General features: G+C 35.7%; 54 protein-coding genes, 2 tRNA genes, 2 pseudogenes and 1 other annotated feature (1 of these 59 running past the window's edge). Of the genes and pseudogenes, 23 read left to right on the top strand and 35 right to left on the bottom strand.

What is annotated here, in order from left to right; all coding sequences use genetic code 11:
• From G5W_RS0104795 to G5W_RS0104735, 12 genes and pseudogenes are all read right to left on the bottom strand, one after another.
• Window positions 1-504: the 5' portion of an MBL fold metallo-hydrolase gene (locus tag G5W_RS0104795; protein WP_010094671.1), read on the bottom strand. Its footprint begins 282 nt before the window's first position; the window shows 504 of its 786 coding nt (coding positions 1-504); it begins with the start codon at window positions 502-504; its stop codon lies beyond the left edge, outside the window.
• On the bottom strand, window positions 501-1,436 hold the full coding sequence (locus G5W_RS0104790) for a two-component system regulatory protein YycI (RefSeq protein ID WP_010094669.1): 936 nt from the start codon (window positions 1,434-1,436) through the stop codon (window positions 501-503). The genes G5W_RS0104795 and G5W_RS0104790 overlap by 4 nt, the downstream gene beginning before the upstream one ends.
• A gap of 2 nt (window positions 1,437-1,438) precedes the next feature.
• On the bottom strand, window positions 1,439-2,755 hold the full coding sequence (locus G5W_RS0104785; protein WP_010094668.1) for a YycH family regulatory protein: 1,317 nt from the start codon (window positions 2,753-2,755) through the stop codon (window positions 1,439-1,441).
• Window positions 2,755-4,578 (bottom strand): cell wall metabolism sensor histidine kinase WalK, encoded by a 1,824-nt coding sequence (walK, locus tag G5W_RS0104780; RefSeq protein WP_010094667.1) that lies wholly within the window; start codon window positions 4,576-4,578, stop codon window positions 2,755-2,757. Before walK ends, G5W_RS0104785 begins: the two co-directional genes overlap by 1 nt.
• A 5-nt stretch (window positions 4,579-4,583) precedes the next feature.
• Entirely contained in the window at window positions 4,584-5,288 is a 705-nt protein-coding gene (gene yycF / locus G5W_RS0104775) for a response regulator YycF (protein WP_010094666.1), read from the bottom strand.
• A 216-nt stretch (window positions 5,289-5,504) separates the two neighbouring features.
• Window positions 5,505-6,974 (bottom strand): M23 family metallopeptidase, encoded by a 1,470-nt coding sequence (locus G5W_RS0104770; RefSeq protein ID WP_010094665.1) that lies wholly within the window; start codon window positions 6,972-6,974, stop codon window positions 5,505-5,507.
• A gap of 332 nt (window positions 6,975-7,306) precedes the next feature.
• The gene (locus tag G5W_RS0104765) at window positions 7,307-8,596 is read right to left on the bottom strand and encodes an adenylosuccinate synthase (protein ID WP_010094664.1); all 1,290 of its coding nucleotides are present in this window, start codon (window positions 8,594-8,596) and stop codon (window positions 7,307-7,309) included.
• 349 nt (window positions 8,597-8,945) lie between these two features.
• Window positions 8,946-9,291 (bottom strand): annotated as a pseudogene (locus tag G5W_RS21980) (transposase).
• A 161-nt stretch (window positions 9,292-9,452) separates the two neighbouring features.
• Window positions 9,453-10,823, bottom strand: coding sequence for a replicative DNA helicase (dnaB, locus tag G5W_RS0104750; RefSeq protein WP_010094663.1), 1,371 nt, complete (start codon window positions 10,821-10,823; stop codon window positions 9,453-9,455).
• A 35-nt stretch (window positions 10,824-10,858) separates the two neighbouring features.
• A complete protein-coding gene (gene rplI / locus G5W_RS0104745; RefSeq protein ID WP_010094661.1) occupies window positions 10,859-11,305 on the bottom strand; it encodes a 50S ribosomal protein L9 in 447 nt (148 codons plus the stop codon).
• On the bottom strand, window positions 11,302-13,275 hold the full coding sequence (locus G5W_RS0104740; RefSeq protein WP_010094659.1) for a DHH family phosphoesterase: 1,974 nt from the start codon (window positions 13,273-13,275) through the stop codon (window positions 11,302-11,304). The genes rplI and G5W_RS0104740 overlap by 4 nt, the downstream gene beginning before the upstream one ends.
• 48 nt (window positions 13,276-13,323) lie before the next feature.
• Window positions 13,324-14,262, bottom strand: coding sequence for a YybS family protein (locus tag G5W_RS0104735; RefSeq protein ID WP_010094657.1), 939 nt, complete (start codon window positions 14,260-14,262; stop codon window positions 13,324-13,326).
• 464 nt (window positions 14,263-14,726) lie between these two features.
• Here G5W_RS0104735 and G5W_RS24180 point away from each other — a divergent pair, with 464 nt between their 5' ends.
• Complete coding sequence (locus G5W_RS24180) at window positions 14,727-15,032, top strand: DUF1189 family protein (RefSeq protein WP_010094656.1); 306 nt, start codon at window positions 14,727-14,729, stop codon at window positions 15,030-15,032.
• Window positions 15,033-15,203: 171 nt separating this feature from the next.
• Here the strand turns inward: G5W_RS24180 and rpsR are convergent, their stop codons facing one another.
• The 6 genes from rpsR to G5W_RS0104700 all read right to left on the bottom strand — a co-directional run bounded on the left by rpsR (window position 15,204) and on the right by G5W_RS0104700 (window position 18,989).
• On the bottom strand, window positions 15,204-15,440 hold the full coding sequence (rpsR, locus tag G5W_RS0104725; protein ID WP_010094655.1) for a 30S ribosomal protein S18: 237 nt from the start codon (window positions 15,438-15,440) through the stop codon (window positions 15,204-15,206).
• A gap of 49 nt (window positions 15,441-15,489) precedes the next feature.
• Window positions 15,490-15,966 carry a single-stranded DNA-binding protein gene (ssb, locus tag G5W_RS0104720; protein WP_010094654.1) on the bottom strand — a complete coding sequence of 159 codons (477 nt, stop codon included), beginning with the start codon at window positions 15,964-15,966 and terminating at the stop codon, window positions 15,490-15,492.
• Between the two features lie 15 nt (window positions 15,967-15,981).
• Window positions 15,982-16,269, bottom strand: coding sequence for a 30S ribosomal protein S6 (rpsF, locus tag G5W_RS0104715; RefSeq protein WP_010094652.1), 288 nt, complete (start codon window positions 16,267-16,269; stop codon window positions 15,982-15,984).
• 160 nt (window positions 16,270-16,429) lie between these two features.
• Window positions 16,430-17,530: a redox-regulated ATPase YchF gene (ychF, locus tag G5W_RS0104710; RefSeq protein ID WP_010094651.1), complete on the bottom strand. Its 1,101-nt coding sequence runs from the start codon at window positions 17,528-17,530 to the stop codon at window positions 16,430-16,432.
• Window positions 17,531-17,744: 214 nt separating this feature from the next.
• A complete protein-coding gene (locus tag G5W_RS0104705; protein WP_010094650.1) occupies window positions 17,745-17,942 on the bottom strand; it encodes a DUF951 domain-containing protein in 198 nt (65 codons plus the stop codon).
• 24 nt (window positions 17,943-17,966) lie between these two features.
• Window positions 17,967-18,989 carry a YkvI family membrane protein gene (locus G5W_RS0104700; protein WP_010094649.1) on the bottom strand — a complete coding sequence of 341 codons (1,023 nt, stop codon included), beginning with the start codon at window positions 18,987-18,989 and terminating at the stop codon, window positions 17,967-17,969.
• Window positions 18,990-19,185: 196 nt separating this feature from the next.
• On the opposite strand from G5W_RS0104700, the pseudogene yyaC reads away from it, so the two are divergent.
• Window positions 19,186-19,802: pseudogene (gene yyaC / locus G5W_RS21970) on the top strand (spore protease YyaC).
• Between the two features lie 238 nt (window positions 19,803-20,040).
• Here yyaC and G5W_RS0104690 read toward each other — a convergent pair.
• The 13 genes from G5W_RS0104690 to rpmH all read right to left on the bottom strand — a co-directional run bounded on the left by G5W_RS0104690 (window position 20,041) and on the right by rpmH (window position 31,013).
• Window positions 20,041-20,748 (bottom strand): DUF554 domain-containing protein, encoded by a 708-nt coding sequence (locus tag G5W_RS0104690; RefSeq protein WP_010094645.1) that lies wholly within the window; start codon window positions 20,746-20,748, stop codon window positions 20,041-20,043.
• Window positions 20,749-20,944: 196 nt separating this feature from the next.
• Complete coding sequence (locus G5W_RS0104685; RefSeq protein ID WP_010094644.1) at window positions 20,945-21,781, bottom strand: ParB/RepB/Spo0J family partition protein; 837 nt, start codon at window positions 21,779-21,781, stop codon at window positions 20,945-20,947.
• Entirely contained in the window at window positions 21,762-22,535 is a 774-nt protein-coding gene (locus G5W_RS0104680; protein WP_010094643.1) for a ParA family protein, read from the bottom strand. Before G5W_RS0104680 ends, G5W_RS0104685 begins: the two co-directional genes overlap by 20 nt.
• 171 nt (window positions 22,536-22,706) lie before the next feature.
• The gene (noc, locus tag G5W_RS0104675) at window positions 22,707-23,567 is read right to left on the bottom strand and encodes a nucleoid occlusion protein (protein WP_010094642.1); all 861 of its coding nucleotides are present in this window, start codon (window positions 23,565-23,567) and stop codon (window positions 22,707-22,709) included.
• A gap of 239 nt (window positions 23,568-23,806) precedes the next feature.
• On the bottom strand, window positions 23,807-24,523 hold the full coding sequence (gene rsmG, locus G5W_RS0104670; RefSeq protein ID WP_010094641.1) for a 16S rRNA (guanine(527)-N(7))-methyltransferase RsmG: 717 nt from the start codon (window positions 24,521-24,523) through the stop codon (window positions 23,807-23,809).
• Between the two features lie 155 nt (window positions 24,524-24,678).
• Window positions 24,679-26,565 (bottom strand): tRNA uridine-5-carboxymethylaminomethyl(34) synthesis enzyme MnmG, encoded by a 1,887-nt coding sequence (gene mnmG / locus G5W_RS0104665; RefSeq protein ID WP_010094640.1) that lies wholly within the window; start codon window positions 26,563-26,565, stop codon window positions 24,679-24,681.
• A gap of 34 nt (window positions 26,566-26,599) precedes the next feature.
• Window positions 26,600-27,979 (bottom strand): tRNA uridine-5-carboxymethylaminomethyl(34) synthesis GTPase MnmE, encoded by a 1,380-nt coding sequence (gene mnmE, locus G5W_RS0104660; protein ID WP_010094638.1) that lies wholly within the window; start codon window positions 27,977-27,979, stop codon window positions 26,600-26,602.
• 278 nt (window positions 27,980-28,257) lie between these two features.
• The gene (locus G5W_RS0104655) at window positions 28,258-28,479 is read right to left on the bottom strand and encodes a YozQ family protein (RefSeq protein WP_010094637.1); all 222 of its coding nucleotides are present in this window, start codon (window positions 28,477-28,479) and stop codon (window positions 28,258-28,260) included.
• Window positions 28,480-28,493: 14 nt separating this feature from the next.
• Window positions 28,494-28,745 (bottom strand): hypothetical protein, encoded by a 252-nt coding sequence (locus tag G5W_RS0104650; protein ID WP_010094636.1) that lies wholly within the window; start codon window positions 28,743-28,745, stop codon window positions 28,494-28,496.
• A 120-nt stretch (window positions 28,746-28,865) separates the two neighbouring features.
• The gene (jag, locus tag G5W_RS0104645) at window positions 28,866-29,483 is read right to left on the bottom strand and encodes an RNA-binding cell elongation regulator Jag/EloR (protein WP_010094635.1); all 618 of its coding nucleotides are present in this window, start codon (window positions 29,481-29,483) and stop codon (window positions 28,866-28,868) included.
• Window positions 29,480-30,244, bottom strand: a complete 765-nt coding sequence (gene spoIIIJ / locus G5W_RS0104640) for a YidC family membrane integrase SpoIIIJ (protein ID WP_010094634.1) — start codon at window positions 30,242-30,244, stop codon at window positions 29,480-29,482. The genes jag and spoIIIJ overlap by 4 nt, the downstream gene beginning before the upstream one ends.
• Window positions 30,245-30,348: 104 nt before the next feature.
• Complete coding sequence (rnpA, locus tag G5W_RS0104635) at window positions 30,349-30,690, bottom strand: ribonuclease P protein component (protein ID WP_010094633.1); 342 nt, start codon at window positions 30,688-30,690, stop codon at window positions 30,349-30,351.
• Window positions 30,691-30,878: 188 nt separating this feature from the next.
• Window positions 30,879-31,013 (bottom strand): 50S ribosomal protein L34, encoded by a 135-nt coding sequence (gene rpmH, locus G5W_RS0104630; RefSeq protein ID WP_010094630.1) that lies wholly within the window; start codon window positions 31,011-31,013, stop codon window positions 30,879-30,881.
• Window positions 31,014-31,942: 929 nt separating this feature from the next.
• Here rpmH and dnaA point away from each other — a divergent pair.
• The 10 genes from dnaA to G5W_RS0104590 all read left to right on the top strand — a co-directional run bounded on the left by dnaA (window position 31,943) and on the right by G5W_RS0104590 (window position 42,300).
• Complete coding sequence (gene dnaA / locus G5W_RS0104625) at window positions 31,943-33,283, top strand: chromosomal replication initiator protein DnaA (RefSeq protein WP_010094628.1); 1,341 nt, start codon at window positions 31,943-31,945, stop codon at window positions 33,281-33,283.
• Window positions 33,284-33,467: 184 nt separating this feature from the next.
• Window positions 33,468-34,601, top strand: a complete 1,134-nt coding sequence (gene dnaN / locus G5W_RS0104620; RefSeq protein ID WP_010094625.1) for a DNA polymerase III subunit beta — start codon at window positions 33,468-33,470, stop codon at window positions 34,599-34,601.
• A gap of 248 nt (window positions 34,602-34,849) precedes the next feature.
• Window positions 34,850-35,071 carry a S4 domain-containing protein YaaA gene (gene yaaA, locus G5W_RS0104615; protein ID WP_010094623.1) on the top strand — a complete coding sequence of 74 codons (222 nt, stop codon included), beginning with the start codon at window positions 34,850-34,852 and terminating at the stop codon, window positions 35,069-35,071.
• A gap of 21 nt (window positions 35,072-35,092) precedes the next feature.
• Window positions 35,093-35,407, top strand: coding sequence for an AAA family ATPase (locus G5W_RS24975; RefSeq protein ID WP_010094621.1), 315 nt, complete (start codon window positions 35,093-35,095; stop codon window positions 35,405-35,407).
• Entirely contained in the window at window positions 35,376-35,912 is a 537-nt protein-coding gene (locus tag G5W_RS24970) for a DNA replication/repair protein RecF (protein WP_010094620.1), read from the top strand. Before G5W_RS24975 ends, G5W_RS24970 begins: the two co-directional genes overlap by 32 nt.
• Window positions 35,909-36,202, top strand: a complete 294-nt coding sequence (locus G5W_RS24965) for a P-loop NTPase family protein (RefSeq protein WP_010094618.1) — start codon at window positions 35,909-35,911, stop codon at window positions 36,200-36,202. Before G5W_RS24970 ends, G5W_RS24965 begins: the two co-directional genes overlap by 4 nt.
• Window positions 36,203-36,227: 25 nt before the next feature.
• Window positions 36,228-36,506 (top strand): extracellular matrix regulator RemB, encoded by a 279-nt coding sequence (remB, locus tag G5W_RS0104605; protein ID WP_010094616.1) that lies wholly within the window; start codon window positions 36,228-36,230, stop codon window positions 36,504-36,506.
• Between the two features lie 23 nt (window positions 36,507-36,529).
• Complete coding sequence (gene gyrB, locus G5W_RS0104600; RefSeq protein WP_029191011.1) at window positions 36,530-38,458, top strand: DNA topoisomerase (ATP-hydrolyzing) subunit B; 1,929 nt, start codon at window positions 36,530-36,532, stop codon at window positions 38,456-38,458.
• 166 nt (window positions 38,459-38,624) lie between these two features.
• Window positions 38,625-41,135: a DNA gyrase subunit A gene (gene gyrA / locus G5W_RS0104595; protein WP_010094614.1), complete on the top strand. Its 2,511-nt coding sequence runs from the start codon at window positions 38,625-38,627 to the stop codon at window positions 41,133-41,135.
• Window positions 41,136-41,202: 67 nt separating this feature from the next.
• Window positions 41,203-42,300, top strand: coding sequence for an HD-GYP domain-containing protein (locus G5W_RS0104590; protein ID WP_010094613.1), 1,098 nt, complete (start codon window positions 41,203-41,205; stop codon window positions 42,298-42,300).
• A gap of 326 nt (window positions 42,301-42,626) precedes the next feature.
• On the opposite strand, the gene G5W_RS0104585 is transcribed toward G5W_RS0104590, so the two are convergent.
• Entirely contained in the window at window positions 42,627-43,589 is a 963-nt protein-coding gene (locus tag G5W_RS0104585; protein ID WP_010094612.1) for a YaaC family protein, read from the bottom strand.
• Window positions 43,590-43,769: 180 nt separating this feature from the next.
• Between G5W_RS0104585 and guaB the strand changes: the two genes are divergently transcribed.
• The 4 genes from guaB (at window position 43,770) to G5W_RS0104560 (ending at window position 48,621) form a co-directional block, all read left to right on the top strand.
• Entirely contained in the window at window positions 43,770-45,245 is a 1,476-nt protein-coding gene (gene guaB / locus G5W_RS0104580) for an IMP dehydrogenase (protein ID WP_010094610.1), read from the top strand.
• Window positions 45,246-45,373: 128 nt separating this feature from the next.
• Window positions 45,374-46,708 (top strand): D-alanyl-D-alanine carboxypeptidase family protein, encoded by a 1,335-nt coding sequence (locus G5W_RS0104575; protein WP_010094609.1) that lies wholly within the window; start codon window positions 45,374-45,376, stop codon window positions 46,706-46,708.
• A gap of 110 nt (window positions 46,709-46,818) precedes the next feature.
• Window positions 46,819-47,036: a binding site (T-box leader), on the top strand.
• Between the two features lie 53 nt (window positions 47,037-47,089).
• A complete protein-coding gene (serS, locus tag G5W_RS0104565; protein ID WP_010094606.1) occupies window positions 47,090-48,364 on the top strand; it encodes a serine--tRNA ligase in 1,275 nt (424 codons plus the stop codon).
• 164 nt (window positions 48,365-48,528) lie between these two features.
• A tRNA-Ser gene (locus G5W_RS0104560) sits at window positions 48,529-48,621 on the top strand.
• A 120-nt stretch (window positions 48,622-48,741) separates the two neighbouring features.
• On the opposite strand, the gene G5W_RS0104555 is transcribed toward G5W_RS0104560, so the two are convergent.
• The 3 genes from G5W_RS0104555 to G5W_RS0104545 form a co-directional block, all read right to left on the bottom strand.
• The gene (locus G5W_RS0104555; RefSeq protein ID WP_010094604.1) at window positions 48,742-49,470 is read right to left on the bottom strand and encodes a GTP pyrophosphokinase; all 729 of its coding nucleotides are present in this window, start codon (window positions 49,468-49,470) and stop codon (window positions 48,742-48,744) included.
• 127 nt (window positions 49,471-49,597) lie between these two features.
• Window positions 49,598-50,281: a deoxynucleoside kinase gene (locus G5W_RS0104550; RefSeq protein WP_010094603.1), complete on the bottom strand. Its 684-nt coding sequence runs from the start codon at window positions 50,279-50,281 to the stop codon at window positions 49,598-49,600.
• A gap of 36 nt (window positions 50,282-50,317) precedes the next feature.
• The gene (locus tag G5W_RS0104545; protein WP_010094602.1) at window positions 50,318-50,962 is read right to left on the bottom strand and encodes a deoxynucleoside kinase; all 645 of its coding nucleotides are present in this window, start codon (window positions 50,960-50,962) and stop codon (window positions 50,318-50,320) included.
• Window positions 50,963-51,148: 186 nt separating this feature from the next.
• Between G5W_RS0104545 and G5W_RS0104540 the strand changes: the two genes are divergently transcribed.
• The 7 genes from G5W_RS0104540 to G5W_RS20430 form a co-directional block, all read left to right on the top strand.
• A tRNA-Arg gene (locus G5W_RS0104540) sits at window positions 51,149-51,221 on the top strand.
• A gap of 613 nt (window positions 51,222-51,834) precedes the next feature.
• Window positions 51,835-53,370, top strand: coding sequence for a hypothetical protein (locus G5W_RS0104535; RefSeq protein WP_010094601.1), 1,536 nt, complete (start codon window positions 51,835-51,837; stop codon window positions 53,368-53,370).
• 7 nt (window positions 53,371-53,377) lie between these two features.
• Complete coding sequence (locus tag G5W_RS0104530; protein ID WP_010094600.1) at window positions 53,378-54,025, top strand: hypothetical protein; 648 nt, start codon at window positions 53,378-53,380, stop codon at window positions 54,023-54,025.
• A gap of 2 nt (window positions 54,026-54,027) precedes the next feature.
• The gene (locus G5W_RS0104525) at window positions 54,028-55,386 is read left to right on the top strand and encodes a P-loop NTPase family protein (RefSeq protein WP_010094599.1); all 1,359 of its coding nucleotides are present in this window, start codon (window positions 54,028-54,030) and stop codon (window positions 55,384-55,386) included.
• Window positions 55,362-56,114, top strand: a complete 753-nt coding sequence (locus tag G5W_RS0104520; RefSeq protein WP_010094597.1) for a hypothetical protein — start codon at window positions 55,362-55,364, stop codon at window positions 56,112-56,114. The genes G5W_RS0104525 and G5W_RS0104520 overlap by 25 nt, the downstream gene beginning before the upstream one ends.
• A 526-nt stretch (window positions 56,115-56,640) precedes the next feature.
• The gene (locus G5W_RS0104515; RefSeq protein ID WP_010094595.1) at window positions 56,641-57,252 is read left to right on the top strand and encodes a hypothetical protein; all 612 of its coding nucleotides are present in this window, start codon (window positions 56,641-56,643) and stop codon (window positions 57,250-57,252) included.
• Window positions 57,253-57,422: 170 nt separating this feature from the next.
• On the top strand, window positions 57,423-57,671 hold a 249-nt coding region (locus G5W_RS20430; RefSeq protein WP_010094594.1), incomplete at its 3' end, for a hypothetical protein.

The raw sequence follows: 57,671 nt of genomic DNA, 5'->3' as shown, positions 1-57,671 counted from the left end.
GTTCGCTTCAAAGATGTAGGCATCTGCACCTTCGACTGTTTTTTTTATTCGTTCTGATACGTAACCAAGGTCGGTTACGAGTGCTACCTTTTTCCCTGCATGACGGAAGACGTAAAACATTGGTTCTGCAGCATCGTGCGATACACCGAATGATTCTACATCCAAATCGCCAAAGGTTTTTACTTCTTCCATGTTAAATATGAACTTTTGATCAAGCGATAGCTTACCGATTGATCCCTCCATGGCTTTCCATGTTTTTTCATTTGCATAGATTGGTAGATTATATTTACGAGCTAGTATTCCTAGCCCTTTGATATGGTCGCTATGTTCATGTGTTACTAGTATACCGGAAAGGTCTGCTGGCGAAACATGGACATCATTGAATAGCTTGTCCATTTGTTTTCCGCTTAAGCCTGCATCTACTAGAAGCTTCTCTTTATCAGATTCTATATAGAACGCATTCCCCGAACTTCCGGATGCTAGGACACTAAAACGCAATGTCATGTTGATTCACTCCGATTAGTATTAAGCTTGCTAGTTAATATCTCTAGCATGTCTTCTTTAAAATCTTCTCTTCCCTTAATGGATCTAGTATTTTCTATACTTAGTTCAATAACATTATCGATGAAATCCTCACTCACCGAGATGATTATCGTTTCAATCGCATTTACTAAATGTTCACGTTTGCCATTAACGGATATTTTCCAAGCCGGAACCAGTACTTGAAGTCCGCTATCTAATGGGAATCGTGAATGATAGACTATTTCAGCTTCATCTACTTCATCATATGGTAATACAATATTTGCTTCATAAAGACGATGAATCGCTGTTATCGGAAGGATAAGCGGTCTCTTCTCTTCTTCTTGTACTTTCTCTGGTTCGCCTAAGAACGATTGGATATATCCGATAATTTCATTTTCATCATTCAAAAATACCAGTAGTATCCCATTCTGATTATAATAGACAGGACGGTTGTTCTTTAATTGGGAAAACACTAGAATATTTCGTTGTTCATCCCAGTAATGAAATCTAAAATCCTTTCCTAAGTATACCGTATTGGATACCAGTTGTGCTATACCATCATTAGTAGCATTTTCTGGAATGGGAATTTCCTCTTTTATTTTTGAAATAATAAAGCTATCATTGACCACTTCGACATCTTGATTAGCCATCGATTTGATTGAGGTAATTTCCTTCTTATCGAAAGTTTTTTGCCTGATGCTAATATTTGCTTCATCCGGTAATTTTTCTGGTAAATCATCTGGAATCGATATATTTTCGGATTTCAGTGATTGTTCATGGTCTTGCTTCTCTTCTTCACGTTGTACTAGACCAAGATCTTCTGTTCCCTGATTTTGAAGGACTAGAAAAAGAAGATATATATCTAGGAGTAAGAAACAGAGGATAAATAATGTTTTTATTTGACCCCATTGCATCCTCAGTTCACTCCCTTTCTCAACAATTCATCATTAAGATACAGTTGTTCCCAATTATCATTGATTTTGATAAACCAAGCAGGATTTAATTCTATCGTATACTGTGACGTATTTTGATAGCTTAAACGGTAGCCAACCTGTATATCCTGTATTTCACTTAGTCTATAGGCATTATTATTATTCAAATGATAGAGCACATCCTTGCCAGAGGGCAGCTCCACCGTCCCAATAATACTTGGAGCATTTTCACGATATAACGGTTGTCTATGCTCAATTAGTTCATGATCTAACCACACCTGTTCAATCGTTGAGAGACCTCCATAATGATGAATCGGATAGCCTCTATGTGACATCTGGAAGCGAATTTTATTCTCAGCTAAATCAAGACTTTCCAAGTAATAATCTTGGGTCCAGCCTTTATAGCTATTTATATTGGTAATACTTGCATCTAATAATTCAAAAGCAGACATGGGATTCTTAACTGGCTCTTGTAAATTATTATATTCCATATTTATTTTGTCTTTATAAACCTGCATGGTACGCTGACCGTCCACAAACCATATTTCACCATCTTCAGAGACATTCGTTTTAACTTGGGATGTATCCTTGAATAGTGTATTTTTTAAAATTTCTGGTTCTAATGCTACAGCAGTATATTTAAAAATTTGCATATCTACCGATTCAATCGGAAGATAGATTGGTTTTAATGTATTCTCTACAAGGGAATACTCTTCCAACCCTTCTAACGTCGTCATGTAGTTTTTTAAGATTTCATATTTTTGTGCATTATTCACATCTGCTTTGATAATCTTTCTATGATCGGTAGATAGAAAATTAAACGTTAAGGAATGGTCATTTCTAAAGGTGATATATAATCTCTCAAAATCGAGATTTTCTGGAATAAATACACTCTCTTCATTATTAACCGTAAAAAGGCTTGGAATAATCTCCATTGGAAGCTCAACAGGAAAGATTATCTCTATTTGTTCCCCCTCGTTAGGTGGACCATTTGCTTCAGACTCTCGAAAGTTATATAGGACCCACGACTTCATCTCTTCATATAGACTATATCTCTGGGAGGGGGATGAAAAACCAAAGTAATTATCATATTTATCAAAGATAATGAGATTAGGCTTAATGAGGGACCTCATCGATTCAATCTCCCCATCATAGGTAATCACATCTTCTCCTAATAAGGCATCATCTTCCTGTAGTGTAGTTCGATCACTAGAATGATAACTCCAAAGGCTATAGGAAAGTATTAGACTAATTCCTACTAATATCGCTAGTGTATATGTTTTAATTACTTCAAAGTTCATTAGAAATTCCTCCGCTTCTTACCCATCAGCGGGAGAGTGAATAAAACAGTTGTTCCTTTACCTTCTTTACTTTTCGCCCATATCTTTCCATGATGTGCTTCGACAATTTCCTTTGAGATTGCTAATCCTAGGCCTGTTCCACCTAGTTTTCTTGTACGTGCCTTATCCACACGGTAAAAACGTTCAAATATTTTTTCAAGCTTGTCATAAGCTATTCCCATACCTTCATCCGTTATCGATACTAGTAGCTGATGACGTTGTTTCACAACTCTACAAGTAACTTTGCCACCTTCTGGGGAGTATTTAATCGCATTCGAAATAATATTATCTGTCACCTGTATCAACTTATCCTTATCGACCCAAACAAATAGTTTTTCATTTGGTAAATCACGAATAAATTCAATATGCTCTGGAGAATTCATTTCAAATCGATCAATAACATGATGGAATAATCCAATAAATTCGGTACGTTCTCGTTGTAGCTGATGCTCCCTATTATCCATTTTAGATAGCTGTAACAAATCATTGACCATTCGTATCATTCGTTCTGTTTCATTGTGTGTAACCGTTAGAAACTTCGGTGCAATCTGTTCGTTTTTCCATTCACCATCCAGTAATGCTTCATTATAGCTCTTGATTGTCGTTAATGGTGTTCTTAATTCATGGGAGACATTGGATACAAATTCTCGTCTCTCTTGCTCTAGCTTTTCTTGCTCGGTAACATCGCTAATTACCGTTATAAATCCAGTAACGTCATCATCATCATCTGTAACGGTAGAAAAATTTGCTCGAAGAAGGAAGATTTCATTTTCGTCACTAAAATCAATAATGATAGAACCACTTTCTGGTAGGTCTGTTAACTCGGTTACTTTCTCATCTAATTTCAGGACATCAATTATCTGTTCTCCATAGCTATCCTCGGGACTAACACCAAGTAGAATTCCGGCAGCTTCATTCATTAATGTCACAGCACCCGTTTCGTCTGTGGCAATAACGCCATCTGACATATTCTCCAAAACAGAATTTAATTTCCGAGTTTCCTCTTCGGTTTTGGCATAGGAGTGTTTCAATTGATCATTCAGGTCGTTAAACGCAATTGCCAACTGACCTATTTCATCGGTACCATAGACATTTACTTTTTGAGAAAAATCACCTTTCCCCATAATTTGGGCCTGTCTGCGCATCTCCATAATAGGCTTTGCAATCGCTCGTGCTACCAAAATTCCTAGCAATGCTGAAATGAGTGTTGCTAAAATAGAACCATTGATAAAGATTTCATTAATTTCTTCTAATTGGTTATAGATACTCTGTGCTGGTGCTTCCACATATATAAGCCCAACCATGACTTCCTCATCATCGAATAAAGGGGTTGCCTTGGAGTAGACAATATTCCCTTTTCGATCTTTTGCCTCACTTTCACGTTCCCGCTGTACTATCAATGCCAGTTGAATGATTTCTCTTGTAGACTTTTTACCAACATTCTCCTGTTCATTGTAGTTATTCGTTGCAAGTATTCGCCCCTGACCATCTACAACGAGTACATTCCACGTACTATCCGTGTCTAGATCATGAACAATGCCTTGGATATCCTGTGTAAGTGTGGTCTCCTCTTCACCGGTTCTCTCCTGATTGAAAGCATTCTCTAAATAGTGGCTTAATACATCTACTCTTTTTTCTACGTCACCTTTAAAATTGGTTAATAATTCCGCCTTTAAAGAGGTGGTAAAATAAGATCCGATGACTTGTATTGCAACCAACAGTAATAAAATATAGATAATAATAACTTTAAATTGTATCGAGCGAAAAAAGCCGACTTTATGCATATAACCTACTCCTGATCAGGATTACGTAAATAGTAACCAACACCACGGCGTGTTACAATCCATGTTGGATTACTTGGATTCTCCTCTATTTTTTCACGCAGTCTTCTAACGGTAACGTCTACTGTACGGACATCGCCGAAGTAATCGTATCCCCATACGGTTTCCAGTAAATGTTCTCTTGTCATAACTTGCCCAATATGACGAGCTAAATAATGCAGCAACTCAAACTCACGATGTGTTAACTCGATTTCCTTCCCATCTCTTGAGACGGTATAGGCGTCCGGATGAATCGTAAGTGATCCAATCGTAATATCTTTATTTTCTTTCGTAGTATCATCTGGTACATGCTGCTGTCTTCTCAAATTCGCCTTAACACGAGCAATCAACTCTCGGTTGCTAAATGGTTTTGTAACATAGTCATCTGCACCTAGCTCAAGGCCTAACACCTTATCAATTTCAGAGTCCTTTGCAGTCAACATAATAATTGGCATTGTCTTTGTCTTGCGAATTTCACGACATACTTCATTTCCGTCTTTATTCGGAAGCATGATGTCTAATAAAATCAAATCTGGGTTTTCCAATTCAGCTAGTTTGATGGCTTCATCGCCATCATTGGCAACAACAACTTCATACCCTTCTTTTTCCAAGTTGAATTTTAATATATCTGCAATTGGTTGTTCATCATCTACAACTAAAATCTTCTGTGCCATTCTTCCACTTCCTTTTTGGTTTTTAAATTATATATATTCGTAAGGAACGTTATATTTTGCTAGTATTTTCTTTATTTTAACTTACTTTATTTGAAAAGTCTTGTAGGGGTACCACTTCTGTATAGCGTTATCTTTATTATATCAACTCCTGTTTTCATAATGTATGAAAAAAGCTGGCTCATACTGTATGTCATGAGTCAGCTTTTTCCTATCGTACTAGTACAAATATTCTAATGGATTTTGTAATGCACCATTCTTATATACTTCAAAGTGTAAGTGAACACCCGTTGAGTTTCCAGTTGAACCCATAATACCGATTGTTTGACCTTGTTGAACCGTTTGGCCAACACTTACATTGATAGATGAAAGATGGGCATAAATAGTTTTCATTCCGTTATTGTGGTTGATTTCAATCTTATTTCCAAAGCTGCCTTGATACCCAGCGAATACCACCGTACCATTATCTGCTGCAAGAATAGAACGATTGGCTGGACCAGCGATATCTATTCCCTTATGATATGCTCCCCAGCGGTAACCAACATGACTAGAGATATATCCACCAACTGCTGGCCAAACTAAATCACCTGTACCGCGAGATGGAATGACTTTTGTACCTTTAATAATTACTTTATTAACTGGTTCGGATACAACATCTTCATCTAATACATCGCGTTTTACTACTTTTCCATTCCGAATCTCGATACCATACTGTACAACCTTTTCACCATTGGAACCTTCTTGTTGTACCTTTTGATCTCCTTTTGGCATTTCATCGGATTCCTTAATTTCTGTTTCAAATACGATTTTTTCTTTTTTCTTTTCTTCCTTTTTCACAATTACATCCACAAAAGGTTTTAATTCCGTTACATTTATTTCTTGACCAATTTGGAGTAATGTATCTTCCTTAATGGAAGGGTTTAACTCTAGCAAAGTTTCTAAAGATAAATCGTACTTAGAAGCAATGGAGCCTAATACTTCGCCTTCGCTTACCGTATGTTTCTCTTCTTCAAGGGTACCTTTTTCTAATAGCTTTAAACCCTCTGCTACAGTTAAAACTTCTTTCGGATTAACTTTTTCGGTAGAAAATGAAACATCTTCTGATAAGGTAACGTCTAATATAATAGATTCACCTACTGCAATATCTGCTGGTTCGCTAGGAGCATCAGCAATCTCAAGACCGTCTGACACCACATCGGTAGGTTTTGCAGATTCTAATAACGCTAATGTTTCTTCATCTACATATTTTAGTTTGTAGTCTTCAATAACCTTTTGTGCATCCTGACTGGTTTCAAAGTATCCTACTACTTCATCTCCAATCATTAGTTCTACAGCTTGAGCCTTTACGGAAATATTTTTTTCTAAATATTTTGCGATAGAATCATTATCATATGTAGGATTAAATACTAACTCAGAAACAAGTTCGACATTATCTCCAACTGCTAGTTCCATATCCTCATAAATTCCTTCGGCTTTCTCAAGCTTACTCTGCATAATCTTTGTTACGGTTTGCTCGTCACTGACTTGTCCGATATGTTTTCCGTTAACATAAACATGGTGTACCGTTTGTAAGCCATTTGTTTCTTCTGCAAAGGCAATTCCCGTTGCTAATACAGATACAAGTCCAGTACTAATAATTGCCTTTTTCAGCAGATTCTTCTTAGACTGCTTTCGCTTTTCTGAGAGCACATTCTCTCCCCCTATTACTGTGGAAATGATATATATATATAAATAAAACTATATTTTTATATTTTATAGATTAAAAGACCTATTACGATCCTCTATTAATCTATCATAATTTACTAGGGGAAGGAACACTATCCGAGGTTTTGTAAACAAAATGTATAATAATCGCCATTTTTTTACGAAAATACACTAATTTCATATAAAATGTTGTTGAAATAGGGTATATTTTTCCATATTTATACATTAACATTACAAAATTGTAACAACAGGAGGAACCGTTTTCAAAAAATGTATTAAAAAATAAAAAGAGAGCTATTTAGCTCTCCATGAATCCGCTAATTACTATACACATTACGTACTACATTAGTTTGACTACGGTCTGGTCCTACTGAAAAGATGGATAATGGAATCTGAGTAAGCTGGGAGATTCTTTCGACATAATGCAATGCATTTATTGGTAGTTCATGTAGACTTTTTACATTTGTAATGTCTTCTTTCCAACCAGGCATTTCCTCATAAACTGGCTCACATTCAGCAAGTTCTTTTAAGCTAGCTGGAAACTCCTCTATGATTTTTCCATTGAGTTTATAGGCAACACATATTTTTAATGTATCGATGCCTGTTAATACATCTAAACAGTTTAGGGATAGATCTGTAATACCACTTACCCTTTTCGCATGACGCACAACGACACTATCAAACCATCCGACACGACGGGCTCTGCCAGTTGTTGTACCATACTCCCTGCCAACTTCTCGAATCGTTTGACCAATTTCATCATGTAGCTCGGTTGGGAATGGACCATCACCCACTCTTGTCGTGTATGCTTTTGATACGCCAACAACATGTTTAATTTTGGTTGGACCAACACCTGACCCTATTGTTACTCCACCTGCAATTGGGTTAGAGGATGTGACATATGGGTATGTCCCTTGGTCAATGTCCAACATGACACCTTGGGCACCTTCAAACAGGACACGTCTCCCTTCGTCTAATGCATGGTTTAACACAACAGATGTGTCACAGATATACCTTGCCATTTGTTGTCCATAGGCATAATATTCTTCTAGAATGTCTTCTACACGTAATGGCTCAACTTCATATACTTTCTCAAACAAACGGTTTTTTTCCTTTATATTTTGTTCTAGCTTTTCCCGGAACGTTTCTTTATCCAATAAATCTGCCACTCGAATTCCAATTCTTGCAGCTTTATCCATATAGGCAGGACCGATCCCTTTTTTCGTCGTACCGATTTTATTCGCGCCTTTCTCTTCTTCCTGTAAGATATCCAACTTTATATGATAAGGGAGTATGATATGTGCTCGGTTACTAATCCGTAGATTATCTGTTGTAATATTACGTTCATGCAGATAAGCAACCTCTTCTAAAAATGCTCTCGGATTGATTACCATACCATTTCCTAGTACACAAATCTTCTCATTAAAAAAGATACCAGAGGGAATTAAATGTAGCTTATATGTCACACCATCGAACTTTATCGTATGGCCTGCATTATTTCCACCTTGATATCGCGCAACAACTTCTGCATTTTGTGATAGAAAGTCTGTTATTTTTCCTTTACCTTCGTCACCCCATTGGGTTCCTACAACAACTACTGAGGACATAGCACACTCCACCTTCATATCAAATTTGTATTTCAATGTTATCCGTTGAATATTTTAGCAATAACTATGTTATTAGTCAACAGAATACGAACATTATATATAATTTTATCGTTATTGTTCGTATTTCAGGACGGTACCCCTTCATGCCTCATAACAACAATCAAAACCACCAGTGTGAACTGGTGTGGTTTGCTCTGCGGCTGTACGCCTCTATTACCGGCCTAGGCCTGAACGGCCCACCGAATGGTTCCCCCTTTTGCACCACATTCATTCACTGATTCTAAGAGAATCTCTTACTTCTTTATATTTTTGCTCCTATAAACGGATTATATTCTTCGAATATAGTTAATTAATCAGACATGTAGTCTTCTTTAAGCTGATTTCTAATGTATTCTTGTATTTGCTTTCTATTTCTGCCCACTGTATCAACATAGAACCCTCGACACCAAAATTTTCGATTGCCATATTTATATTTTAGGTTGGCATGTCTATCGAATATCATTAAACTACCTTTCCCTTTTAAATATCCCATAAATTGACGTGATCACGCCTTTACGTTCACATAAATCTCGTATGATTTGACCTATGCTTTTTTTGTACTTTCCGTATATTATTTGCCCTCTGTACTTTGGTGCAAACACTATATGATACTTACAATTCCACGTTGTGTGTGCTAAACTATTCTTGTCCTTCATAGGACTCGCCTCCTTCTTTGGTGAGATTTAGTGGTCGGGAAACCAACTTTATCTTACCATGAAGTGAGGCGTTTTTTGTCCCACGCTGAAAGCTTTCTGGAACCCCTCGCATAGCAAGGGGTTTTCAAAACATCAAAAAAAACAGCCTCCTGAAAAGGCTGTTATGCATGAACTGGTTCTGGTGGAACATCACTAGGTTGATAGCGATGATCCAAATCTACGAACTTATTATATTCTTTTACAAAAGCAAGCTCAACTGTTCCTACTGGACCGTTACGCTGCTTCGCTAAGATGATTTCAATGATGTTTTGTTTTTCCGATTCTTTATCATAATAGTCATCACGATATAAGAACCCAACAATATCAGCATCCTGCTCAATACTTCCTGATTCACGTAGGTCAGACATCATTGGACGTTTATCTTGACGTTGTTCTACACCACGAGAAAGCTGTGATAAAGCGATTAGTGGTACGTTTAATTCACGGGCTAATCCTTTTAGGGAACGAGAAATCTCTGAAACTTCTTGCTGACGGTTTTCACCTGGTTTCCCACTACCTTGAATTAACTGTAGATAATCAATCATAATCATCCCTAAGCCATGTTCCTGTTTTAGGCGTCGGCATTTCGAACGAATCTCACTAACCCGAATACCAGGTGTGTCATCAATAAAGATTCCCGCATTAGAGAGACTTCCCATCGCCATGGTAAGCTTCGTCCAATCTTCGGGCTCTAAGTTACCATTACGTAGTCGATTGGCGTCAATATTTCCTTCTGCACAAAGGATACGTTGTACAAGCTGGTCTGCACCCATCTCTAGACTAAATATAGCTACATTTTCACCCGCATTTACAGCAACATTTTGCGAAATGTTCAGGGCAAAAGCCGTTTTCCCCACAGAAGGACGAGCTGCGATAATTATGAGATCATTACGTTGAAAACCAGATGTCATTTTATCTAAATCACGGTAACCAGTAGGAATACCGGTAACATCCGCATTACTTCGATGCAGCATTTCAATTTTGTCATATACATCAATAAGAACATCTTTAATTTGTTTAAAGCTACCAGAGTTTTTACGTCCGGAAACTTCTAAAATACTTTTTTCCGCTTCATTTAAAACATCCTCAACCTCGTCTTCACGTGTAAAGGTTGTTGTTACAATATCTGTTGCCGTACGAATTAATCGGCGTAGTACTGATTTTTCTTCTACAATCTTAGCATAGTATTCAATATTCGCAGCAGTCGGCACACTCTCTGCCAACTGTGCTAAATACGATACTCCGCCCGCTTCTTCCAATTGCTTTGTATTCGATAGATCGGTCGTTACCGTTACTAAGTCAATCGGTTCTCCTCTATCGGAAAGCTTGAGCATCGTCTCAAAGATTCGTTGGTGACTAGCTCGATAAAAATCACCTGGCAAAAGTAGCTCAGATGCTGTTGAAAATGCCTCTGGTTCAAGAAAGATCGCTCCGATAACGGCCTGCTCAGCTTCAATATTATGCGGTGGAGTTCTGTCATTCCATTCACTCATGTTTGTTTCCTCCTTTAGCAAAGGCTTTTAATATCTTACTGTTCAACAACATGCACTTTAACCGTCCCTGTCACTTCAGGATGAAGTTTAATCGGAACATTTGTATATCCAAGTGCTCGAATCGGTTGTTCTAGCTCAATTTTACGTTTATCTATTTTTATATTGTGGTCTTTGTTTAAGCTATCAGCAATCTGTTTACTTGTGATGGATCCGAATAATCTACCACCCTCACCAGATTTAGCTTTGATAACTACTTCAAAACTCTCAATCTTCGTTTTTAATTGCACAGCATTTTCTTTTTCTTGTTCTTCTAGTTGTTTATCTTTTCGTTTCTGTGCTTCTAAAGCTTTCATATTACCTGGGGTTGCTTCTTCTGCTAGGTTGTTTTTTAGTAAATAGTTTCTAGCATAGCCATCTGAAACATTTTTTACTTCGCCTTTTTTCCCTTTACCTTTAACATCTTGTAAAAATATTACTCTCATTCTGTATCTCTCCCCTCATAATACTCATCTAATATATCCTTCAATAGCATTTCTGCATCATCAATCGTTGTATCCTCAATTTGTGTCGCAGCATTTGTTAAATGCCCGCCACCATCCATTTTTTCCATAATAATTTGTACGTTTATCTCACCTAACGAACGAGCACTGATTCCGATTCTACCATCACTGCGTTCTGCTATTACAAATGATGCAGAAATACCTGTCATGGTTAATAGCGTATCTGCCGTTTGAGCAATCAGAACCGGACCAAATATATCACCTGGATCTGCTTTTGTAATGGCAATAGAATTTCGGTAAATTTTAGTTCGCTCAATTAGTTTACTCCGTTTAACGTATAAATCCAAGTCCTCTTTTAAAAATTGTTGTACAAGTACTGTATCTGCACCTTTTGCTCGTAGATATGATGCCGCATCAAATGTTCTTGAACCCGTCCGTAATGTAAAGCTCTTCGTATCGACAATGATACCAGCAAGTAGGGCCGTTGCTTCCAGCATTTTGAGCTTTTCCCCTTTTGGCTGGTACTCTAAAAGCTCTGTTACTAATTCTGCTGTCGATGAAGCATATGGTTCCATATAAACTAATGTAGGGTTTTCGATAAATTCTTCAGCACGTCGATGGTGGTCGATAACGACTTTATAATCGGTTTTTGCTAAAAGACGCTTGCTTACTACCATGGAAGGCTTATGCGTATCTACCACGACTATCAAGCTACGACTAGTAATTAAGTCCTCAGCCATATCAGGGTCAATAAAGTGCTGCCAAATTGCAGGCTCCGCCTTGATAGCATTTACTAATCGTTGAACTCCTGTACTAACATCCTCTGGATCAAACACAATATAACCATCAACACCATTAGTTTGCGCGATATTTAGAATACCGATTGCTGAACCAATCGAATCCATATCTGGAGCTTGGTGTCCCATAATAATTACCCGATCACTAGCTCGCACTAAATCCTTTAGAGCATGCGAGATTACTCTCGCTCTAACACGAGTACGTTTTTCCATTGGGTTTGTTTTACCACCATAGAAACGGACTTTACCAGAATCATCTTTGATCGCTACCTGGTCACCACCACGTCCAAGGGCAAGGTCTAGACTGGATTGCGCTAATTGTCCTAATTCAGGTAATGTTGCATTTCCTACACCTACACCAATACTTAACGTGATTGGGATATCTAACTCTGAGTTTAATTCATGCATTTCGTCTAATATGTCAAATTTCGTTTTCTCTAAATGGTCTAATATCTCCTTCGTACCAACTGCTAAGAATCGGTCTTGTGAGGTACGTTTTAAATATAGCCCATTATCATGTGACCACTTATTTAGGAAGGACGTTACTTCAGAGTTTAATTGACTCTTAATGGTGTCCTCCATGTTTTGTGTGATTTCATCATAGTTATCAAGAAAGATAATAAATAATACCGTTTGATCATTTTTATAAAGTGTTTCTAGCTCCGCCTGTTCTGTACGGTCAAATAAGTAAATGAGACGTTCTTCTTTTCGTATCGTTGCTTGAAACTCATATGCATCCAGCTCAATACGAATTTCATCATGATTTTCTTTGATCATTGGAATGAGATCCTCTGAAATGGCATTCAAGGATTCACCAACAATAGAATCGTCTTCTCCGAATTGATTCATATAAGGATTTGCCCATTCCACATTATAATCTTCACTATACAGGATAATTCCGATAGGCATTTCCAATAATGCTTCTTCGCCAACCTTTTTCACACGATACGATAAGGTGGATATATATTGCTCGGTTTCATCATTAATTCTTCTTTCAATCTGAATGGTATAGTAAAATGACAATACTAATAATACGGTCATAATGATTCCTAGTATCCATTCAAAATACCAAATAAGTCCAAGTAAAATAACAGATACAGCATATATCAGCCATAAATGATTACTTAACTTTGGACGTTTTTTCATCTCTGACATTTAAGATTCAGCTCCTACTAATGGACGCTTTTCGTTTACGATTAACATTTATTTTACCATCCGATCTCGCATACCAAACCCTAAGTCAATTATACCTAAGATTCTAACCAATGGAAGTAGTAATGGTGCAAAAACAATCGTTATAATAGTAACAATTATTGGCATTGCAATGGTTATATTTTTATGATGTGCAAAGAAGAAAATAAAGGAAATTCCTTGTAACGCCAATAATAATCCAGTTAGAATGATGACATTTTGTAATGCGATAAATACTGTACTATTTGGGTCTGTTTGAAAGAGTGATAGGACCATAGCAAGTAAGTAAATCCAAATAACGGATATCGGGAAACGAAAATTACGAAACTTAGGGAATTGTAGTCGCTTCCTGTCTATTCGATTTAACAGCTTATAGCTTAGCCACTGATTTAACAGGGCTAAAGCAAGTGAAAAAATAGCAATTCCTACTGGTATCAACTGTTTGGATACATTCAGTTGTTGTTCTATTAGCATAAGGTCTTTCTCGGATACTTGTCCCATCCCAAAGTCTGCTACTAGTTCCTTACTCGTTTCTATCGCTTCGTCCATTTCCTGATTAAATTCATCGATGATATTAACATCTAACAAAACCATATTAAAGACAATCAACAATAGGATACCTATAGCATAACCAACTGTACCTCTTGCTAGTGTCTCATATGGAGATCGTTCTTGATAAATAGCAGAGCCAATTACTATTCCACCAATACCTGCTAGCACCGTTAACGGTATCGAAATAAACGTAGCAAATAGAATGGATAATAATATCGCGACGGTAAACATCAATAAGGATGGTTTCCAGTCATGCTTCGCTGCAAATATAACAAATGGTACAGCTAAGAAAATCAGCGTTAGTACGGATATCACTGGAGCGAATATCGTTACCAATAACATCACGATAAACACTGCCGTCATTAGCGCTCCATCTATTAGTTGTTTTGATTTATTCATATAGTACGCACCTCTATTTCAAGTGAAAGCTTATTTTAATATGATAACATGATTAAATGGGTATATGTTATTAGAATGAGTTCTAAGAGTGATGTTAGAAAGACTGGCTATGTGTTAGATTTCCTTTGGCAGGTGAGATAGGGTTATACATCCTTCTATCTGCCAAATAAAATGAGGAGCATACTACTTGGAAGCTTGGGAAGATAATTATTACGAATGAATTCAAAGCTTTATTCGACAACTTCTATTATAATATAAAGGAAGTAATAATTAAAGGATTGAAACATACATGGTTCTTTGGAAAACATTTTTACATAGTCTCAGACTCCCTAGCAAACAGGCCGTTTTCAAACTAAATAGAGTACCAATGGATATAACCGTTTTTATATGTTTATAATGCTCTTTTTATTTCCATTCCTTCCTTAATTCAACAATTAGTGAAGTCATCTGGATTAGGGTCGGATATGAACATCGTGTTTAAACTAATCTACTTCTTTATCTTTAACTATTTACCACTAACCATCATGATATTTTTACTTATTACGGCTTTTGCTTATCTATTTACTTGGATTGCTAAAGCAATGCAACGGAAGCTAAAGCTGCAAATATTATGGAAGATGTTCGCATATGCAACGACAATACCATTTCTACTGTATACCGTTATTGCTCTATTCTTCCCTATTAGCGATGTTTTTTTACTCATTGCGATTGTTTATACTTCGATAATAGTCTTTCTAGTAATGAAGGTTTATCCTAGAAGGAAAATATGAAGCGTGTTTAACTAAAGTAGTGAGCCTCTAAACCTGTAGTAATTTCCGCGTTTAGAGGCTATTTATTTATGAGTTGAATGATCTACTCTATCGGATATAAATATAAAATGGCGATTTAATGCAAAAAAGTAGTACAAACCATAAAATTATGATCTGTACTACTTTTTTTAATTACTCAGCCACATATGGTAATAAAGCCATTTGACGAGCGCGCTTAATTGCGATTGTTAATTTACGTTGATATTTTGCAGAAGTTCCAGTTACACGACGAGGAAGAATTTTTCCACGTTCAGAAATGAAACGCTTAAGAAGATCAACGTCTTTATAGTCGATGTGTGTAATACCGTTAGCTGTGAAGAAACACACTTTACGGCGCTTACCACCGCGTCCACGACGAGCTGCTGCCATTTAAAACCCTCCCCTACAAATTATTTTTTATATAACAATTTCGTATCATTTAAAATGGTAAATCATCATCTGAAATATCAATTGGTTCACCATTGTCTTTGAATGGATCATCCTCGAATTGATTTCGATTCTGATTTTGGTTCTGATTTTGTTGGAATCCTGGTGAATAGGAGTCTTGTCCACCACGGCCTGAGCCCTGAGAAGAACCTTTTGACTCTAGGAATTGTACACTATCAGCAACAACTTCTGTTATATAAACCATTTTTCCATCCTGACCTTCGAAGGAACGAGTTTGAATTCGTCCATCGACACCAATTAGGCTACCTTTTTTCATGTAGTTCGCTAACGTTTCTGCAGGTCTTCTCCAAATTACACAGTTGATGAAATCTGCTTCTCTATTTCCTTGTTGGTTGGAAAAAGGGCGATTCACAGCAACAGTGAAATTGGCTACTGCGACTCCGTTTGGTGTATAACGTAAATCAGGATCCTTCGTTAACCTGCCGACAAGAACGACACGATTTAACATCAGAACCACTCCTTATTATTGGTCTTCTCGAACTGCAATGTGACGAATAATGTCTTCAGAGAACTTAGCTAAACGATCAAATTCATTAACTGATTTTTCATCGCCAGAGAAGTTAATTAAAACATAGTATCCATCACGGTAATCGTTAATTTCATATGCTAGGCGTTTTTTGCCTACTTCTTTAACATTTTCAATCTCCGCCCCGTTATCTGTTAAGATACCGTTGAAACGCTCGATTAAAGCTTTTTGCGCTTCCTCTTCCATGTCTGGGCGGATGATGTACATGATTTCATATTTTCTCATCCGTTACACCTCCTTTTGGTCTTAGCGGCCCTTATCTATTGAAGTAAACTTCGCAACAAGAGCAAGGAGTAATTAAAATTCATTACTCACAATAGTGTATTATAACAAACATTATATGAAATAACAAGTCTTCGAGAGATCCTATTTACGTAATAACCTATTAAACATTAAAGCGGAAGTGAATAACATCGCCATCTTTAACAATGTATTCTTTTCCTTCTAGTCTTACCTTCCCTTTTTCACGAGCATGTACCATGGAACCGGCCTCTAATAAATCATCATAAGAAACAGTTTCAGCACGAATAAATCCTCTTTCAAAATCACTATGAATGATACCAGCTGCTTGTGGTGCTTTAATCCCTTTACGGAATGTCCAGGCACGTACTTCTTGTTCACCAGCAGTAAAGTATGTTGCCAGTCCTAAAAGGCTGTAAGAGGCCTTAATTAGCTTATCTAGACCAGATTCTGAAATACCTAGCTCTTCTAAGAACATTTCTTTTTCATCCTGATCTAATTCAGAAATTTCTTCCTCAATTCGAGCACAAATAACGATTACTTCTGCCCCTTCTTTTGCAGCATAATCTCTAACCTTTTGTACATTCGGATTAGCATCTGGGTCTGCTACTTCATCTTCACCAACATTAGCTACATATAACATCGGTTTACTTGTTAGTAGATGCAGACCTTTAACTAACTTTTGTTGTTCGTCCGTGAATTCCAGGGCACGTGCAGGTTTTTCTTCTTCTAAGCCTGTTTTGATTTTTGAAAGCACTTCATATTCAACAAGTGCATCCTTATCCTTTTGTTTGGCTAACTTTTCTACACGTTGGATTCGTTTATTAACGGTTTCTAAGTCTGCTAGAATTAGTTCTAAATTAATGATTTCAATATCATCAATAGGGTCTACCTTACCAGAAACATGCGTGATATTTTCATCCACAAAACAACGAACCACTTGGCAAATTGCATCCACTTGGCGGATGTGGGATAAAAATTGGTTCCCTAATCCTTCCCCTTTACTAGCACCCTTTACGATACCGGCAATATCCGTAAATTCAAATGTTGTTGGTACTGTTTTCTTCGGTTTTACTAATTCTGTTAATTTATCTAGACGCTCATCAGGAACTTCTACCATCCCAACATTGGGATCAATTGTAGCAAACGGATAGTTTGCAGCCTCTGCACCTGCTTGAGTTATTGCATTAAATAATGTAGATTTCCCTACATTTGGAAGTCCGACGATTCCTGCTGTTAAAGCCATTTCAATTCCACTCCTTAAGGATTCCATTCATATAGAACGCGTTCACTAATTCAATTATAGATTTTGACTTCAAAAAAGACAAGCAAGCAAAAAGCGAAAATAGACCCCATAACGGGGCCTATTTTCGCCTATTTACCCTATTATTTTTAAATTCTCTATCTATCTATATACTAATTTTACCATTTTTTAATAATTTAGTTCAAGAGAAATCAATTCAATTTTCTGCTTTTTCTAATATCTTTTTTAGTTTCTTTGTAAAATCCTTGCGTGCAATCATTACGCTATGGTCACAACCCATGCATTTTATTCGTATATCCATTCCCATACGTATAATCTTCCAACGGTTTTCCCCGCATGGGTGGGGCTTTTTCATTTGTACAATATCATGTAATTGAAATTCCTTATCCACCATTTTGTACTTCCCCTTAAATTGATTTTATATTTTTTTTCCTGTCTTATACCACAATGGAAACAATAGAAGTCTTGTTAGCACGTATAAATTTAGTAATCCATATAAAGGGTATAAAACACTGACTAAAGTTGAAAAACCAACTGTTGTTAATGGTATCATTGTAGCTAAAATTATGGTGACAAGCAACCAAAATGGTATTTTAAAATAGCTTACTAATCGGGTTGTTAGCCCTAATACACCAGATGCTGCAGTAGTAAAAATTGCAAACCATAATAATATCGTCATAAATATAACCATTTGAAATGGATAATTACTTAATATCGCAAATAAAGGTATTTCGTATAATAGAATTTCTTCTGCAATTTGAATTAAGCTATTGTTATATATGTACGTTAACACTCCTAATATCAATCCACTACCAAGACTAGCAATCCATATTTCTTGTTTGGACTTCACTTTATCCCCTACTGCACCAAGTACTGCGATTAATGGTAGGATATTGAGTGCTGTAAACGGAAATGCCGATGTCCAGTTATGCTGCTCCCGCCAATTTGAGAATAGATTAAGACTCTCATCATACGTAAACGTTAATAAAATATAAAGTAGCCCTACTATTAGAATCGGCAATATAATCTGGTTCATGGAAAGTAATCCACTAATATCCCGTAAAAATAACAAAAACAACATGATACAGATAAAAACAATCCCCCACCAATACGGGAAGTTAAAAGCTTGTCCGGTCGCACCACTACCAGACATCATGACAACCGTTGTTGTAAAGAGATAGACAAATATCATGACATCATATACGGGTGCCAATTTATCGCCAACTATCTCTCTCAGAACGGGTCTATATTCTGTTGATGCATTTTTATAGCTAACCGACATAATGACATAAAGCGATATTGTAAAAAACACCATGAACAATACAATAGCAAGTCCACTTCCATGACCAAAAAATTCCCATAGTTCCCTACCTGATGCATACCCAGCTCCAATAGTTGTTCCAATAATAAGGAACATCCATTTAAATCCTGATTTCCACATTCACTTCTCCTCCATCATCTACCTCTGTCATTCTATATACAATTTGATGTAATGAATCCATATTGATACGAATCTGACTAAGTTTTTAATCCATTTTCCATTTCCATCAACAGTCCAAAAGTTTATGTAATGGATAATGTATAAAAACAAAAGTAAATCCGTATACTAATAACAATATGTATGTGGAGGAGAACCTATGAATCTAAAGAATCGGTTAACGCAAAAAAATGAAACAATTAGAATGATACATACTGACCCTAACCTTATGACCTCCATGAGTGATTCCATTATGAACTGGTTCCCAAATATTCCAAAAGAATATGTCATTGTATGTGTAGGTACCGATCGCTCAACTGGTGATGCATTAGGTCCTTTAACTGGATCGTATTTAATGGAAAAAAATTAAGACATATGACGGTTTATGGGACATTACAAGATCCTGTCCATGCAACAAATCTCGAAGAATATATTCAATTAATTGAAAAACAGCATAGAAATGCTTATATTATTGCAATTGATGCTTGTCTAGGTAAAACTAGCTCTGTTGGTCAAATCATTGCCTGTGAAGGTGCTCTAAAGCCAGGTGCAGCATTAAATAAACCACTGCCCCCAGTTGGAAATATTCATATAACAGGCGTCGTGAATATTAGTGGTTTCATGGAGTATTCCGTACTACAAAACACTAGATTATCTATTGTAGTGGAAATGGCCAAAAAAATAGCCAATGTTATAGATAACATTGACCAACAACTAAAATCAAGCTATGTTACTCCAGCAATTGTGATGCCAAGGGCAAGAAAAGAACCTATTTGATTTAAACTGGTTTTAAGTGTTTCATTAAATAACTCGCTAGAGGGTTGCGTAGGCACTCCAATCAATCTATTTCTAGTATAGGTCACCTAGCGTTCTTACTCGTACTAACTTCTACAGGAGTACTCAGGATACCATCTCCCTAATAGGACATGGTATGCCATTGTAATATGAAAAGAGCTGATAGAGAATATTTTAGTCCTTTAGGTATTCGTTTGTTTTACCCTCACCATGTCCTACCCTAAAATAGCTGATATAAATAATAGATTACTCCTACCATAAGAATGGATGGTAATAGGTTGCCGACTCTGATTTGGACAACTTTCAGCATATTTAGCCCTATTGCTACAATAAGTAGGCCACCAACTGCGGTTAATTCCACAATGAGGCCATTTAGAAAGGAATCTGGTATCCAGCTTTCTATTTGTGTTGCTAATAAAGCAATGGATCCTTGATATAGTACTACTGGAATAACCGACAATGCAACTCCAAATCCTAATGTGGTCGTTAATACAAGCGCTACAAATCCGTCTAGTATCCCTTTTGTAATGAGTACTTCATGATCACCTCTTATCCCACTATCTAATGCACCAATAATAGCCATGGCACCAACAACAAATATTAACGATGCGGTAACAAATCCCTGTGAGATAGAGTTATTACCCTCTAAACTGGTAGTAAATTTATTTCCAATCCATTTTCCAAACAGATTAAGCTTTTCTTCCAAATTGAACATCTCACCAATGATTGCTCCGGTTAACAAGCTTAGTAATACGACTATAATGAGTTGTGTGGAAAAAGCCATCTGTATTCCAATTAGGATAACCGCTAAGCCTATTCCATGCATCACTGTTTCTTTATATCGTTCGGGTATTTTGGTGAACATCAAACCTAATAAACTCCCCAAGATTATCAACCCGCCATTTACTAATGTCCCGAATAAAGCCATATGCTAAACCCCCGTTCTCTGCGCCGTTCATGAGTCTCTCATGATAATGTTTCACGTGAAACATTTTAATATTTACTAATCATACTATTTATGAACCATTATTGTCTATATAGTAGAACTAACATCAAATAGTAGTAAGGAAATAAACGTTCAAAAAAAGGAGTGGTATCCCCCACTCCCTCATGACTATATATAATTATCTTTCTAGTACCTCTATTATTCTATCTAAATCATCATCCGTATAAAACTCGATCTCGATTTTACCTTTTCGTTTGCCTCGCTGAATCGAAACCGATGTCCCAAGTTTTTCTCGTAATACAGATTCTCTTTCTTGTAAGAAAATATCCTTTTTAGGCTTTATCTTCTTCTTCACTGGCTTTTCATTCAAAATAATAATTAGCTTTTCCACCTGGCGCACATTCAATTTTTCGCTAATAATTTTTTTCACTAACGGTATAAGTTTGTCTTTATCCTTAAGTCCAAGTAACGCCCTACCATGACCCATAGATAATTCACCATTGTTAATATACGCAATTACTTTCTCAGGTAAACCAAGTAACCTTACCATATTAGCAATGTGTGAACGACTTTTTCCAAGTCGTTTTGATAATTCTTCTTGGGTAATATTTAATTCTTTCATTAGATTAGCATAGGCTTGACCTTCTTCGATAGGAGTTAAGTCCTCACGTTGCAGGTTTTCTAATAATGCTAATTCCATCATTTTCTCATCTGATAATTCTTTTACGATTGCTGGAATTTCAGTTAATCCAGCTTCCTTTGCAGCACGGAAACGTCTTTCCCCTACTACAATTTCATATCCTTTAATACTTTTACGTACGATTAAGGGCTGTATAATACCAAATTCCAAAATAGACTCTTTTAATTCTTCAATAGCATCTGTGTGAAAAACCTTTCTAGGCTGATATGGATTCGGTCTACATTCTTTAATTGATATCTGTTGAACTACATCATCCTCTTTTTCCTCAATTTCAGGGAAAAAAGCATCTAATCCTCTACCCAACCCTCGTGCCATTAGCCATCACTTCCTTTGCTAATTCAAGATATACTTCTGCACCTTTTGATTTTGGATCATATGTGATAATTGGTTGTCCATGACTCGGTGCCTCTCCAAGTCTAATATTCCTTGGAATAATAGAGTTATAGACTTTATCCTGAAAGTACTTTTTAACCTCTTCAATTACTTGAATCCCTAGATTTGTTCTAGCATCAAGCATCGTAAGAAGTACACCTTCAATCATTAGTTCTTTATTTAAATGTTTCTGTACTAAACGTATTGTGTTTAGCAATTGACTAAGCCCTTCGAGTGCATAATATTCGCATTGAACAGGAATTAATACTGTATCAGAAGAAGTTAACGCATTAAGCGTAAGAAGACCTAAAGATGGTGGACAATCAATGATAATGTAATCATAATTATCACGTACTTCATCTAATGCCTTTTTTAATCTAATCTCACGGGAAATCGTTGGTACTAATTCTATTTCTGCTCCAGCTAATTGAATTGTAGCTGGTATAATATCAAGATTTTCAACACTTGTTGGTACAATAACCTCGCTTGCAGGAAGATCTTCCACAAGTACATTATATACACATTGATTCATATCTGCCTTATTGATACCTACCCCACTAGTTGCATTACCTTGTGGGTCTATGTCTACTAACAACACTTTGTTGCCTAAGTATGCTAAGCAGGCACTTAGATTAACTGATGAAGTTGTTTTTCCAACGCCACCTTTTTGATTGGCGACAGACATAATCTTCCCCATAATAATTTCACCTACCTAAAAACAATATACTATTTATTTTATCACTTTTTTCGAATGAATAACTATTAAATTTACTATTTTTTATGGAAATGAAATATATCCTCAAAAAATAGTTAAAAATCCCCATGATATAGCATAAAAATATCCCCATCTCTGTAGATGGGGCATAATCTATTTACTTCTTTTTGGTATTTTTATAGTAATTTGATAGTAGTCATCCAAATCTTGTTCATCAGATTCAATATCGATACCTGTATCAGATACCATACTTAATGACTGTCTAATCGTGTTCATTGCAATTCGGATGTCTTTGTTAACACCTTTTAAGACAGGCTTTTTACGCTTTGGTTTGTCTTTCGCATTATTTAAGTTTTCAATTCTTTCTTCTGTTTGCTTTACATTTAATTCATGCTCCAAAATTTCTTGAAGTAGTTTTAATTGTAAAGCTTCGTCTTTTAATTTTATGAGTGCTCTAGCGTGTCTTTCGGTAATATCTTTTCTTAATAATGCTTCCTGTACTTGTTCAGGTAACTTTAATAAGCGAAGTTTATTGGCAATAGTCGACTGGTTTTTACCTAATCGCTGTGCAAGTGCTTCCTGAGTGAGACCTTGTAGTTCTAGTAATTTAGCGTATGCAACAGCTTCTTCAATCACTGTCAGTTCTTCGCGTTGCAAGTTTTCAATTAAGGCTACTGAGGCGGTTTGGGTATCATTCATATCCCGAATAATCGCAGAAACATTCTCCCACCCTAGTGATTGAACTGCACGCCATCTACGTTCACCAGCAATGATCTCATACTTATCATTATCTATCTTCCGAACAACAATTGGTTGGATGATACCGTGAGTGTTGATTGTTTTAGCAAGTTCTTCGATTTTTTCTTCATTGAATACGGTACGAGGTTGATAACGATTGGGTTGTATTTGATTAACCGGAAGTTGTATTACTTCATCTGGATGATAGGTCTCTTCCTCAACTACTTCATTATCCTTCTCACCAATACCAAAAATGCGGTTAAATGGACTTACCATCTACAGCACCACCTTTTTATACTATAGATTAATAGATTCTATATTCTCTCTATCTATTAAAATGTTTCACGTGAAACATTAATTAATATGTACAACTATTAACTATACGAAATCTATTATATTTTACCATAGAAATCACGTTAAGCCTATTTTATCACACTCTTTTCGGCTTGGATATGCTCTTATATCCCATTCGACAAAAAAACAGGAAAAACCTATATTTCCCCTGTTTTCATCTATTATTCGATTGGCTCTTTATTTGGTGTACCAGGTTTTCGTGGATATTTCTTCGGTGTTTGACGTTTCTTGGATATGATTACAATGGAACGATCACTATTTTCTTCTGGAAGTGAAAATGTATGGTTTGAATCTACTTCACCGCCTAGAATTTCAATTGCATTTTTTGCAAGTTGCAATTCTTCGTTTGCTTGTGATCCTTTCATCGCAATAAATGTCCCATTCTTTTTAACTAACGGAAGACATAATTCACTTAATACGGACATTCTGGCAACTGCTCTTGCCATCACTGTATCATAGGATTCACGGAATTTACCATTCTTACCGAATGTCTCGGCTCTATCATGATAAAATGCAACATCAGACAACTCTAATTGAGATGCAAGGTGATTTAAGAAACCAATTCTTTTTTGTAAGGAATCTACTATGGTAACCTTGAGATGTGGAAAACAGATCTTGATTGGGATACTTGGGAAACCAGCCCCTGCTCCGACATCGCAAATATGCTGTTCCTTTGTAAAGTCGTGATAGAATGCAGCAGATATAGAATCATAAAAATGCTTTAAGTATACATCTTCTTCATCTGTTAATGCTGTTAAGTTAATCTTTTCATTCCACTCTACTAAAGTCTTATAGTAGATGTGAAATTGCTCCAGTTGTCGCTCCGATAAGTTAATTCCCTTTTTTTCTAATTCTGTAGCAAATTGAGTTGGGTTCATCTACATGACACTCCTCTACTAAAGTTATGTATTAAAAACTCGCATTCGCTTGTTTGTTCTTTTCACTTGTATGTATCTCAAGGTAAGAAAAAGCTTTATCCTTACCTTATTGAAGAATAAGGCCAGATCTCTATCAAAAGATCTGACCTATGCATTTAATTTGCTATTTTAGCTATTCTACCTTGTTCGATATACACAAGAAGAATAGATACATCTGCTGGGTTTACCCCAGAGATACGAGATGCTTGACCTACTGATAATGGACGAACTAATTTTAACTTTTGTCTTGCTTCCGTTGCAAGGCCACTAATTGCATCGTAATCAATATCATCAGGGATTTTCTTGTCTTCCATCTTCTTCATACGTTCCACTTGCTCATTTGCCTTTTTAATATATCCTTCATACTTCACTTGAATATCGATTTGTTCTTTTACATCCGTAGGAATCTCGGTATTAGATTCAATCACTTGATCGATTAATTCATAGTTTAATTCCGGACGTTTTAGTAAATCGTAAGCCTTCATAGGCTCTCTTAATGGTGTTGCACCTGCCCCTTCAAGCATAGTTTGTACTTCAGGAGTTGGTTTAATCGTAATTTTTCGTAGACGTTCTTTTTCTTCTTCTACAAGTTGTTTCTTCATCTGGAACCTTTGATAGCGTTCCTCTGAAATTAAACCTAACTCGTAGCCAATATCAGTTAAACGTAGATCGGCATTATCATGACGTAACAGTAAGCGATATTCTGCACGAGATGTTAGAAGGCGGTAAGGTTCTTTTGTGCCCTTTGTTACAAGGTCATCAATCAATACCCCTATATAGCCTTGCGAACGATCTAGGATGACTGGTTCCTTCCCTAACACTTTAGCTGCTGCATTAATACCAGCCATGATTCCTTGAGCAGCCGCTTCTTCGTATCCAGATGTACCGTTAATTTGACCGGCGGTAAATAATCCTGGAATATTCTTTAGCTCAAGAGTTGGCCAAAGCTGAGTTGGAACAACAGCATCATATTCAATCGCATAACCAGGACGCATCATTTCTGCATTTTCTAATCCAGGTACAGAGCGAATGATTTCGTGTTGGACAGACTCTGGCAATGAAGTAGAAAGTCCTTGAACATAGACTTCCTCTGTATCTCTACCCTCTGGTTCCAAGAATACTTGGTGTCTTGGTTTATCATTAAAACGAACAATCTTGTCTTCAATAGATGGGCAATAACGTGGACCTGTGCCTCGCTTAGCGCCAGAATACATCGCTGAAAGACCCAAATTATCATTAATAATTTGATGTGTAAATTCATTTGTATACGTTAACCAACAAGGAATTTGATCCATGATAAATTCAGTCGTTTCATAAGAAAATCCTTGTGGTTTGTCATCACCTGGTTGAATCTCCGTTTTCGAATAATCAATCGTATGGCTGTTGACACGTGGAGGAGTACCAGTCTTAAAGCGAACTAACTCTATTCCAAGTTTTTCTAGGTTCTCTGACAGTTTAATAGATGGTCGCTGATTATTTGGACCACTTTCATATTCCAAATCACCCATTAAAACTTTTCCACGCATAAAGGTTCCAGTCGTAATAATAACCGTTTCTGCACGGTATGCAGCACCAGTTTCTGTTATGACTCCTTTACATACGCCGTCCTCGATAATAAGGTCATCTACCATACCTTGACGGAGGGTTAGATTCTTTTGATTTTCAAGTGTTTGTTTCATTTCCTTTATATAAATCGGTTTATCAGCTTGAGCTCGTAATGCCTGAACAGCAGGGCCTTTACCTGTGTTTAGCATACGCATTTGAATATAAGCTTTATCGATTGTCTTTGCCATTTCTCCACCTAAAGCATCGATTTCCCGTACAACGATCCCTTTAGCTGGTCCACCAATCGATGGATTACATGGCATGAAGGCAACCATATCCAGGTTTAGAGAAAGCATGAGTGTTTTGGCACCCATTCTTGCAGCAGCAAGACCAGCTTCTACACCTGCATGACCCGCACCGACTACAATTGTATCGTAATGCCCTGCATCATATACCATATTTGTTTCTTCCTTTCTATTTTACTTACCAAATTTATTTTCCTAAACAGAATTGTGAGAAGAGCTGGTCAATCAAACTATCGCTAGCCGTATCCCCAATAATCTCTCCTAAGAATTCCCATGTTCGCGTTACATCAATTTGTACAATATCAAGTGGCATCCCCATCTCCAACGAATCCATTGCGTCTTCCAGTGCCTTCTTAGACTGGTTTAACAATTGAATATGTCTTGCATTGGATACATAGGTTAAATCACCAGAATCAATTTCACCAGCAAAGAAAGAATCAGCTATCGCACCTTCTAATTCAGCTATTCCCTCTTCCATTAGTAAAGAAGTAGTAACTATTCGTTTATCGCCTACTAATTCTTTAACCTTTTCCAGGTCTAGCTTTTGTTCTAGATCCGTCTTATTAATAATAACAATATATTCTAGTCCCTGAATAGCCTCAAATAATCGTAGGTCTTCCTCGTTAAGTTCTTCATTATAATTCAGGACAAATAGGATAAGGTCGGCTTCTTTCAATGCTTGTCTTGACCGTTCCACACCTATTCTTTCCACAATATCTTCAGTTTCTCTAATTCCTGCAGTATCCACTAGACGTAAAGGAATACCACGAACATTTACATATTCTTCAATTATATCCCTAGTAGTACCAGGAATATCCGTTACAATCGCTTTACTTTCTTGAACTAATGCATTTAGTAAGGAGGATTTCCCCACGTTTGGACGCCCAATAATAGCTGTTGCAATACCTTCGCGTAAAATCTTCCCTTGTTTTGCTACACTTAATAGCTCCTCAATTTCTGCATGCACTTCTTTCGTCTTTTGGCGCATCATTTCATGAGACATCTCTTCTACATCATCATATTCTGGATAATCGATATTTACCTCAACATGAGCAACTGTTTCTAGTAAGGATTGTCGATACTTTTTAATTAAGGAAGAAAGTCGACCATCCATCTGTTTTAAAGCTACATTCATCGCCTTATCTGTTTTGGCACGAATTAGATCCATTACCGCTTCTGCTTGTGATAAATCTATTCTCCCGTTTAGGAAGGCACGTTTGGTAAACTCTCCTGGTTCTGCTAAACGAGCTCCCTGGCTCAAGACAATTTCTAATACACGATTTACGGAAACAAGACCACCGTGACAATTTATTTCTACTACATCTTCTCTAGTAAATGTCTTTGGCCCTCGCATTACTGTTACCATTACTTCTTCCGCAACATCATTGGTAGCAGGATCAATAATTTTCCCATAATGAATCGTATGCGAATCTACTTCCGCCAGATTCTTTCCTTTATATATCTTTGACGTTATTTCAATCGCATTTGCACCACTTAGTCTTACAATCGATATTGCACCTTCACCTATTGGAGTCGATATTGCTGTAATCGTATCCGTCTCAAACATTCCGTTCACCTCCACTACATTTTTTATCTATATCAACACATAAATTTTAATTATTTATAGTAACGTAATTTTTACCGTCACTAACTTAATAGATTAACACAATTTCAATCAAAAATAAACTTATCCACAATAAAATTATCATTTTTGTACTTTCTGAACTTATTCACATGTGGATAAGTTTTATTAAGGAAAGACTTTAGGTTATTCACAAAAGTATTTCCGATTAATCTAAAATAAAAAGAACTTAGATTTGATCATCTAAGTTCTTCATAACTCCATCACTGGTTAATATCTTCTCCATTATGACTTTTTAATTCACCTTGTTCATCTAACTGATCAATCTTAGCTTCAATGGTTCCTTCCGTATAAGCATCTGTCGCTTGTTCATGAGTGATAGCTAGTCCTTTTTCAGTTTGATTATTACTTTGATATCCCGATACATCATAATATTTTTCAGCAACCTCATTCGAATTTTTCTGTTCTTGTTTATCTTTTGCCATATTCTCATTCCTCTCTAATGATAGTGTTTTAAAATACCCATTAAATCAAACTGTAAGTCCTTAATATCCTGATTCGTTAACAATAAAGGAATTTGATCGTTGACGGTTATTGTACAAGTTTCTTCTTGCTTCTCTAGGTATGCTGCCATCTTTACTAATTGATCTATGGATAATGATGAAGCGGTGGTTATGTTTTTTACCTGGGTTAAGTAGAAACTCCTATCATCTAAATCTCCTTGGAATATCGTCCCTTGAAATTGATCCACACATCATTCTCCTTTAGCACCACATTGTTAGTTAGTATGGTACAGAATATGTGAAATATGTATGTCAGAATAACAATTTAAACATAAAAAAACCTCTGGTTTCCCAGAGGTATACATCTATTATGATGGTTTAATCACGACATGACGATGTGGTTCTACACCATCTGAATACGTTGTGACTTCTTTACTATCCTGTAAAACACTATGAATAACTTTTCGCTCGAATGCTGGCATTGGTTCTAAAGCAACCTTTTTACCAATCCGTTTCGCTTTATCAGCCATTCGTAACGCTAAGCCTTCTAAAGTCTCCTGACGTCTGCTACGATAGCCTTCAGCATCTAGTGTCACGGTATAATATTGATTTCCTTCTTTATTAATAACTAAATGTGTTAAATACTGTAGTGCGTTCAAGGTTTGACCACGTTTTCCGATTAGTAGTGCAATTTTTTCACCACTTAATTCATACGTTACATGGTTGGATTCCACTGTTGTTGTTATCTCAACATCAACATTCATTTTTTGAACAACATCTAAAATGAACTTCTCAGCTTCTTGAATCGGATTTTTCGCAAGTCTTACCTTTACAATTGCTCGCTTAGCCCCAAAGACGCCAAGAATTCCTTTTTTACCTTCATCAATAATATCAACTTCTACTTGGTCCCTGGATGTGTTTAACTGCTCTAATGCTGATTGGACCGCTTCATCAACTGATTGTCCAGTAGCAGTTACTTCTCTCACTTTTTGTCTCCCCCAGTATTCGTATCCTTCATCATAGGCTTACGAATGAAAATGGTTTGTGCAATCATGAATAGGTTACCGATAATCCAGTACAATGGTAAGGCTGCAGGTAGAATAAACGCGAATACGACAATCATAATCGGCATCATGTATAGCATAACCTTCATTTGTGGGTTATCTGCACCTGGGCTCCCTGCCATCATTAGCTTCTGTTGTAACCATGTTGTAATCCCTGCGATAAATGGAAGAATCATATCTTTCTCATCTAACGGGAACCAAAGGAATGAATGTCCATCAATTTCATCTGTGCGCATAATTGCGTGATAGAATGCAAGTAAAATTGGCATTTGAATAAAAATCGGTAAACATCCTGCAAGTGGATTTACTCCATGTTTTTGGAATAAAGCCATTGTTTCTTGTTGCAATTTTTGTTGCGTGTTTGCATCTTTTGAGCTGTATTTTTGTTGCAACTCTTTTAATTCTGGCTGAATATCTTGCATTGCTTTTGAACTCTTTAACTGCTTAATATTTAGTGGTAGTAATACAGTACGAATAATTATTGTAACTAAAATAATGGAAAGTCCAAAGTTTTCATCAAATAAATTAGCAAAATAAATGATCAACCATGATAACGGATAAACAAAATATGTATTCCAAATTCCTTCACTTTCGGAAGTAATTGGTTCTTCTATTTCTGTACATCCTGATAGAAAAACAACCAATCCTATTAATAATGCTATTAGAAATAACTTCTTACGCAAATCTCTTCCTCCTAACTAGTCCAACACAAAAAAAATCGCTTACAAATACTATATTATATTTTACAATAAACAAACATTAGATTCTATTTTAATCTAATACTTTCCTATTTTTTCAACAATTTTTCCTTCGACAATAAATGCGTTAAGCTTTTTTTCATATCAAAGAACCCCATATCCTTTGTGGGTTGTCTAGCAATAATAATCATATCATATGCTGGTAGAATATCCTTTTCAAGTTCATGAAATGCTTGGCGCAAATATCGTTTGATACGATTTCTCACAACTGCATTGCCGATTTTTTTACCAACCGATAACCCAATTCGAAAATGATCTTGGTTTTCTTTCTTCATATAATAGATAACTAACTGCCTATTTGCAAAGGACTTTCCCTTTTTAAATATTACTTGAAATTCCTTATTATCTTTCACACGATATTCTTTCTTCACTCTTCATCACCTAACGCAAATTACCATGCTTCATACTTTTCCTAACTATGTATAAACAAAAAGCAATGGAACTTTTAGTACTACCATTCTGAACCATTGCTTTACCATTTATTCCATTAATACTATTTGTTCTTCAATACATTATTATCTATTTAAAAGGAAAAAAGACCACTGATGGTTTCAGCGGCCTATGCAGATAATACTTTTCTTCCTTTACGACGACGACGAGCTAAAACTTTACGACCGTTTTTAGTGCTCATACGTGCGCGAAAGCCATGTACTTTTTTACGTTTACGATTATTTGGTTGAAACGTTCTTTTCATTTATACTGCACCTCCCCGAGGGATCTATTTCAATTAAAACAATCTACTCCATAGACAGTCCATGTAATTATACAGAAATTTTTTATGACAGTCAACTCGCTTTTTTATAAAAACTTGGCCATACATTTTAGTCTTTAGTTCATCCTCCAAAACATACTCCCTAATTAAAATTTACATCTGTCTCCTGCATACACCAAAAATTATTCACAAATCCACTCACATTTAATTATCCACACACCTTGTTTATGACTTTTCCACCCTAAAAAAGTATCCACAACATTTGTCGACAGGTTAATCACAAAATATGGTAGTGTGAATATTTTTTGTCTACAATACATGGACATTGTGGATAAGTGTCGAAAAAGCATTGCAGAACTAGTCTTTTTTTGATATTATAGTTGTGTTTTAACATGTGAATAAGAAACACACGATTTTAACTTATTCACAAACTGTGGATATCCTGTGGACATTAATTCACAGTTTGTTTTTAAATGTTATCCACAAAATGCACTATCTGCGAATAACTCTATAAAATACTTATTCAATACTATCTAAAATATCCACAACCTATCTTAACTATTTTTTGGATAATAGTTAAATAATATCAAGATAACCTACCTTTCCATCTTTATGTTAGGGCACTATTTTTTATACGTTCATACGTAAAATTTCTTTTTTTTGTGCCTAGTATAAGGAAAACTCACATGTTTTAGCGAGTAGCTCAGGACTTTGCGAGTTTCACTATACGTAAAAGATAGAGAGAGGTTTTTTATTCTTATTTTAGGCTAATCTATAATCGTTATCGCAGGATTTCACGTAATCCTCTCTAAATCTAAAGAGGATCTTTTATCGGAAAAACTTTTTCCAAATCTGTTGGAGATGGAACTCCTACTGCAAGAATTCTACTAAGCTAAAAAGGGGGGTATGAGTTGGAGAACATTCATGATCTATGGAAAGCCACGCTTGAAAAGATAGAAGAGAAAATCAGTAAACCGAGCTTTGATACTTGGTTAAAAGATACGAATGCAGAATCGCTAGAAGGTAGTACTCTCACCATTTCCGCACCCAATGAATTTGCTAGAGATTGGTTAGAAGAGCAGTATTCTGATTTAATTCAAAAAATCCTTCTTGAAGTAACTGGTGCACAACTAAAGCTCAAACTCATCGTACTGGATAATGTGGTGGAAGATGATGTAAAACCTAAACCACGAGTAAAACAAAACATACCAGATGTTCATGACGGGAAAACCATGCTAAATCCAAAGTATACATTTGATACTTTTGTAATTGGATCAGGAAACCGATTTGCACATGCTGCATCATTAGCAGTTGCTGAGGCTCCTGCAAAAGCATATAATCCTTTATTTATCTATGGTGGAGTTGGTTTAGGGAAGACACACTTAATGCATGCAATTGGCCATTATGTCTTAGAGCATAATAAAAATGCGAAGGTTGTTTATATATCTTCAGAGAAGTTTACGAATGAATTTATCGACGCCATTATGGAAAATAAAACGACGAACTTCCGTAATAAATACCGAAATGTTGATGTGCTATTAATTGACGATATTCAATTCATTGCTGGAAAGGAATCGACTCAAGAAGAATTTTTCCATACATTTAATGCATTACATGAAGAAAATAAGCAAATTATTATTTCTAGTGACCGACCACCTAAGGAAATACCAACATTAGAGGATCGTTTACGCTCTAGGTTCGAATGGGGTTTGATAACCGATATTACACCTCCTGACCTAGAAACCAGGATTGCCATTCTTACGAAGAAGGCAAAAGCAGAAGGACTTGATATCCCGAATGAGGTTATGCTTTATATTGCGAATCAAATTGATACGAACATTAGAGAATTAGAAGGAGCATTAATTCGAGTTGTCGCCTATTCTTCTCTAGTTAATCAAGACATTGATGCTGCTCTTGCAGCCGATGCTCTGAAAGATATTATTCCAAATAGCAAGCCTAAGGTCATTACGATTCCAGCAATTATGGAAGTAGTTGGGGAACGATACAACATTCGTAAAGAAGATTTTCTTGCAAAAAAACGTACCAAGTCGATCGCCTTTCCTCGACAAATTGCCATGTATCTATCACGTGAATTGACTGATTTCTCTCTACCAAAAATCGGAGAAGAATTCGGTGGGCGTGACCATACAACAGTTATACATGCTCATGAAAAGATTAATGGCTTAATAGAAAGCGACACTTTACTAGCAAAAGAAATTGAAGAAATCAAACAACAGCTGAAATCTCTTTAATTTTTTTTGTTATTAACGTGGATAACTGGTGCAAACTTATAAACAACTTATACACATGTGGATAACTATATTTTATAAAGGGTCAAAGCGGTTATCCACATAATCACAGCCCTTATTACTATTATTACTAAAAATCTTTATAAAAAATAATAAATATATAGAACTTCCATTGGAGGCTTTTTTTATGAAATTTACGATTCAACGTGATCAATTAATTGATAGTGTACAAGACGTTATGAAAGCAATATCCTCAAGAACAGCAATTCCGATCTTAACAGGAATGAAAATTGAAGCAAAACAACATGGAATTACACTTACGGGTAGTGATTCTGATATTTCGATTGAGTCTTACATTCCAGCTGAAGAAGAAGGAATTGTAAATGTAGAGGATATCGAAGAAGGAAGTATTGTATTACATGCCAAGTACTTTCCTGATATTGTTCGTAAATTGCCGGAACAGCATGTTGAAATTATTGCAGATGAAAATCTAAAAGTTACCATCCGCTCTGGTAAGGCAGAATTTAATTTGAATGGTCAAGATGCTGAAGAGTATCCACAACTTCCAAAGCTACAAACAGATGATAGCTTTGAAATCCCTACTGACTTATTAAAGAGCCTAATCAAGCAAACAGTATTTGCAGTATCTTCGATGGAGACTCGACCAATCTTAACAGGTGTTAATATTTCTCTAACTAACAACCTATTAAGCTTTACAGCAACAGATAGTCATCGTTTAGCTTCCAGAGAAGTACCTGTTCAATCTAATGTTGAATTTACTAGCATTGTTGTACCAGGTAAAAGCTTAAACGAATTAAATAAAATTCTAGATGATACATCAGAAACTGTTGAAATCAGCGTGACAAATAATCAAATATTGTTCCGTACGAAGCATTTAAACTTCTTATCGAGAATATTAGATGGTAATTATCCAGAAACTTCTAGATTAATTCCGGAACAAAGTAAAACGGTATTACATGTCAAAACAAAGGATTTAATTAGCAGTATTGATCGTGCTTCCCTACTGGCTAGAGAAGAACGAAATAATGTTGTTAAATTATCAACATTAGAGAATAATATTCTGGAAATTACAAGTAACTCTCCAGAGGTAGGTAGAGTTTCTGAGGAACTAACCGTTCAATCGATCGAAGGGGAAGAATTGAAAATTTCTTTCAGTTCTAAATACATGCTTGATGCATTAAAGGTTATGGAAGTAGATGAAGTGAAGATTGATTTTACTGGAGCGATGAGACCATTTATTATTCGCCCTGAGAATGATCCAGCAATGCTACAGCTTATTTTACCGGTTAGAACGTACTAAAATAAGCCAAACTTTTTCTAAAAAATAAAAAATATAAGTATAAAAATGACTTTTATCTTAAGAATGAATGATAAAAGTCATTTTTTAATATCGATAAAAAGCATTTATATGCATATAGAAACGATTTAAATTCATTTTAAGGGTCTTACCTTCCCTAAACCTAAAAACTTTAGTAAAATGGAAATAAGCGATTATTTTAAACGGAAGGGAATTTATCCTAAATTTAAAATTAGAAACTGGTGAGAAAATTGCATACAGAAATCGAAATTAACACCGAATATATTACACTCGGTCAATTTGTTAAATTGACCAATGTCCTTGAGTCTGGAGGAATGGTTAAAGCATATCTTCAAGATGTCGGGGCTCATGTGAACGGAGAATTAGAACATCGACGTGGTAGAAAGCTTTATCCGAATGATGTTGTTGAAATTGAAGGAGCGGGATCTTTTATCGTCTTAAAAAAAGATTAGTTCCTAAAAGAGGAATTTTTCATGCATATTGAAGAACTAAAATTAACCAATTACCGGAACTATCCTAAATTAGAGATTGGATTTGATGACAAAGTAAATGTCATCATTGGTGAAAATGCACAAGGTAAAACGAATTTGATGGAGGCCATTTATCTTCTTGCATTTACTAAATCCCATCGTACCTCAAAGGAAAAAGAATTAATCCGTTGGGATGAGGATTATGCTAAAATAGAAGGTAGAGTAAAAAGAAAAATCATTCTATACCACTTGAAATTGTTATTTCCGGAAAAGGAAAAAAGCGAAATTGAATCATTTAGAACAAAAGAAACTAAGTGACTATATTGGGAATTTGAATGTAGTGATGTTTGCTCCGGAGGATTTAACGTTAGTAAAGGGACCGCCTCAAATTCGTAGACGATTTATAGATATGGAGCTAGGGCAAATACAGCCTCGATATATTTACCATCTTGGACAATTTCAAAAAGTACTGAAGCAGCGAAATCATTTATTAAAGCAGATGCAACGTGACCGAAGCATGAATCGAATGATGCTCGGCGTCTTAACAGAACAACTCGTTGAACATGCTTCCACTATTTTGGAACGCCGTTTTGCCTTTTTAGAATTACTACGAAAATGGGCAAAACCAATTCATCATGGCATCAGTCATCAGTTGGAAGAACTTGATATTGTCTATTCACCCTCGATTGAAGTATTAGAAAGTGCTTCTAAGGAAAAAATAGAAAGTAGCTATCAAGAGAAGTTTAAACTAGTTGTAGAAAAAGAGATTGAGCGAGGGACAACACTAGTTGGACCACATCGGGATGACATTCTTTTTATGTGAATGGAAAAAATGTTCAAACCTTTGGATCTCAAGGACAACAACGTACAACGGCACTTTCCATTAAGCTGGCGGAGATCGATTTGATTTACAGTGAAGTAGGAGAGTATCCTATCCTGCTGTTAGATGATGTGTTAAGTGAACTAGATGACTTTAGACAGTCACATCTTTTAAATACCATCCAAGGAAAAGTGCAAACCTTTGTATCTACTACAAGTGTAGATGGAATTCACCATGAAACCTTGGATAAAGCTGAGATTTTTAGAGTTCAAAACGGAAATGTCACACCATAATAACGTGACAATGGGGGAGTAGAACTTGTTTATTCACATTGGCAATGGAAATGTTATCCGTTCAAAAAATATCATTTCCATCATTGATTATCAATTTATTTCATCATCTACCATCATGGACGAGATGATGCGTAATAATAAAGAAATAATCATTGGACCTCTAAACGATGCAAAATCAGTCGTTATCACAAATGATTATTTGTATTTAAGTACATTGTCTGTTGCAACCTTGAAAAAGCGGGCAAGTATGATTTCAACAATAAGTAAACTTGAAGACTATTCAAACGAATTAGAGCTTGAATAATTCGAGTAGAAGTAGGTGGGAGAATGGCAATGGAAGAAAACGTAAAAACAGAAGAGTCATCATATAATGCCGACCAGATACAGGTCTTAGAAGGCTTAGAAGCGGTAAGAAAAAGACCTGGTATGTATATTGGATCAACTAGTGAAAAAGGACTTCATCACCTCGTATGGGAAATCGTAGATAATAGTATTGACGAGGCACTGGCTGGTTATTGTGATCACATTCAAGTGATTATTGAAGAAGATAATAGTATTACCGTAATGGATAATGGACGCGGTATCCCAGTAGATATTCAAAAGAAAACAGGTAAGCCAGCAGTAGAAGTAATTATGACTGTATTACACGCCGGTGGTAAATTCGGTGGTGGTGGATATAAGGTTTCTGGTGGATTGCACGGTGTTGGGGCATCTGTAGTAAATGCACTTTCTACTAACCTAGAAGTTAGTGTTCACCGTGATGGTAAGATTCATATGATTGGATTTGAAAGAGGAGTACCAGTTAAACCATTAGAAGTGGTTGGTGAAACAGATCGTACAGGTACAACGACACACTTTAAACCGGATCCTGAAATATTTACAGAAACAACAACTTATGATCTAGATACACTAGTTCAACGTGTACGTGAGCTAGCATTTTTAAATAAAGGAATTCGTATATCCATTGAAGATAAACGTACGAATGAAGGGCCGATATCCTTCCACTATGAAGGCGGAATTAGTGAGTATGTGGAGTATATAAACCGTAATAAAGAGGGACTTCATGAGCCGTTTTATGCAGAAGGTGAAGACCAAGGCATTGCTGTAGAGGTAGCGGTACAATACAATGATGGATTTAATAGCAGTATCTACTCTTTTGCTAATAATATTCATACGTATGAAGGCGGAACACATGAGTCAGGATTTAAGACTGGTTTAACAAGAGTGATTAATGATTATGCTCGAAAAAATGGTCTTATGAAAGAAAGTGAACCAAACCTAACTGGAGATGATGTACGAGAAGGAATCACTGCAATTGTCTCTGTCAAACATCCGGATCCACAATTCGAAGGACAAACAAAAACGAAGCTAGGTAATAGTGAGGTACGTGCGATAACAGATTCTGTTTTCAGTGAGATGTTCTCAAAGTTCTTGCTTGAGAATCCATCAATTGGAAAAATAATCGTCGAAAAAGGATTAATGGCTTCAAGAGCTCGTGCAGCAGCTAAAAAAGCTCGTGATTTAACGCGTAGAAAGAGTGTACTGGAAATTTCCAATCTTCCAGGTAAACTAGCCGACTGTTCATCGAAGGATGCATCCATTAGTGAGCTTTATATCGTTGAGGGTGACTCTGCGGGTGGTTCTGCGAAGCAAGGTCGTGACCGACATTTCCAAGCTATTTTACCGCTACGTGGAAAGATTTTAAACGTTGAAAAAGCTAGACTAGACCGTATTCTTTCTAACAATGAGGTACGTTCAATGATTACCGCAATGGGAACTGGGATTGGCGATGACTTTGATATTTCCAAAGCTAGATACCATAAAATTGTAATTATGACCGATGCCGATGTCGATGGTGCACATATTAGAACATTACTTCTAACATTCTTCTATCGTTTTATGCGCCCATTGATTGAACATGGTTATGTGTATATTGCACAACCACCTTTATATAAGGTTCAACAAGGTAAAGTAGTTCATTATGCCTATGATGATAAAGAGCTGGATAGAATTTTAGCGGAACTACCAGAATCACCAAAACCTGGACTTCAGCGTTATAAAGGTCTTGGAGAAATGAACGCTGAACAACTTTGGGAAACAACGATGGATCCAGAAAATCGTACTCTACTTCAAGTTGAATTGAGCGATGCAATTGAAGCGGATCATGTTTTTGATATGTTGATGGGGGATAAGGTTGAACCTCGTCGTCAATTTATCGAAGAAAACGCACAATATGTTAAAAACTTAGATATCTAGTAAGTAGGATTGTAACTAAGCTTCGAAAAGCGCATAGTCGCTTTTCGTTCTACGTTAGGAAAGAATAAGGAAACTAGCACATTCATAAATCAATAGTCAATGTGGGTTTTCTAAATGTCTAGCTAGTATTTAATAGGCTAAGACATACTCAGGAGGTTTAAAATCGATGGCGGATCAGGAACGTCAAAGTGTACAAGAAATAAATATTAGTCAGGAAGTAAGAACTTCCTTTTTAGATTATGCAATGAGTGTTATTGTCTCTCGTGCGTTGCCAGATGTTCGAGATGGGATGAAACCAGTGCATCGTAGAATATTATATGCAATGAATGACTTAGGTATGCACTCGGATAAAGCATACAAAAAATCTGCCCGTATCGTAGGGGAAGTAATCGGTAAGTATCACCCACACGGTGATTCAGCAGTTTACGAGGCAATGGTTCGTATGGCACAGCCATTTAGTTATCGTAACCCACTAGTAGATGGTCATGGTAACTTTGGTTCGGTTGATGGTGACTCTGCTGCTGCGATGCGTTATACAGAAGCAAGAATGTCCAAAATATCAATGGAATTACTACGTGATATCAATAAAGATACCATCGATTACCAGGATAACTATGATGGTTCTGAAAGAGAACCAGTTGTGTTTCCTGCTCGTTTTCCAAACCTGTTAGTGAACGGTGCTTCTGGTATAGCAGTAGGTATGGCGACAAACATTCCGCCGCATAATCTAGGTGAAACTATTGATGCTGTACTAGCTGTCAGTGAAAACCCAGACATTACGATTGATGAAATCATGGAAAATCACTTACCAGGACCAGATTTCCCTACTGCCGGTATTATTATGGGACGAAGCGGTATCCGTAGAGCCTATGAAACTGGTAGAGGATCGATTACGGTTCGAGCAAAGGTTGAGATTGAAGAAAATCCGAATGGTAAGGCGACTATCCTTGTTACGGAGCTTCCATACCAAGTGAACAAAGCAAAGCTAATTGAAAAAATAGCAGAGTTAGTTCGTGACAAGCGTATTGAAGGGATAACAGATCTACGCGACGAATCAGACCGTAATGGTATGCGTATCGTTATGGAATTACGTCGTGATGTGAATGCTAACGTATTGTTGAATAATTTATATAAATATACCGCTTTACAAACAACATTTGGAGTAAATACATTAGCGCTAGTTAATGGTATTCCTAAGGTACTAAATATTAAAGAGTGTCTATACCACTATTTAGAGCACCAAAAAGTTATTATCAGACGAAGAACAGAATTTGAATTAAAGAAAGCTGAGGCAAGAGCGCATATTCTAGAAGGTTTACGAATTGCACTTGATCACTTGGATGAAGTAATTTCATTAATTCGTAATTCTAAAACAGCTGATGTGGCTCGTGAAGGATTGATGACACGCTTTAAGCTTACTGAAAAGCAAGCGCAAGCAATTCTTGATATGAGATTGCAACGTTTAACAGGCTTAGAACGTGAAAAAATTGAGAATGAATACAATGAACTTCAACGATTAATTGAAGAGTTAAAAGCTGTCTTAGCGGATGAAGAGAAAGTACTTCAAATCATTCGTGAGGAATTAACCGAAATCAAAGAAAAGTACGGTGATAAGAGACGTACAGAAATTACGGTTGGCGGCGCTGACTTCTTCGAGGATGAAGATTTAATTCCAGAGGAAAATATTGTCATTACATTAACCCATAAAGGTTATATTAAACGCCTACCATCCTCCACTTATCGTGTTCAAAAACGTGGTGGCCGTGGTATTCAAGGAATGGGAACAAATGAAGATGACTTTGTGGAACATCTAGTATCTACATCTACCCATGATACGATTCTATTCTTTACCAATAAAGGAAAGGTATATAAAGTAAAAGGTTATGAAATCCCTGAATATAGCCGTACTGCTAAAGGCCTTCCGATTATTAATCTACTTCAAATCGAAAAAGAAGAGTGGATCAATGCTGTCATATCCGTTAATGAATTTAAAGAGGAATATAATTTCTTCTTTACAACAAAGCATGGTATTTCTAAACGTACATCATTGTCCCAATTTGCTAATATCCGTAAAGGTGGCTTAATTGCACTTGGCTTACGAGAAGATGATGAGTTGATCTCGGTACGTTTAACGGATGGTACAAAGGATATTATGATTGCAACCAAGCATGGATATCTCATTCGATTCCCAGAAGAACAAGTAAGATTAATGGGTAGAACCGCAGCTGGTGTTCGTGGTATCTCCTTACGAGACGATGATGAAGTAGTTTCCATGGAGATCTTAGATGAAGGGCTTCAAATCCTACACGTTACGAATAAAGGTCTTGGTAAGAGAACTCCTGAGGATCAATATCGTATTACCAAACGTGGTGGTAAAGGTATCTTCACGGCCAAAATTTCTGAGGAAACTGGCGATATTGTTTCTGTGAAAGCTGTAACTGGTGATGAAGATATCATGCTTATTACAGCAGCTGGTGTATTAATTCGTATCCCAGTGGAAGGCATTTCACAAACAGGTAGAAATACAAGAGGAGTACGTCTAATTCGTCTACAAGAAGGTGAAGAGGTAGCAACAGTTGCTAAAATCGACCGTGAAGATGAAGAAGAGGAAGAATCAATAGATGAAGTAGCAACAGAATCTATTGAAATGAACGAATCTACCTCAGATGAAGAATAAATAGATGAACTAAGTGACGGAGTGAATATTTTCCTCCGTCTTCTTATCCATTATAGGGGGGAAGAAAATGCGAGTTTCCAAAGGACAACTAGTCCCAGGCTGTGTTCTATTACGGGATGTAAAAGGAAAAACCAATCGACCAATAATCCCAGAAAATACTGTTTTGACGGAAGAGCATATTACGGTGTTACATAACTTTTTAATCGATCAGGTAGATGTTTCAGAACGGTTGAGTGATGGGAAGTTATTCCGCCCTAATCCAGTAATGAATGAAGAAAAGACAGAAGAAACGTCATCATCGGAAACTACTCGAAATGTAACAGAACTCTCTTTTGAGGAGCATTATATCTCCGTAGTAGAAGAGTATAAGAATTTATTTAACTCCTGGAGAAAAAATACTCTATTTGATAGTTTGACTGTACGCAATCTGATTGTCCCTCTTATCAATAGAATGGATGATATCGGCTCAGCTGTTTATACCCTTCATCAATATGTGGATAAGAAGGATTATTTCTATCATCATAGTGTGGCAATTTCTGTCTTAAGTGCGTATTTAGGGAAGAAAATGGGTTACCAAAAAGGAGAATGGTTCCAAATTGGACTAGCAGGGTTGCTAAGTGATGCTGGTATGGCTAGACTTGATTCCTTTGCTTTCAAAAAGGAAGGATTGTTAACCAATGAGGAACTAGAAGAAATTAGAAAGCATCCAACATACTCCTATCGTATGATAGAGCATGTTGCTTCTATTCCCTATACGGTAAAACTTGCTGTTCTTCAACATCATGAACGGATTGATGGAAGTGGTTATCCACTTGGGTTATCAAAGGAAAAAATTCATTCATTCGCTCGAATTATTGCTGTTTGTGATATTTATCATGCGATGACTAGTGAAAGACTCTACCGTAAGAAACAGTCACCATTTAAAGTTATAGAGGAATTACAGAAAGAGCAGTTTAGTAAATTAGATCCAAGGGTTGTTCAAATTTTTGTGAAGGCCATTGCTAACTTCTCAATGGGTACGAAAGTATTATTATCAAATGATCAAACTGGTGAGATTGTCTTTATTGAGCAGCATAATCCAACAAGGCCAATTGTTAAATTGGATAATGGCGATATTATTACATTGAGTAACCAGCCAGATTTGCATATTAGTGAAATACTATAATAAATTTTACTAGTATTGTATGTTCAAAAATAAAAAACATTGGTTTGGCGTAAAAACCCGCCCCGGAAATTTACTCCGCTTCCACTTCCAGCACAGGGGCGACATCTGCTCGAAAGAACCTCGCAGTGTCTACCTTGCCGCGGGCGGCTGGTGAGCCTCCTCAGAGCTTCGCTCCTGCGGGGTCTCACCGATGCCTATCCCTCCCGCAGGACAAGAAACGCTACGTCAGCGGCTCGTCGCACGCAGAAAAAGTGCCTCTTTTTCAAGGAGTCTATGTATATTTCCAGTGCTAGTATGACCGAATATCAACATTGAAGTTATAAAACTCAATTATGTCCAGTCATATTCTTTATAAGAAATTTACTAATAATCATTGGTATCTTTACTTGTGTAATATCTAAAAAACTTGATATAAATGGGTAGTCTTTGTCTGGCTTGGTTGCTAGTAATTCTCCCCACCATTCTGCCTCATAACGAGATAACATACTAAGATTATATAGCAGTAAATAATGGACCATGACTTCTGATATGGGGAAAAACATTTCACGGTCTGTTGGTAAATATATATTCTCTTTCATATCTACTTGGAAAGGACTAATGGTGTAGGAAAGAGCATCCCCTAGAACGACAATAACATTTTCTGCTTTCTGACGACTCTCTACAATAGTTGGTACATAGGCATTAAGTTTTTTTAAGAGTGCATTTTCAGTCATATGATAATGATCACAGAGAAGTGTAGGAATGGAGAGTATATTTTCCCCTACTTTTCCAACTTTCACTAAGCTCGTATTCTGTTCGATATCATAATAAGGGATTAGTTCTGGTATTAAACGAAGTAAATCATTCATCGTAATTTTTTCAAAGGGAAGCTTGTTAATGCGAAATAAATGCTCTGAGAAATAAGGGAAAAGACCTTTATATTGAACTTTTACTTCATCCTCGAGGAAGTTATAGTCCTTCTTTTTACGCTTTCTAGTGGATACTCCGTGAGCTAGGACAGAGGTTGATTCTGGATAGTCTGGCCGCTTTATCAATAAGCATGCCTTTAATAAATGTGCCATTCCATAAAAATACATAACTGGCTTCAGTACGATATCTACTTTTTCCCCTGCACGATAATATTCCATACCATGATTTAAACAATACATAAATACATTACAGTTTTCATAGCTTTTTCGTTCAGCATCTACATCATGTAGTTGTTTATAGCATTCTAACAAAAAATTTTGCGCTGTTTGCTGTGATTGTAAATAGGTAAATATCATTTTAGGGTCATCATGAAAATGCATGCCAAATTACCTTCTCTTTTGATAGAAAAATTAGAATATATCAACTTTAATTTGTAGTGTTTCTGTTATTGAAAATGTTCCTAAGTTCAAGTATTGTATATAACAATAGATATTGATATACATTGTATCTTTCCCGTTTATTTAAATATTATTCTGTATTACCAACTAAGGAGGGTTTATATGAGAAAGGATAAGTTTGCAAAAGAAGGTTTAACATTTGATGATGTGTTATTAATTCCGGCTAAATCAGAGGTGCTACCTCGTGAAGTAAATGTAAGTACTGTCCTAAGTCCGAACTTAACATTAAATGCTCCATTGATTAGTGCAGGTATGGATACGGTGACGGAAGCAACCATGGCAATTGCTATGGCTAGACAAGGTGGACTAGGAATCATCCATAAAAACATGTCCATTGAAGAACAAGCAGAGCAAGTTGATCGTGTGAAGCGTTCTGAGAGTGGTGTCATAACGAATCCATTCTTTCTAACACCGGATCATCAAGTATATGATGCCGAACATTTAATGGGGAAATATCGAATTTCCGGTGTCCCTATTGTGAATAACGTAGAGAATCAAGAATTAGTTGGGATTATTACGAATCGAGATTTACGCTTTATTCAAGACTACTCTATAAAAATATCAGAAGTAATGACTAGTGAGAACCTGGTTACTGCTCCAGTAGGTACTACGTTAGAAGAAGCGGAAAAGATTCTACAACAATACAAAATTGAAAAACTACCATTAGTAGATGAAGATGGAGTACTAAAAGGTTTAATAACAATTAAAGATATTGAAAAAGTAATTGAATTTCCAAATGCTGCAAAGGATGCACAAGGAAGATTATTAGTTGGTGCGGCTGTAGGTGTTACTGGGGATTCGATGAAGCGAATAGATGCTTTAGTGAATGCAGGTGTGGATGTTATTGTAATTGATACAGCACATGGTCACTCTCAAGGTGTAATAGAACAAGTGAAAAGTGTACGTCAAGCTTATCCAACGCTTGATATTATCGCGGGTAATGTTGCAACCGCAGAAGGAACAAAAGCATTGATTGAAGCTGGTGCAACAATCGTGAAAGTGGGTATTGGCCCAGGATCTATTTGTACAACTAGAGTTGTAGCGGGTGTCGGGGTACCACAAATTACTGCAGTGTACGATTGTGCAGAAGCGGCTTCTGAATATGGAGTTCCAGTCATTGCAGATGGTGGTATAAAGTATTCTGGTGATATTGTTAAAGCACTTGCGGCAGGAGCACATGCGGTTATGCTCGGAAGTATGTTTGCAGGGGTATCAGAGAGCCCTGGTGAAACGGAAATCTATCAAGGCAGAAGATATAAAGTATATCGTGGTATGGGCTCTGTAGGCGCTATGAAGGCTGGATCGAAGGATCGTTATTTCCAAGATACAGAGGATGCGAAAAAATTAGTTCCTGAAGGTATTGAAGGAAGGGTTGCCTATAAGGGACCTCTTGCAGATACTGTTCATCAATTATTAGGTGGATTGCGTTCTGGAATGGGTTATTGTGGTGCTGCTACCATCGATGCCTTGCGATCAGATGCGCAATTTGTACGGATAACAAATGCTGGTCTAATTGAAAGTCATCCACACGATGTCCAAATTACAAAGGAAGCACCAAATTACTCCTTAAAAGGGTAAATATTACTAGAGAAAAACTGAAGATGGGCTTTTTAGCCCGTCTATTTTTTTCTTCTGAGATATGATAAAATACTAAGGGTGTTCGTAAAAAAAAGAATGAAAAAATAGGGTGGAGGTTAAGAAAAAAAGTGAAACAGATCTATTCAAGAGTCTTTATGATGGTTCTTGTAGTACTTCTTACAATGACATCATTCATAACACAACCATTGATGATACAAGCAGCAGAATTAGAATTAGATGCTGAGTCAGCTATATTAGTTGATGCGGAAACAGGGAAAGTACTATTTGCCAAAAGCCCTGATATTGCACTTCCACCAGCAAGTATGACAAAAATGATGACGGAATATCTTGTTTTGGAAGCAATTGATAATGGGGAAATTACTTGGGAAACTACTACACAAATAAGTGATTATGCATATAGTATTTCAGCTAATCCTGAGTTTTCAGGGATTGGTTTAACACAAGATAAAGCCTACTCTGTTAAAGAGTTATATGAGGCAATGGCAATTTTCTCTGATAATGGAACTTCCATTGCACTTGCAGAATTAATTGCAGGTTCTGAAGGAGAATTTGTGAAGCGCATGAATAAGAAGGCAGAAGAAATGGGCCTTCCTGATGCTCAATTTGTAAATTCTACTGGATTAGAAAACAGCTCACTTGGTGAAAATTATCCAGAAGGTACAGATCCAAACGGTTCTAACCTTTTATCTGCACGTTCATTAGCCTTATTAGCATATAATTTGATTAATGATTTTCCACATGCACTTGATATCTCTAGTCGAATAGAGGATGAGTTTGAAGGGTATAAGGTAGAGAACTTAAACTGGATGCTTCCACATGAAGCATCGTATTTAAAACAGTTCTACTATGAAGGTATGGATGGCTTGAAAACCGGCTATACAGGCCTTGCTGGTTATACTTTCACTGGAACAGCTGAACGTGACGGAAGAAGACTAATATCAGTAGTGATGCGTACAGATAGTAAAGAAGCTCGTTTTGAGCAAACGGCACGTTTAATGGATTATGGATTTAGCCAATTTAATACAAAAGAGCTATTCCCACAAGGATATCAGTTAAAAGATCAAAAAACTCTTCCAATCTCGAAAGGTAAAGAAGATACCGTAAGCATTTCTCTTAGCGAAGGTTTCACGATACCGATTAAGAGTGGAGAAGAAGAGTTATATGAAGTGAAGTACCACATTGATGAAGACAAGCTAAACAAAGAAGGCGAACTAGTAGCTCCTATTAAAAAGGGAGAAAAGATTGGTTATGCTGAGCTAGTATATACTGGTGAAGGGGAACATGGTTATATCTTTAATGCAGAAACAACTACTGTTGATTTAGTAACAGATGAGGCAGTAGAAAAATCAAACTGGTTCATGCTTGCACTAGGTGCAGTAGGTGACTTCTTTAGTGGAATTTTCTCTTCTATAGTGGATACAGTCAAAGGTTGGTTTTCTTAAGCTGTAGGAATTAGAAATGACTAGATAGCCTATTTTTTACGATAGTTTAGGAATAAAACTTGCAATTATGTAGAAAATTAGCTATGATATTTTGTAATTAAAAATGCATGTCAATAGTTATGATAGGAAATAGTAGCAGTATCCCTTTCTTCAAGAGAGTCGATGGTTGGTGTGAATCGATGGAAGAATACTGTGAATCCATCCTTGAACTGGTTTACTGAACAAATAGTAGGTAAACCCGGCGCCGTACCGTTAACACGATTAAAGCCGGAAGAGGAAACTCTTCAACAAGGGTGGCAACGCGGGAATATAAACTCTCGTCCCTATTTTTGGGACGGGAGTTTTTTGTATTTTTGTATAAAAAATTAGGAGGAATTTAGGATGCTAGACATGAAATATTTACGTAATCACTTTGAGGAAGTAAAAGGGAAATTACAACACCGTGGTGAAGACTTATCCGAATTAGACCGTTTCGGTGAATTAGATGAAAGACGTCGTGAACTAATTAATAAAACGGAGACTCTAAAAGCAAAACGTAACGAGGTTACGAAGCAAATCTCACAATTGAAGAAAGAGAAAAAGGATGCTGAAGCGGCGATTAAGGAAATGCGTGAAGTTGGTGATCAAATTAAGGAATTTGATGACGAGCTAAGAGGAATTGAAGAAACATTAGAAACCATTATGTTATCTATTCCAAATATCCCACATGAAAGTGTTCCGGTCGGTGAAAGTGAAGATGATAATATTGTCGCACGTACATGGGGAGAGATTCCTAGCTTTGACTTTGAAGTTCAACCCCATTGGGATGTGGCAACGAATTTAGATATTCTAGATTTTGAACGAGCAAGCAAAGTAACCGGAAGCCGCTTCGTGTTCTATAAAGGTCTTGGAGCGAGATTAGAACGTGCTTTATGGAGCTTTATGATGGACTTACATTCTGATGAACATGGCTATCAAGAAATGCTTCCACCGACAATTGTGAACCGTGCAAGTATGACGGGAACAGGACAGCTTCCAAAATTTGAAGAGGATGCATTTAAATTAGAGGATTGGGATTATTTCATGGTTCCAACTGCAGAAGTACCTGTTACAAACTACCATCGTGAAGAAATTTTAAATGTGGATAGCCTTCCGATAAAATATGTTGCCTTCAGTGGTAGCTTCCGTTCTGAAGCGGGGTCTGCTGGTCGTGATACACGTGGATTAATTCGTCAGCACCAATTTAACAAGGTGGAATTAGTTCAATTTGTAAAACCAGAGGATTCTTATGGAGTGTTAGAGGAATTAACTGGTCATGCAGAAAAAGTACTACAGCTACTTGAACTACCATATCGTGTGATGAGTATGTGTACAGGAGATTTAGGTTTTACTGCTGCGAAGAAATACGATATTGAAGTATGGATTCCTAGTCAAGAAACATACCGTGAAATCTCTTCTTGCTCAAATTTTGAAGACTTCCAAGCGAGACGTGCTGGTATTCGCTTTAGAAGAGGAGCAGATAGCAAACCAGAGTTTGTTCACACACTAAACGGATCTGGCCTAGCAATTGGACGTACCGTAACAGCAATTATTGAAAATTACCAACAAGAAGATGGCTCTATCAAAGTTCCAAAAGTATTAGTACCATACATGGGTGGAGTAGAGGTAATTAAGTAAGCTATTTATCTATACAGTGGGGAGCTATTCCCCACTGTATAGACCTATCAACTTCAAAAATTATCACTCAAATTGGAAAAGTTTTTTATTTATTTTCGACAAAAAAAGTGCTAAAATTCGTTGACATTGAAATTCAAATACGGTATATTAATATTTGTTGTTAGGGAGGTATACCCAAGTCTGGCTGAAGGGATCGGTCTTGAAAACCGACAGGCGGGTCAAACCGCGCGGGGGTTCGAATCCCTCTACCTCCTCCATTTAATAAACAAAGCGCATAAATTTGGAGATACGGAAACCACTACAAACTGTAGTGGTTTTTTTAGTATATTAAAAACGAAAGAATCGTCCCGCTTATCATAAGTGAGACGATTCTTTTTCTATTTTCCTAATAGAGAGTTCAGAAGCGGTAATGGCAGATGATAGTTTTCATTATTTAACGCAATACGAGTCAATTCTTCTTCTGCAATATGTTTTTCTTTAATTTCGTTCATTTCATCGTGAAGCTTTTCCATGCGTCTATCTAAATCAGTTGCCACGATTGCTGCATCTAGCAATTCATTGCGTAGCCCTTCAGGAACAGCCTTATCATATTTATAATATATTTTATGCTCCAGACTTGCCCAGAAGTCCATAGCAGCTGTTCTGATTTGAATTTCAACATAAACATTCTCTACACGATCAGAGAGAAAAACAGGGATGGTTACAATAAGGTGTAAACTCTGATACCCGTTTGGCTTCGGATGTTGAATATAGTCTTTTATATCGACAACTGTAACATCTTCCTGGTTTTGTATTAAATCTAATAATTTATAGATGTCAGATCGGAATGAGCAAACAATGCGTATTCCAGCAATATCACGGATATTATCTCGGATAGAATCTAAGCTCAACGGTAGATTCTTCCGATAGATCTTCTTAAAAATACTTTCAGGAGATTTTACTCGCGATTTAATATGTTCAATTGGATTATAGTCATGTATATATTGAAATTCACTTCGTAATATATTTAGCTTGGTATTCATTTCATCTAGACCGAATTGGTAAGTCATCATTAAACGAGTAATTTCGTTCCGAATTTGCTTCAGTTGATTTAATTCGATTTCCAAGTTGTATACTTCCCTTCGTCGTTATACTTCTATTATAGTATAAATGCCTATGAACAGCAGGATGAAATGTCGTTTTAACCAAAAAATAACGATAATACGGTAATAGGTATCATCGTTATCCATAAGCTTATTTTATTAGTTCTCTTGTTTCCCAACGTCGGGATTGTTGAATGAAATGACCGATTTTCTCTAAGATTGGTTCAATGGATGTATTATCATTCATTAAATCATAATCAGAGATATTAATGCGTAGTATCGGACATGCATTAAAATTGTTAATCCAATTTTCATAGCGATTGTACATTTCTTCCCAATAAGAAACTGGTGTACTCTTTTCCATCTCACGACCACGTTCTTGAATTCGACGTAATACCTCATCAAATGATCCCTCTAAATAAATTAAGAGGTCAGGATGTGGAAAATAAGGTGTCATGACCATGGATTCAAAAAGACTTGTATATGTTTCATAATCGGTTTTGGACATTGTGCCATTATCAAAGTGCATTTTAGCAAAGATACCAGTGTCTTCGTAAATAGAGCGGTCTTGAACGAATCCACCACCATATTCGAAGATTTTCTTTTGTTCCTTAAAGCGTTCAGCTAGGAAATATATTTGTAGATGGAAGCTCCAACGTTCAAAATCAGCATAAAATTTCTCAAGATAAGGATTGGTGTCTACCTTTTCAAATGAAGTTTTAAAATTTAAAGCATTTGCTAATGCTTTTGTCATGGTTGATTTTCCAACACCAACAGTCCCAGCGATAGTTATAATACTGTCATTCGGGATGTTATACTTTTCGCGTAAATTCATGATACGGTCTCCTTAGAAATATATAGTATAAATCGATTATTTCGAAACGGGTTCAAATGCTTTTAACTGCTTTTCAACCTGAGCAATAATAATATTTAGGTCATCCTCACTTTTCACAAAATCCATTTCATCTCCGTTAATACGGATTACAGGAATGTCAGGATGCATGATTTCAAATTCATTCATATAAGCTTCATAATCCGCAGATAGCTGTGCTAAATAGGAAGCTTTTATATTCTGCTCTATTTCTCGACCACGAAGTTTAATACGATTTAATATCGTATCTAAACTCGCATGTAAATATATTAGCATATTTGGAACAGGCATATCCGCTGTTAAAATATGATAAATTTGTTCATATTTCTCGAATTTATCTGCTTGTAGTGTACGTTTCGCGAAAATCATATTTTTAGATATGTGATAATCTGCAACAACGGCCTTTTTTTGTTGTAAATACTTTATTTCAATATCTTCAAGTTGCTTAAATCGATTGCAAAGGAAAAACATTTCTGTTTGAAAACTCCACTCATCAATGTCATCATAAAACTTCCCAAGAAACGGGTTTTCCTCCACAATTTCCTTTAACAAATGAAAATTAAAATGTTCTGATAGCCTTTTAGCTAATGATGTTTTACCAATACCAATTGGCCCTTCTATTGCAATAAATGGGACCTCTGCCATTGTCGTTCCCCCAATCAAAATGAAATACTGACAGATATCTTCTAATAATATCATACTAAAAGAAACTCTTCTATACTATATATGGAAAGGGTGTTGGAGTAATTTTTGGTATTTGGATATGCTACCGTATGAAGTTTTTGAAATAATGCCCTATTTTATTGTATAATAATGGGTGTTGATCATAATGCCTTCGTAGCTCAGGGGATAGAGCATCGGTTTCCTAAACCGTGTGTCGCAGGTTCGAATCCTGCCGTGGGCATCATTAAAACCTTGCTGTAGCAAGGTTTTTTTGTTTTCTTTAATAAGAAGAAACTTAATCTTTTTCTAATTGGGGCCAAATTGGGGCCAATTAATACTTAATGAGAAAATATTAACTAAACGTACTTCAACTTAAAGTTTCTAGATAAAATAATTATTCACTGAAACATTCTAATATCAGGGGTATGTTTTAATACTCTATCTTTATGTTTCAATCTGTAAATCTCTCGTCCAAAAGATCGCCTATATGGATGATACTTTAGAAGACATTAATAAATAAATTGAATAAAAAGAAGTAATTAACCTAATCCTCATGAAAACCAACTCATTTTCATAACTGAACAGTTCAGTTACGTTTTCTAAGGATATGAAAGACCTAAGAACTCCGATAGGAGATTACTTAGGTCTTTTGTAATGTCTCATATTGTGGGTTAAATAAGGATTAAGAAGAAAAAAGATGTAGAAGCATGTTAGGTTATTAGGAAATTTTGAACGTCATATTTTAACAAATTTCCAATATTTGAAAGAATAGAAGTAATAGTATGTCTTTATATGGTAAAATATTATAAAAAATGTCTATATTTTAAAAATGTTCGGCGGAGGAAATAGAAAAGATGACAACTAACGAACTAATCATTTTCAAAAAGGATACAGATGCCCCAGGTTCTAACAGAGGTTTTGTTTATCAGTATCTAAAAACCTTGCTGCTTTGGTTGGAAAATTATAATAGAAACAAGACTAATATTATCTATTGTGAGGTAGAGGATGATATCAAGGAAATTAATTTAATGGAACAGACAGTTAGGTTTACTCAATTGAAATGTTATTCATCTGCTTTGAATATAAATAGTGAGGAGATAAAAAAGTCTTTTTATAATTATTTTCTTTTGCATTTGATTTATGAAGGATATGCAGGGGAATATGTATTTGAAACAAACACACATATCTCAAATCGAGATACTGTTATTGAAAATTGGATGGAACAACAAGGGAACTTAAGTGCAAATCAAGAGATACAAAGACTATGTGTTTCTAAGACAAGAGAAATATTACTTGAAGTTTTTGTTAAAGAAAAAGAATCTATGGAAAAGGCGATTCAAAAAAAGATAGATGCACGTCATGAAAAAATTAAAGATACTACTTTACAAAGTGGAGAAGTACTAATTGAAATTGAGAAACTAGATAAAGAACTTGAAGTTCTTCAGAATCTTTCAGTAACTTTTGAGGGTAAAATTGATGATGATGCAATTATGGAAGACTTTACAAATCGGATAAAATGGATATTTGAAAGTATAGATGCTGTTCAATCTATTGAAGTGTTAAAAGAACAAGCGAAAGATGCACTGAGAACATTATCTACAGATGAAAAGAGAGTAGATTTATATTTTGGTAGATTACTTACGGAGATTAACTTTAAAGCTATTAAAGAAAAAAGAGAGCAAAGGTTTCTTGATAATAACTTATTAAAAGAGATTCTCAGTGAAACAGATGATGTCATTCGCTCAGGTATAGATAAGGCAGTACTAAAACAGTTTGATATACTTGGAATAAAAATAGACCAAGGATTTTCTGAAGTTAATCAAAATATTTCTGAATCTGAAGATCGAATTAGACAAGATATAGATTCTTTGGAAGAAAGGCTCGTACATCAACTTCAATCTACTTCAGATGATGCAGAGTATGATTTGTTTGAAATGCCGAGAGTCGAACCCGAGGAAGTAGAAAGATTTATAAAACATGAAAATAATGAGGACCAAAGTAAGCTGGAGATGAAGTTTCATAAAATTGAGGGAATTGACGAAGAGAGCAGAAATAATTTGCTTCAGACAGCCACTGAATTAAGGTGTAGGTACTTGCTATATCTGCAAAGGCTTACTTTCCAAAATTTCCATCGAGAGTATGATGAAATTAAAAAGCTGGAGAAGAAAGTAGAAAATATTTGTAATGATGCCGTATTAGAGTTACAAATGGACAGTCAAATTACTTCAGGAGGATTTTATCTTAATTTTAAAAAGGAACTTAAATTAGCCACGGACGAATTTAATGCATTAGTAAAAATTAAGAAGTTTATTGTGGACCTCGATGTAGTGCATGGTCAAATGTTTCATATGGCAGCAAAGTGCTTCTTAAGATGGCATAGAGAGAGGTAAGGGAATTATGGACGAAAAGGAAAATTCTACGGAAGTTTTTTTTGATATACTAATTAAAAATGAAGTAGTCATGGAAACAGCACCATTAGACGAACAAAAGGAATACATTCTACCTGATGATGATTATGATTTTCATGCCTATAGAATCTTACTTTTAATTCGAAAATGCGGTATTATTAATGAACCATTTTTTAGTCATTTCACCATTTATGGAAGAGGTAAATTTTCGTTCTTTGATTTCCTCATACGTTATCCGTTTTATTTAAAACGAGTCATTGAAATTGAAAAAAAACCCAAGCTATTAGATAATTTAAAACTTAGATCGTTTGAAACAGAAAGAGCACTTTCGCCAATGATTAAATATATTAGAGGACCTTGGGACCATCGCTATGATGGAATCTTCAATTATATGGTGAGCAAAGGTTTGATTAAAGTTGAATTTACTAATTTCAATAAAAGTAAAAAAGCAATGTGCCTAACTTTAACAGAACTAGGAATTCAAATTTCAGAGCAAATAATAAAAGAGGAACCTATTTGGGTAGATAGAATGGATATCATTAATGCTATCTTTCCTAAAAATGCAACTAATGAACGTATAGATGATTATATAAGAAAGCATTTTCCATCACTAATGCTTGGAATCGAAGGTGAGTAGATTTGTTTATTGAAGCAGTGAAAATAAGAATTTTAGCTAAGAGTGGTAATAAGTACGGTCGTTACCTAAACTTTTTAGTGGATAACGAAATAAGTGAAGTTAATATGATTTTTGGTAGGAATACCTTGGGGAAATCTACACTTATTGAAAGTATTGTATATGGCCTAAACGGTGAAGCTATTTATGGAAAAAAGCAAAGAGAAATTATCAATTTTAAATTGTTATTAAGAAAATTTATGGATGAGAAACTTGAACATGCTGAAATTTATCTGCAATTACAGAGTAATGGAAAACGGGTTGTCGTATTAAGAGATGCTGTTGATAATAACGAGCCGGTTATTGTTTTTAAAAATGTTTCGTTGGAAAAGCATGATACAGGGATGACATTAGATGAACGTGCAATTGAAAAAGACTTTTATAAAATTAATAAAGATAAAAATATAGTCGGAAATGCAACTTATCAAGAGTTTTTATTTTCCTTTTTAGGTATGGAACCGATTCGTAAAGTAAGCGAAGATTTAGAGGGAAATACTGAAAGTAAAGATGAACGATTAATCTTTTATATTCAAAACTTGCTACCTCTTTTCGTTGTACCGCAAGAAGCTTGGACAGATATTCAAGCGACAAACCCAAAGTATGAAATTGCCGATATAAAGAAAACAGCATTTGAATTTTTACTGGACCTTTCTAATGCGGATGTTGCAAAGTATAGACATTCGTTGGAATATTACAATTCACAATTAAGACAAAAGGTAAATTCTTTAAAGGATTTACAAGAAGTAATGCAGTTATTGTCTCACGTTGAATCAAAACAAATAGATGAAGAGATTAGAGATAAGAAATTCAAAGTAATTGATTTTCAAGATAAAATTTCAGAATTGGAAAAAGGAAATCGTGTAGTAGATAATGTCCTAAAAGAAATCCGTTCTAAATATCGACATATGACTATGGTAGCCAAGAGACATGAAGAATCAATAGAAGTACTAGAAGCTGAAATATCCCAATATCAATATTACATAACCAAGATTGAATCAGATGTTGAGAAAAATGATAAGCTCAAAACTGCAAAAAAATTAATTGGAATTTTACCTATTAACACGTGCCCGAGATGCTTAAATCACATAACAATCCAAGAAAAAGAAGAATTGTCTTCTGGTTGTTGCGATTTATGTGGTTCTGAGTTACAAAATGTAAATAATACCGTCCAAACGCTGCAATACTTATTAGATGAGCTAAAAGACTTTAAAAGATTAAAGGAGAAGAAGGAAGAAGCAAAAAAAGAAATAGTAAATAAACTATTCTTAGCACGTTTGGAATTAAAAGAATTAAAAAAACAATGGATAGTTATGAAGACCAATTAAAACCGCAAAACTTGGAGCAATATAATTTCTTTTCAAGAGAAGTTGGTCGAATAGAAAATAGCATTAAGGAATTAGAGAAAGATAAAGAAGTTTTAAGAAAATTTGAAGCTATTACTAGCGAAAAGGATAAAATATCCACTAAAATTAAAGAATTGAGAAAAAGTATAAAAGATGCAAAAGCCAATGAGGATTTAGATAAGGAAAAACTTGAAACTTTTGAAGAGGAATTCAAGGGTATTCTCTTTAAATTAGATTTTCTGAAAGATGGTTTCGATACTTCCAAAGTTGATAATTTAGATAAGTCAATTAAGGATAAAGGAAAAAAGAATATATCCGTGATTAATCGGATTTACGAACAAATAAAGATAGACAGAGAAGATTATTATCCCAAAATTGATGGAGTCAACCTTTATAATATTACTTCAAGCAGCGGATTGATAAGAATTATTTTATCTTATTATTTAGCTTTGTTGAAGACTGGTTTAATATTTAATAATTCGACAAATCACCCATACCTATTAGTATTAGATGAACCGAGACAACAAAATTTGGATCTAGATACATTCAACCAATTTTTAAATGAATTATATCTATTAAAAAAGGATTATCCTAAACAGATACAAATAATTATAGCTTCGTCAGAAGAAGGAAATATAAAAGAAGAAGATATAAGGTTGTACTTAAACAAAGTAGACAATAAATTAATTAAAGAAATTATTGGAGAGTAAAGCAAGAAAATTACTAAATGGTGTATCTAATATGCCTCATTGGATGAAGAGGTTGTAGAAAATTATTAAGTGGACTAAATCGGAGATGAACACAACAGGAGGCAGTTCCCGTACTGAGGTTCTGCCTCCTTTTTATCTTGATGTTTAACTTAGGAAATTACAAGAACTGCGTATAGAGGTAAAAATAAAATGACCCAAGGTATATGAAGGTACTAGATTAATAGACAAGAAGATAATTCTAGTAATATTAAATAATCATAATGGCGGCATTTTTATAATAGATTCTAAGAGTTCCAGAAGTAAACTTCATAGGAGCAATTGTACACGCGTTGACCAAAATAGCATTTACAAAAAGTAATTGTGAACAAAGAATGCAATGGAATCTTATTGGTTTGAAAATAAGTTACGTGCTTTAAACGAATTAGTTGCGGAAGAGTGTTTAGTTTGTAAAAGATAGATTTTGAATTAATTATTTTAGAAAGAAATATTAGAAATACCCTAAATCTCGTAGAAAGTGGTGGAAATCATGCTGTCACTTGAACAAAAAATATTAAAGAGATTACAACAAAGTCCACCGGAAGATTGTTCGGTTGTTCCTAGAAGTACACCTGTAATCGCATTTGGAAAGTTTAAAACTGCAGAAGTGGCAACTATAAGCTTAAATCCAAGTTACAAAGAGTTTGAGTTTTTTAATGGGAAAAATAGATTTCATACGTTAGATAGCCTGGGTTTGGAAAATTATTCAGAGATAGATATAGAACATCAAAAGCAAATAATAGAATACTGCGAGACTTACTTTGAAAGAGACGTAGTTTATAAAGAATGGTTTGATAGAATGTCAAAATTCTTAAGAGATACTTTGGGGTTTGACTATTACACTGGAACTGCATGTCATTTAGATTTAAGTCAGTGGGCTACCAATGATATATGGGGCAAATTAGAAACTTCTCAAAAAAAAGCATTATTAAGTACTGGTGATTTAGAGCTCGTTACTGAAATTATAAAAATAGGGAATTTTCATACGGTCTTTTTAAACGGGAGAACAACATCTAAAGAAATATATCGTTATTTTGGTGTGAAGCCAACTAAAGAAGTATTACGTAAGTCAATTAGAAAAAAGACTAAGAAAAAAATATAGTTGAAGGTTACGTTGCTAAAACTAACAAAATTGCTGGAGTTAGAGTTAATATTGGCAGGGAATTAAGAATAATAGGATGGAATACTTATGTCAAATATGCAGGAAATGACGCATTAGAATTAATATCAATGTGGATAAAAAGAGAACTAAATAAAAAATGAGGTGTGGATATGAATCATACTGAACTATATCTAAGGTTTGGAATATCATCTGGTGCGCTCCAAAACCTTGCAGAAGAACTGCTAGAAGAGGAAGAAGGATGGGAAGACTTCAATCATATAGGTATCGTTGAAGGTACTGATCAGACAAGACGTAGCCAACCAGATTTAATAGCTTACCAAAAGAATGGCAAAGAAGTATATATTCAAGTAACAAAGGATTCAACTAAAGGTAAGATGTTCAATGACTTAAAAGAGAGC

This window comes from Ornithinibacillus scapharcae TW25 (assembly GCF_000190475.1).
Lineage (GTDB): Bacteria > Bacillota > Bacilli > Bacillales > Amphibacillaceae > Ornithinibacillus > Ornithinibacillus scapharcae.
The sequence above is the reverse complement of the archived record's forward strand: the minus strand, read 5'-3'. Positions and strand labels throughout refer to the sequence as shown.

Bases quoted from the DNA above. Each gene is read 5' to 3' on its own strand.
- G5W_RS0104790 (WP_010094669.1), bottom strand. From the start codon at position 1,436: ATGCAATGGGGTCAAATAAAAACATTATTTATCCTCTGTTTCTTACTC.
- G5W_RS0104785 (WP_010094668.1), bottom strand. From the start codon at position 2,755: ATGAACTTTGAAGTAATTAAAACATATACACTAGCGATATTAGTAGGA.
- walK (WP_010094667.1), bottom strand. From the start codon at position 4,578: ATGCATAAAGTCGGCTTTTTTCGCTCGATACAATTTAAAGTTATTATT.
- yycF (WP_010094666.1), bottom strand. From the start codon at position 5,288: ATGGCACAGAAGATTTTAGTTGTAGATGATGAACAACCAATTGCAGAT.
- G5W_RS0104765 (WP_010094664.1), bottom strand. From the start codon at position 8,596: ATGTCCTCAGTAGTTGTTGTAGGAACCCAATGGGGTGACGAAGGTAAA.
- dnaB (WP_010094663.1), bottom strand. From the start codon at position 10,823: ATGAGTGAATGGAATGACAGAACTCCACCGCATAATATTGAAGCTGAG.
- rplI (WP_010094661.1), bottom strand. From the start codon at position 11,305: ATGAGAGTAATATTTTTACAAGATGTTAAAGGTAAAGGGAAAAAAGGC.
- G5W_RS0104740 (WP_010094659.1), bottom strand. From the start codon at position 13,275: ATGTCAGAGATGAAAAAACGTCCAAAGTTAAGTAATCATTTATGGCTG.
- G5W_RS0104735 (WP_010094657.1), bottom strand. From the start codon at position 14,262: ATGAATAAATCAAAACAACTAATAGATGGAGCGCTAATGACGGCAGTG.
- G5W_RS24180 (WP_010094656.1), top strand. From the start codon at position 14,727: ATGAACATCGTGTTTAAACTAATCTACTTCTTTATCTTTAACTATTTA.
- rpsR (WP_010094655.1), bottom strand. From the start codon at position 15,440: ATGGCAGCAGCTCGTCGTGGACGCGGTGGTAAGCGCCGTAAAGTGTGT.
- ssb (WP_010094654.1), bottom strand. From the start codon at position 15,966: ATGTTAAATCGTGTCGTTCTTGTCGGCAGGTTAACGAAGGATCCTGAT.
- rpsF (WP_010094652.1), bottom strand. From the start codon at position 16,269: ATGAGAAAATATGAAATCATGTACATCATCCGCCCAGACATGGAAGAG.
- ychF (WP_010094651.1), bottom strand. From the start codon at position 17,530: ATGGCTTTAACAGCAGGAATCGTCGGACTTCCAAATGTAGGGAAATCT.
- G5W_RS0104705 (WP_010094650.1), bottom strand. From the start codon at position 17,942: ATGGTGGATAAGGAATTTCAATTACATGATATTGTACAAATGAAAAAG.
- G5W_RS0104700 (WP_010094649.1), bottom strand. From the start codon at position 18,989: ATGTGGAAATCAGGATTTAAATGGATGTTCCTTATTATTGGAACAACT.
- G5W_RS0104690 (WP_010094645.1), bottom strand. From the start codon at position 20,748: ATGGCTTTATTCGGGACATTAGTAAATGGCGGGTTGATAATCTTGGGG.
- G5W_RS0104685 (WP_010094644.1), bottom strand. From the start codon at position 21,781: ATGGCACGAGGGTTGGGTAGAGGATTAGATGCTTTTTTCCCTGAAATT.
- G5W_RS0104680 (WP_010094643.1), bottom strand. From the start codon at position 22,535: ATGGGGAAGATTATGTCTGTCGCCAATCAAAAAGGTGGCGTTGGAAAA.
- noc (WP_010094642.1), bottom strand. From the start codon at position 23,567: ATGGTAAGTCCATTTAACCGCATTTTTGGTATTGGTGAGAAGGATAAT.
- rsmG (WP_010094641.1), bottom strand. From the start codon at position 24,523: ATGAACCCAACTCAATTTGCTACAGAATTAGAAAAAAAGGGAATTAAC.
- mnmG (WP_010094640.1), bottom strand. From the start codon at position 26,565: ATGGTATATGATGCAGGGCATTACGATACAATTGTAGTCGGTGCGGGT.
- mnmE (WP_010094638.1), bottom strand. From the start codon at position 27,979: ATGTTTGAGACGGATACGATTACAGCAATATCGACTCCAATAGGTGAA.
- G5W_RS0104655 (WP_010094637.1), bottom strand. From the start codon at position 28,479: ATGGCAAAAGATAAACAAGAACAGAAAAATTCGAATGAGGTTGCTGAA.
- rpmH (WP_010094630.1), bottom strand. From the start codon at position 31,013: ATGAAAAGAACGTTTCAACCAAATAATCGTAAACGTAAAAAAGTACAT.
- dnaN (WP_010094625.1), top strand. From the start codon at position 33,468: ATGAAATTTACGATTCAACGTGATCAATTAATTGATAGTGTACAAGAC.
- G5W_RS24975 (WP_010094621.1), top strand. From the start codon at position 35,093: ATGCATATTGAAGAACTAAAATTAACCAATTACCGGAACTATCCTAAA.
- gyrB (WP_029191011.1), top strand. From the start codon at position 36,530: ATGGCAATGGAAGAAAACGTAAAAACAGAAGAGTCATCATATAATGCC.
- gyrA (WP_010094614.1), top strand. From the start codon at position 38,625: ATGGCGGATCAGGAACGTCAAAGTGTACAAGAAATAAATATTAGTCAG.
- G5W_RS0104590 (WP_010094613.1), top strand. From the start codon at position 41,203: ATGCGAGTTTCCAAAGGACAACTAGTCCCAGGCTGTGTTCTATTACGG.
- G5W_RS0104585 (WP_010094612.1), bottom strand. From the start codon at position 43,589: ATGCATTTTCATGATGACCCTAAAATGATATTTACCTATTTACAATCA.
- guaB (WP_010094610.1), top strand. From the start codon at position 43,770: ATGAGAAAGGATAAGTTTGCAAAAGAAGGTTTAACATTTGATGATGTG.
- serS (WP_010094606.1), top strand. From the start codon at position 47,090: ATGCTAGACATGAAATATTTACGTAATCACTTTGAGGAAGTAAAAGGG.
- G5W_RS0104550 (WP_010094603.1), bottom strand. From the start codon at position 50,281: ATGAATTTACGCGAAAAGTATAACATCCCGAATGACAGTATTATAACT.
- G5W_RS0104545 (WP_010094602.1), bottom strand. From the start codon at position 50,962: ATGGCAGAGGTCCCATTTATTGCAATAGAAGGGCCAATTGGTATTGGT.
- G5W_RS0104535 (WP_010094601.1), top strand. From the start codon at position 51,835: ATGACAACTAACGAACTAATCATTTTCAAAAAGGATACAGATGCCCCA.
- G5W_RS0104530 (WP_010094600.1), top strand. From the start codon at position 53,378: ATGGACGAAAAGGAAAATTCTACGGAAGTTTTTTTTGATATACTAATT.
- G5W_RS0104520 (WP_010094597.1), top strand. From the start codon at position 55,362: ATGGATAGTTATGAAGACCAATTAAAACCGCAAAACTTGGAGCAATAT.
- G5W_RS0104515 (WP_010094595.1), top strand. From the start codon at position 56,641: ATGCTGTCACTTGAACAAAAAATATTAAAGAGATTACAACAAAGTCCA.